This window comes from Bacillus sp. RC251 (assembly GCF_044908765.1).
Classification (GTDB): Bacteria; Bacillota; Bacilli; order Bacillales; family Bacillaceae_G; genus Bacillus_A; species Bacillus_A wiedmannii.
Genome location: NZ_JBIYDP010000020.1, coordinates 1 through 48,445, shown reverse-complemented (window position 1 = coordinate 48,445; position 48,445 = coordinate 1). Strand labels below are relative to the sequence as shown.

50 protein-coding genes, 2 tRNA genes and 1 rRNA gene are annotated in these 48,445 nt (G+C 36.3%); 1 reads left to right on the top strand and 52 read right to left on the bottom strand.

Annotated features, from left to right (window positions below; all coding sequences use genetic code 11):
- Nucleotides 1-394: 394 nt before the first annotated feature.
- From lysS to metG, 42 genes are all read right to left on the bottom strand, one after another.
- Nucleotides 395-1,894 (bottom strand): lysine--tRNA ligase, encoded by a 1,500-nt coding sequence (gene lysS / locus ABH961_RS28995; RefSeq protein ID WP_000369672.1) that lies wholly within the window; start codon nucleotides 1,892-1,894, stop codon nucleotides 395-397.
- A 159-nt stretch (nucleotides 1,895-2,053) separates the two neighbouring features.
- On the bottom strand, nucleotides 2,054-3,052 hold the full coding sequence (dusB, locus tag ABH961_RS28990; protein WP_141520079.1) for a tRNA dihydrouridine synthase DusB: 999 nt from the start codon (nucleotides 3,050-3,052) through the stop codon (nucleotides 2,054-2,056).
- A 23-nt stretch (nucleotides 3,053-3,075) separates the two neighbouring features.
- On the bottom strand, nucleotides 3,076-3,279 hold the full coding sequence (locus tag ABH961_RS28985; protein WP_000387029.1) for a helix-turn-helix domain-containing protein: 204 nt from the start codon (nucleotides 3,277-3,279) through the stop codon (nucleotides 3,076-3,078).
- Nucleotides 3,231-3,746, bottom strand: coding sequence for a 2-amino-4-hydroxy-6-hydroxymethyldihydropteridine diphosphokinase (gene folK, locus ABH961_RS28980; RefSeq protein WP_001059453.1), 516 nt, complete (start codon nucleotides 3,744-3,746; stop codon nucleotides 3,231-3,233). Before folK ends, ABH961_RS28985 begins: the two co-directional genes overlap by 49 nt.
- Nucleotides 3,743-4,105: a dihydroneopterin aldolase gene (gene folB, locus ABH961_RS28975; protein ID WP_000358076.1), complete on the bottom strand. Its 363-nt coding sequence runs from the start codon at nucleotides 4,103-4,105 to the stop codon at nucleotides 3,743-3,745. The genes folK and folB overlap by 4 nt, the downstream gene beginning before the upstream one ends.
- Complete coding sequence (folP, locus tag ABH961_RS28970) at nucleotides 4,106-4,966, bottom strand: dihydropteroate synthase (RefSeq protein ID WP_048542168.1); 861 nt, start codon at nucleotides 4,964-4,966, stop codon at nucleotides 4,106-4,108.
- Entirely contained in the window at nucleotides 4,941-5,813 is an 873-nt protein-coding gene (gene pabC / locus ABH961_RS28965; protein WP_048542169.1) for an aminodeoxychorismate lyase, read from the bottom strand. Before pabC ends, folP begins: the two co-directional genes overlap by 26 nt.
- Complete coding sequence (gene pabA, locus ABH961_RS28960; protein WP_000602298.1) at nucleotides 5,807-6,394, bottom strand: aminodeoxychorismate/anthranilate synthase component II; 588 nt, start codon at nucleotides 6,392-6,394, stop codon at nucleotides 5,807-5,809. Before pabA ends, pabC begins: the two co-directional genes overlap by 7 nt.
- A gap of 5 nt (nucleotides 6,395-6,399) precedes the next feature.
- Nucleotides 6,400-7,797 carry an aminodeoxychorismate synthase component I gene (gene pabB, locus ABH961_RS28955; protein WP_001189683.1) on the bottom strand — a complete coding sequence of 466 codons (1,398 nt, stop codon included), beginning with the start codon at nucleotides 7,795-7,797 and terminating at the stop codon, nucleotides 6,400-6,402.
- A gap of 219 nt (nucleotides 7,798-8,016) precedes the next feature.
- A complete protein-coding gene (gene cysK, locus ABH961_RS28950) occupies nucleotides 8,017-8,940 on the bottom strand; it encodes a cysteine synthase A (protein ID WP_048542170.1) in 924 nt (307 codons plus the stop codon).
- Nucleotides 8,941-9,053: 113 nt separating this feature from the next.
- A complete protein-coding gene (gene hslO, locus ABH961_RS28945; protein WP_048542204.1) occupies nucleotides 9,054-9,929 on the bottom strand; it encodes a redox-regulated molecular chaperone HslO in 876 nt (291 codons plus the stop codon).
- A gap of 6 nt (nucleotides 9,930-9,935) precedes the next feature.
- Nucleotides 9,936-10,724, bottom strand: coding sequence for a type III pantothenate kinase (locus ABH961_RS28940; protein ID WP_000578367.1), 789 nt, complete (start codon nucleotides 10,722-10,724; stop codon nucleotides 9,936-9,938).
- Nucleotides 10,725-10,947: 223 nt separating this feature from the next.
- A complete protein-coding gene (ftsH, locus tag ABH961_RS28935) occupies nucleotides 10,948-12,849 on the bottom strand; it encodes an ATP-dependent zinc metalloprotease FtsH (RefSeq protein WP_001079657.1) in 1,902 nt (633 codons plus the stop codon).
- A gap of 85 nt (nucleotides 12,850-12,934) precedes the next feature.
- Entirely contained in the window at nucleotides 12,935-13,477 is a 543-nt protein-coding gene (hpt, locus tag ABH961_RS28930; protein ID WP_404520581.1) for a hypoxanthine phosphoribosyltransferase, read from the bottom strand.
- On the bottom strand, nucleotides 13,474-14,904 hold the full coding sequence (gene tilS, locus ABH961_RS28925; RefSeq protein ID WP_000655443.1) for a tRNA lysidine(34) synthetase TilS: 1,431 nt from the start codon (nucleotides 14,902-14,904) through the stop codon (nucleotides 13,474-13,476). The genes hpt and tilS overlap by 4 nt, the downstream gene beginning before the upstream one ends.
- A gap of 219 nt (nucleotides 14,905-15,123) precedes the next feature.
- Complete coding sequence (spoIIE, locus tag ABH961_RS28920; RefSeq protein WP_048542175.1) at nucleotides 15,124-17,595, bottom strand: stage II sporulation protein E; 2,472 nt, start codon at nucleotides 17,593-17,595, stop codon at nucleotides 15,124-15,126.
- Between the two features lie 260 nt (nucleotides 17,596-17,855).
- A tRNA-Glu gene (locus tag ABH961_RS28915) sits at nucleotides 17,856-17,927 on the bottom strand.
- A gap of 13 nt (nucleotides 17,928-17,940) precedes the next feature.
- Nucleotides 17,941-18,014 (bottom strand) — tRNA-Met (locus tag ABH961_RS28910).
- Between the two features lie 160 nt (nucleotides 18,015-18,174).
- Complete coding sequence (locus tag ABH961_RS28905) at nucleotides 18,175-18,663, bottom strand: S1 domain-containing RNA-binding protein (RefSeq protein WP_000021454.1); 489 nt, start codon at nucleotides 18,661-18,663, stop codon at nucleotides 18,175-18,177.
- Nucleotides 18,664-18,750: 87 nt separating this feature from the next.
- Nucleotides 18,751-19,110 carry a cell division protein DivIC gene (divIC, locus tag ABH961_RS28900; protein WP_048542177.1) on the bottom strand — a complete coding sequence of 120 codons (360 nt, stop codon included), beginning with the start codon at nucleotides 19,108-19,110 and terminating at the stop codon, nucleotides 18,751-18,753.
- A complete protein-coding gene (gene yabQ / locus ABH961_RS28895; protein WP_000059764.1) occupies nucleotides 19,107-19,760 on the bottom strand; it encodes a spore cortex biosynthesis protein YabQ in 654 nt (217 codons plus the stop codon). Before yabQ ends, divIC begins: the two co-directional genes overlap by 4 nt.
- On the bottom strand, nucleotides 19,757-20,065 hold the full coding sequence (gene yabP, locus ABH961_RS28890; RefSeq protein WP_048542180.1) for a sporulation protein YabP: 309 nt from the start codon (nucleotides 20,063-20,065) through the stop codon (nucleotides 19,757-19,759). The genes yabQ and yabP overlap by 4 nt, the downstream gene beginning before the upstream one ends.
- Nucleotides 20,066-20,123: 58 nt before the next feature.
- Nucleotides 20,124-20,399: an RNA-binding S4 domain-containing protein gene (locus ABH961_RS28885; protein WP_001234876.1), complete on the bottom strand. Its 276-nt coding sequence runs from the start codon at nucleotides 20,397-20,399 to the stop codon at nucleotides 20,124-20,126.
- Between the two features lie 14 nt (nucleotides 20,400-20,413).
- Complete coding sequence (yabN, locus tag ABH961_RS28880) at nucleotides 20,414-21,874, bottom strand: bifunctional methyltransferase/pyrophosphohydrolase YabN (RefSeq protein ID WP_048542182.1); 1,461 nt, start codon at nucleotides 21,872-21,874, stop codon at nucleotides 20,414-20,416.
- A gap of 12 nt (nucleotides 21,875-21,886) precedes the next feature.
- Nucleotides 21,887-23,488 (bottom strand): putative polysaccharide biosynthesis protein, encoded by a 1,602-nt coding sequence (locus ABH961_RS28875; RefSeq protein ID WP_048542185.1) that lies wholly within the window; start codon nucleotides 23,486-23,488, stop codon nucleotides 21,887-21,889.
- 232 nt (nucleotides 23,489-23,720) lie between these two features.
- The gene (spoVT, locus tag ABH961_RS28870; protein WP_048542186.1) at nucleotides 23,721-24,257 is read right to left on the bottom strand and encodes a stage V sporulation protein T; all 537 of its coding nucleotides are present in this window, start codon (nucleotides 24,255-24,257) and stop codon (nucleotides 23,721-23,723) included.
- A gap of 136 nt (nucleotides 24,258-24,393) precedes the next feature.
- The gene (gene mfd / locus ABH961_RS28865) at nucleotides 24,394-27,924 is read right to left on the bottom strand and encodes a transcription-repair coupling factor (RefSeq protein WP_000579706.1); all 3,531 of its coding nucleotides are present in this window, start codon (nucleotides 27,922-27,924) and stop codon (nucleotides 24,394-24,396) included.
- Nucleotides 27,925-28,029: 105 nt separating this feature from the next.
- Nucleotides 28,030-28,254 carry an anti-sigma-F factor Fin family protein gene (locus tag ABH961_RS28860; protein WP_000399441.1) on the bottom strand — a complete coding sequence of 75 codons (225 nt, stop codon included), beginning with the start codon at nucleotides 28,252-28,254 and terminating at the stop codon, nucleotides 28,030-28,032.
- Nucleotides 28,255-28,324: 70 nt separating this feature from the next.
- Nucleotides 28,325-28,885, bottom strand: a complete 561-nt coding sequence (gene pth, locus ABH961_RS28855) for an aminoacyl-tRNA hydrolase (RefSeq protein ID WP_080377450.1) — start codon at nucleotides 28,883-28,885, stop codon at nucleotides 28,325-28,327.
- Nucleotides 28,886-28,957: 72 nt separating this feature from the next.
- On the bottom strand, nucleotides 28,958-29,911 hold the full coding sequence (locus tag ABH961_RS28850) for a ribose-phosphate diphosphokinase (protein ID WP_000107420.1): 954 nt from the start codon (nucleotides 29,909-29,911) through the stop codon (nucleotides 28,958-28,960).
- Between the two features lie 18 nt (nucleotides 29,912-29,929).
- Nucleotides 29,930-31,309 (bottom strand): bifunctional UDP-N-acetylglucosamine diphosphorylase/glucosamine-1-phosphate N-acetyltransferase GlmU, encoded by a 1,380-nt coding sequence (glmU, locus tag ABH961_RS28845; RefSeq protein WP_000071045.1) that lies wholly within the window; start codon nucleotides 31,307-31,309, stop codon nucleotides 29,930-29,932.
- A gap of 326 nt (nucleotides 31,310-31,635) precedes the next feature.
- Complete coding sequence (gene spoVG / locus ABH961_RS28840) at nucleotides 31,636-31,929, bottom strand: septation regulator SpoVG (protein ID WP_000454041.1); 294 nt, start codon at nucleotides 31,927-31,929, stop codon at nucleotides 31,636-31,638.
- Between the two features lie 152 nt (nucleotides 31,930-32,081).
- Nucleotides 32,082-32,456: a RidA family protein gene (locus tag ABH961_RS28835; protein WP_048542187.1), complete on the bottom strand. Its 375-nt coding sequence runs from the start codon at nucleotides 32,454-32,456 to the stop codon at nucleotides 32,082-32,084.
- Between the two features lie 124 nt (nucleotides 32,457-32,580).
- On the bottom strand, nucleotides 32,581-33,429 hold the full coding sequence (gene purR, locus ABH961_RS28830; RefSeq protein WP_000702482.1) for a pur operon repressor: 849 nt from the start codon (nucleotides 33,427-33,429) through the stop codon (nucleotides 32,581-32,583).
- Nucleotides 33,430-33,483: 54 nt separating this feature from the next.
- Nucleotides 33,484-34,353, bottom strand: coding sequence for a 4-(cytidine 5'-diphospho)-2-C-methyl-D-erythritol kinase (gene ispE / locus ABH961_RS28825; protein WP_000772096.1), 870 nt, complete (start codon nucleotides 34,351-34,353; stop codon nucleotides 33,484-33,486).
- 196 nt (nucleotides 34,354-34,549) lie between these two features.
- A complete protein-coding gene (gene sspF / locus ABH961_RS28820; protein ID WP_001985066.1) occupies nucleotides 34,550-34,729 on the bottom strand; it encodes an acid-soluble spore protein SspF in 180 nt (59 codons plus the stop codon).
- Between the two features lie 91 nt (nucleotides 34,730-34,820).
- The gene (gene veg / locus ABH961_RS28815; protein WP_000044349.1) at nucleotides 34,821-35,081 is read right to left on the bottom strand and encodes a biofilm formation stimulator Veg; all 261 of its coding nucleotides are present in this window, start codon (nucleotides 35,079-35,081) and stop codon (nucleotides 34,821-34,823) included.
- Nucleotides 35,082-35,319: 238 nt separating this feature from the next.
- Nucleotides 35,320-36,183 (bottom strand): sporulation peptidase YabG, encoded by an 864-nt coding sequence (gene yabG / locus ABH961_RS28810; RefSeq protein WP_001173738.1) that lies wholly within the window; start codon nucleotides 36,181-36,183, stop codon nucleotides 35,320-35,322.
- A 110-nt stretch (nucleotides 36,184-36,293) separates the two neighbouring features.
- The gene (gene rsmA / locus ABH961_RS28805) at nucleotides 36,294-37,172 is read right to left on the bottom strand and encodes a 16S rRNA (adenine(1518)-N(6)/adenine(1519)-N(6))-dimethyltransferase RsmA (RefSeq protein WP_000651555.1); all 879 of its coding nucleotides are present in this window, start codon (nucleotides 37,170-37,172) and stop codon (nucleotides 36,294-36,296) included.
- On the bottom strand, nucleotides 37,169-37,726 hold the full coding sequence (gene rnmV, locus ABH961_RS28800; protein ID WP_000692830.1) for a ribonuclease M5: 558 nt from the start codon (nucleotides 37,724-37,726) through the stop codon (nucleotides 37,169-37,171). Before rnmV ends, rsmA begins: the two co-directional genes overlap by 4 nt.
- A gap of 194 nt (nucleotides 37,727-37,920) precedes the next feature.
- A complete protein-coding gene (locus tag ABH961_RS28795) occupies nucleotides 37,921-38,688 on the bottom strand; it encodes a TatD family hydrolase (RefSeq protein WP_048542189.1) in 768 nt (255 codons plus the stop codon).
- A gap of 165 nt (nucleotides 38,689-38,853) precedes the next feature.
- The gene (metG, locus tag ABH961_RS28790; protein ID WP_048542191.1) at nucleotides 38,854-40,836 is read right to left on the bottom strand and encodes a methionine--tRNA ligase; all 1,983 of its coding nucleotides are present in this window, start codon (nucleotides 40,834-40,836) and stop codon (nucleotides 38,854-38,856) included.
- A gap of 521 nt (nucleotides 40,837-41,357) precedes the next feature.
- Between metG and ABH961_RS28785 the strand changes: the two genes are divergently transcribed.
- On the top strand, nucleotides 41,358-41,642 hold the full coding sequence (locus ABH961_RS28785; RefSeq protein ID WP_000843039.1) for a transition state genes transcriptional regulator AbrB: 285 nt from the start codon (nucleotides 41,358-41,360) through the stop codon (nucleotides 41,640-41,642).
- 20 nt (nucleotides 41,643-41,662) lie between these two features.
- On the opposite strand, the gene rsmI is transcribed toward ABH961_RS28785, so the two are convergent.
- The 10 genes from rsmI to rrf all read right to left on the bottom strand — a co-directional run.
- Nucleotides 41,663-42,538, bottom strand: coding sequence for a 16S rRNA (cytidine(1402)-2'-O)-methyltransferase (rsmI, locus tag ABH961_RS28780; protein ID WP_000267812.1), 876 nt, complete (start codon nucleotides 42,536-42,538; stop codon nucleotides 41,663-41,665).
- Nucleotides 42,507-42,797, bottom strand: a complete 291-nt coding sequence (locus ABH961_RS28775) for a GIY-YIG nuclease family protein (protein ID WP_000414343.1) — start codon at nucleotides 42,795-42,797, stop codon at nucleotides 42,507-42,509. Before ABH961_RS28775 ends, rsmI begins: the two co-directional genes overlap by 32 nt.
- A complete protein-coding gene (locus ABH961_RS28770) occupies nucleotides 42,784-43,524 on the bottom strand; it encodes a tRNA1(Val) (adenine(37)-N6)-methyltransferase (RefSeq protein WP_088079977.1) in 741 nt (246 codons plus the stop codon). Before ABH961_RS28770 ends, ABH961_RS28775 begins: the two co-directional genes overlap by 14 nt.
- Before the next feature lie 121 nt (nucleotides 43,525-43,645).
- Nucleotides 43,646-43,999, bottom strand: a complete 354-nt coding sequence (yabA, locus tag ABH961_RS28765) for a DNA replication initiation control protein YabA (protein WP_000412057.1) — start codon at nucleotides 43,997-43,999, stop codon at nucleotides 43,646-43,648.
- Between the two features lie 14 nt (nucleotides 44,000-44,013).
- Complete coding sequence (locus tag ABH961_RS28760) at nucleotides 44,014-44,841, bottom strand: PSP1 domain-containing protein (protein WP_000272429.1); 828 nt, start codon at nucleotides 44,839-44,841, stop codon at nucleotides 44,014-44,016.
- A 5-nt stretch (nucleotides 44,842-44,846) separates the two neighbouring features.
- Nucleotides 44,847-45,830 (bottom strand): DNA polymerase III subunit delta', encoded by a 984-nt coding sequence (gene holB, locus ABH961_RS28755; RefSeq protein ID WP_046954526.1) that lies wholly within the window; start codon nucleotides 45,828-45,830, stop codon nucleotides 44,847-44,849.
- A 35-nt stretch (nucleotides 45,831-45,865) separates the two neighbouring features.
- Nucleotides 45,866-46,492 (bottom strand): dTMP kinase, encoded by a 627-nt coding sequence (gene tmk / locus ABH961_RS28750; RefSeq protein ID WP_097917657.1) that lies wholly within the window; start codon nucleotides 46,490-46,492, stop codon nucleotides 45,866-45,868.
- Between the two features lies 1 nt (nucleotide 46,493).
- Nucleotides 46,494-47,915: an aminotransferase class I/II-fold pyridoxal phosphate-dependent enzyme gene (locus tag ABH961_RS28745; RefSeq protein WP_098631493.1), complete on the bottom strand. Its 1,422-nt coding sequence runs from the start codon at nucleotides 47,913-47,915 to the stop codon at nucleotides 46,494-46,496.
- A 72-nt stretch (nucleotides 47,916-47,987) separates the two neighbouring features.
- Nucleotides 47,988-48,167 carry a sigma factor G inhibitor Gin gene (locus tag ABH961_RS28740; RefSeq protein WP_048542201.1) on the bottom strand — a complete coding sequence of 60 codons (180 nt, stop codon included), beginning with the start codon at nucleotides 48,165-48,167 and terminating at the stop codon, nucleotides 47,988-47,990.
- 190 nt (nucleotides 48,168-48,357) lie between these two features.
- Nucleotides 48,358-48,445: ribosomal RNA gene (gene rrf / locus ABH961_RS28735) — 5S ribosomal RNA — on the bottom strand; the annotation flags it as partial.

The following is a 48,445-nucleotide window of genomic DNA, read 5'->3' as shown; positions in this document are numbered from 1 at the left end:
CAGGATCAAACTCTCCAATAAAGTTAGTTTGTCTAGCATCTAAAAATAAAAATTGACGTTTCACGTTGTTTGTTTCGTTCAGTTTTCAAAGAACTCATCCGCCGCTCGGAAGCGACTTTATCAATATAACATTTCGTTATATTTTCGTCAACAACTTTTTTCAATAAGTTGTTTTTCGTTTGTTTTGCTTGTTACCTTTCGTGGCAACGAATATAAATATACCAGTTTGATTATTAAAATGCAATAGTTTTTCTAATAAAATTTTTAACTTAGTAAAAAAGTATAAAAACAGCACATTTCTTCTATATAAATATAATTTCTCGCACCATCAAGAGCTACTATCCCTGCGTAGCTCATACTCAAATAAAAAAAGCTTTGGAGAAATCTCCAAAGCTTAGTCTTGTTTATGACGCATAGCAGGGAATAATAATACATCACGAATAGATGGTGCATTCGTTAACAACATAACAAGACGATCAATACCAATTCCTAGCCCACCTGTAGGAGGCATACCGTACTCAAGAGCTTCAATATAATCATCATCCATCATGTGAGCTTCATCATTACCTTGTTCGCGCTCTTTTAATTGCGCTTCAAAGCGTTCTTTTTGATCAATCGGATCATTTAGCTCAGTGAATGCATTTGCATGTTCACGTGCAACGATAAATAATTCGAAACGATCTGTGAATCGTGGATCTTCGTCATTCTTTTTCGCAAGTGGCGAAATTTCTACCGGATGACCGTAAATAAATGTTGGTTGAATTAATTTATCTTCTACTTTTTGTTCGAAGAATTCGTTTATAATATGACCAACTTCCATCGTATCCTTAATACCTACATTATGTTCTTTTGCAAGTTCACGCGCTTCTTCTACACTCATTGGATTCCAGAAATCCGCTCCAGAATGTTCCTTGATTGCATCTACCATATGAAGACGTGTCCATTCTGGTTCTAGATTAATTTCATAATCACCATATTGGATTGTTGTTGTACCTAGTACTTGCTTCGCAATATGCGCAACCATATTTTCTGTTAGTTTCATAATATCTTTATAATCAGCATACGCTTCATATAATTCAATCATTGTAAACTCTGGATTATGACGAGTTGATACACCCTCATTACGGAATACACGACCGATTTCATAAACTTTTTCTAATCCACCCACAATAAGGCGTTTTAAATGAAGTTCAATTGCGATACGCATATATAATTCCATATCTAACGCATTATGGTGCGTAATGAAAGGACGCGCAGAAGCTCCACCTGCAATTGCATGCATCATAGGTGTTTCCACTTCAAGATAACCATTGTCATCTAAGTATCTTCTCATTTCACGAATGATTTTACTACGAGTAACGAATGTTTCACGGCTTTCCATACTTGTGATTAAGTCTAAGTAACGTTGACGGTAGCGTTGTTCAACATCTTTTAATCCATGATATTTATCCGGTAACGGACGAAGAGATTTCGTTAATAGTGTAAAGCCCGTTGCCTTCACCGAAAGTTCTCCAACGTTCGTTTTGAACACTTTACCTTCAATACCTACTAAATCACCTAAATCTGCTGTTTTAAATAATTCGTACTCTTCATCTCCAACAGCATCTTTACGAACATAAATTTGAACTTGTCCATGTAAATCTTGAATATGTGCAAATCCAGCTTTTCCTTTACCGCGTTTTGTCATAATACGACCAGCGATAGAAACAGAGATTTCTTTCTCTTCTAATTCTTCTTTAGAGAACTCTCCATATAAGCTTAATAAGTCATTTGTTGCATTTGTACGTTCAAATCGTTTACCAAACGGATCGATTCCTTGCTCACGTAAGTTATGTAACTTTTCACGACGAACAAGCAATTGGTCGTTTAATTCTTCGTGGTTCATGTTATCCATGGTATTGATATCACTCCAGCTCTATTAATTTTTACAATATATACAGTATAGCATTTTCTACTCAACTAGAAAAACTGCCAGCAACTAGCTGGCAGTTCTTCTTTCTTTCACGTAATTATAGGAAGTGTATAGAAGAATGTCAATCTTCCCTATCTATTATTAACCAACGTGAATTGTTTGTTGTTTCGCTTCTACTTCTTCTACAAATGCACTTAATACATTCGCAAGGTCCTCACGCGTATTACAAGCATTGATACCATTACGTACAGTTGCATTACCACGAACACCCTTTAAATACCAGGCTGCATGCTTTCTCATCTCTCTTACAGCGACATTTTCGTTCTTTAAATCGATAAGACGATCTAGATGCAACATACATACGTCAATTTTCTCACGCACTGTCGGTTCCGGCATTAATTCACCTGTTTCCAAATACTTTACCGTACGATAAATCATCCACGGGTCCCCAAGGGCAGCGCGACCAATCATAACACCGTCTACACCAATTTCATCAAGCATACGCTTTGCATCTTGTGGCGTTTCGACATCACCATTTCCGATAACCGGGATATTTACAGCTTGCTTTACTTGTTTAATAATATCCCAATCCGCTTTCCCTTCATACATTTGTACTCGTGTACGTCCATGAACCGCTACTGCTTGTCCGCCAGCACGCTCAACAGCTTTCGCATTCTCAATTGCAAAAATATGATCTGCATCCCAACCAATACGCATCTTAACTGTAACCGGCTTTTCAACAGCATCTACAACTGCCGCTACCATTTCATATATTTTATTTGGGTCTAAAAGCCACTTTGCTCCCGCGTCACACTTAATGATTTTCGGTACTGGGCAACCCATATTAATATCAATAATGTCTGCTGTCGTATATTTATCTACGTATTTCGCAGCATCTACAAGAGTTTCTTTCTCTCCACCAAAAATTTGTAAACTTAATGGCTTTTCTCTTTCATCAATATATAACATATCTAATGTTCTTTTGTTATTAAGTAATATCGCTTTATCACTTACCATTTCAGCACAAACTAAACCTGCACCAAATTCTTTTACTGTTAAACGGAATGCAGAGTTACACACTCCCGCCATCGGTGCTAATACAACCGGGTTTTTCATCTCAATATTTGCAATCTTTAACACTCGACTTACTCCTTCCTTCATAGTCACTTCGGCATTAATTCCTCCACTGAAACCTTTAATGCCTTAGCAACTTCCACTACAAAATCTTGGGAAGGCGATCGATTCCCTCTCTCAACTTCACCTAAAACAGATACAGATACCCCTAACTCTTTCGCAAAACCTTCTTGTGTATAACCTTTTAGCTTTCGAAAAGCACGAATGCGTCTTCCCCATTTTTCTGCTTCCATACCGTTACTCCCTCTCGCCTTTTCATTTCTTCTACTTGTGAACGTGAAATGTTTTGTTTTATATCTTGATTAATCTCTAACAACGGAACGATAACAAAAGCTCTTTCGAACATCCGCGGATGCGGAACAATAAGATTCTCTGCTTCAATATTTTCTTGATTATATAGTAAAATGTCAAGGTCGATGGTCCTCGGACCCCATCTAATTTCCCTTTTTCTTCCTAAATCATTCTCTACTCTTTGTGTAATTTTCAATAATTCTTGCGGTGATAAATTGGTAGAAATTTTTATAACTAAATTTAAAAAGCAACTTTGGTCAGTATAGCCAACTGGCTCTGTTTCATATACAGATGAAATATCGTTAACTTGGATATACGGGTTTTTGTTTAAAAACTGAATCGCTTCAGTTAAATACGTATAACGTTCTCCGATATTTGAACCTAATGCAATGTAAGCTATATTATTCATGGACGTTCTCTCGTAATTTCCACTGCTACAGCACGATAATGCCCAGGTATCGGCGGATCTGGTTTAATTACTTTAATTGTACAACGGAAAATACTCTCATATTGTTTTAATATATCTGCAGCAATATTTTCAGCGATACTCTCTACAAGCTTATACGTTCTATCTTCAACAACTTTTCTACATAACTCGAAAAGCTCTCCATAATTGACAGAATGCTCTAAGTCATCACTTTCTCCTGCCTGTTTCAAATCCAACTCCACCGTTAAGTCCACTTTAAATCTCTGACCCAATTTATTTTCCTCTGGGAATACACCATGATAACCGTAAAACTCCATATCATGAACATAAATTTTATCCAATTACTTTACCCCCTTACCAATCATCGCATCCATCATCTTAGCCATACGTGCCATTTCCTTCACATCATGAACACGAACAAACTCACAACCCTTTTCAATGCCGAGACAAACGGTAGCTCCTGTTCCCTCAAGACGTTCCTCTACCGGTAAATCTAACACATGTCCAATAAAGGACTTTCTTGAAGTACCTAAGAGAACTGGATAACCCAGTACGTTTAACTGTTCTAAATTACGCATCGCTTCTAAATTTTGTTCAGGTGTTTTAGCAAAACCGATGCCTGGGTCTAAAATGATATTCTCATCTCGCACCCCAGCATCTTTAGCAATTTTGATGCTTTCATATAAATCAGCAATCATATCAGCCATTAAATTGCGGTAATTCATGTTATCGCGATTATGCATCAAGATAATAGGTACATCATAATGAGCTGCAACTTCAGCGATTTTTGGTTCCGCCTTTGCTCCCCAAACGTCATTAATAATATGAGCGCCAGCTTCGATTGCTTGTTTTGCAACTTCAGCTTTATACGTGTCGATAGAAATAGGCAACTCCACTTCTTTTGCAACCGCCTGAATCATCGGAACAACTCGCTTTATTTCTTCTTCCACCGATACTTTAGCAAAACCCGGGCGAGTAGATTCACCGCCGATATCAATAATATGAGCACCTTCATCTCGCATTTCTTTCGCATGGCGCACCGCAGCCTCTACCTCGTTGTAACTCCCACCATCAGAAAACGAATCTGGTGTTACATTTAAAATCCCCATAATTAAAGTTTTTTCATTTAAGTTCAATGTATATTCGCCGCAGCGCAAATCATAATCCCACTTCAAACTACACATCTCCTCTTCGCAATTCATTTCTGCTCCACAATTTCTCTCTCTGCATTTCATAAAGACTCATAAACCTTTTTGTAACCATACCTACTTTACCCGGGAAATCTCGTCCCTCTATATGATAAAGCGGGACAATTTCTTGAATCGAGTTTGTTACGAAGACTTCATCAGCTGAAAGTAATTCATCTTTTGTAAAGAAACCTTCCTTCACTTCGATGCCCAGCTCTTCAGCAACCTTTATAATAAACGCACGAGTGATACCATTTAAAATCCCTGTTTTTAGCGAAGGTGTATACAAAATATCACCTTTCACGAAAAAGAGATTCGAAACAATACCCTCTGCAACATAACCTGTTTCAGTAAGGAAAATACCTTCCTTATTCACAACATTTCCAATTTCACGTTTCCCTAAAATGTTATTTAAATAATGATGAGACTTTAAGCGAGACGCACCCTCTGGTGTATTTCGCACTTGTTTTAAAACAACCCCTTCTTTTTCCACTACATCTTCGGGGGCTGCTAAAGGTTTTATAAAAACAATAACAGACGGCTCTTCATACATTTCCGTTTGCAATCCAATTTCATCTATACCCGCTGATACATTAAAACGTACATATGCATGCTCTAATTCATTCTTAACGAGTAAATTCTGCAAAATAAGCAGTACTTCATCTTTCGTCATTGTCCATTTAATTTGCAATGTATCCAGTGCATCTATTAAACGGTCATAATGATCATCCAATAAGAAAGGATGACCATTATAAATACGAAATGTCTCAAAAACTCCAAGACCATATAAATAACCATGATCATAAGGAGAAATTCTCGCTTCACTTGCTTCTACATACTCACCATTTACGTAAATTAACACGATGTCACACTTGGGCTGTATTTACGAATGAAATTCTGCAACAACTCTTTCCCGTGGGAAGTCATAATTGATTCTGGATGGAACTGTACACCTTCAATCGGTAATGTTGTATGACGGAGCGCCATAATTTCCCCTTCTTCTGTCCAAGATGTTACCTCTAAGCAATCAGGTAACGTCTCTTTCTTAACGATAAGGGAATGATAACGTGTCGCAGTAAACGGATTAGGGATATCCGAAAAAATCGTCTTTCCGTCATGATGCATAAGCGACGTTTTCCCATGCATTAAGCGCTCCGCACGTATAACCTCTCCGCCAAACACTTGTGCAATGGATTGATGTCCAAGACAAACCCCAAAAATCGGAATCTTCCCAGCAAAGTATTGAATAACCTCCATACTAATACCCGCTTCATTAGGACTACACGGACCTGGCGAAATCATTAAAAAGTCTGGTTTCATATTCTCAATATCTGAAATAGTCACTTCATCGTTACGTTTAACAACAAGCTCTTGTCCAAGTTCTCCAAGAAACTGCACTAAATTAAATGTAAAAGAATCATAATTATCAATCATTAATATCATTTCTCTCACCTAACCGTTTCTTCGCTACGTTCTTTTGCACGCCATAAAGCAATCGCCTTTTTTAACGACTCTTTATATTCATTTTCCGGATTCGAATCAATTACAATTCCCGCTCCTGCTTGTACATGCGCTTTTCCATCTTTAGCAAGCAGTGTTCTAATTACAATATTCAATTCTGTATCTCCAGAATAACCGATCCACCCGATTGAACCTGTGTAAATCCCTCGACGAACAGGTTCTAATTCTTCAATAATTTCCATCGTACGTATTTTCGGAGCACCAGTAATTGTTCCCCCAGGGAATACAGCCTTCACTAAATCAAAAGCATCTTTATCTTCTTCCACCTCACCACGCACATTAGAAACAATATGCATAACATGTGAGTATTTCTCAATTACCATAAATTCATCTACTTCTACAGTGCCATATTTACAAACACGCCCTAAATCATTTCGTTCTAAATCCACAAGCATGACGTGCTCTGCTCTTTCTTTTTCATTCTCAATTAATTCTTTTGCTAATTCTTCATCCTCTTGCTCATTCGCCCCTCTAGATCTCGTTCCAGCAATCGGTCTTGTACTTACTTCGGTTCCCTCTTTCTTAATTAGCAACTCTGGCGATCCACTAACAATTTGAAAATCCCCGAGCTCCAAGTAACCCATATATGGAGATGGGTTAATCTCACGAAGACTTGTATAGATTTCTAGTGGGTGTGTTTGTAACGTTCTTTCTTGCCTTGTCGACAAGTTTACTTGGAACACATCACCAGCCCCAATATATTCTTGAATACATTCAACCGCCTTCATAAAACTTTCTTCTGTAAAAGCAACTGTTTCACTTTTCTCTTCAGGACATGCAAAAGGTATATTCACTTCTGGCGCTTCTGTCGCCCAAAGAATCTTCCATTCATTTAATCGCTCTTTTGCCTCTTCATGCTTATCTACATAATGTGTAATAATCCATAATACTTTTTCTTTTTGATCATAAACAAACACATCATCAAATAATAAAAAGAATATATCAGGTATATTAATGTCATCCTCCGCATGGGAAGGGAGTTTTTCAATATAACGGATGCAATCATAACTAAAGTAACCAATTGCACCACCTTGAAATGGAGGGTATTCCGGATTATAGTCCGTTTTCCATCGCTCCATATATTCCTGCATTAAATCTAATGGGTTTCCTTGTTTTATTGTTTCCTTACCACTTTCGCTTATATGTAACGTTTCACCCTTCCCTCGGATTACCGCTACTGGGTTCAACCCCACAATGTTATAACGACCGCCACGTCCACTCTCTAACAAAATATGTTGCGGTTTATCCTTAGAAAGAAATTTATACTGCTTAAAGAAATCTAACTGATATGGAATAGAAAGCGCTAAAGATTTTCTTCGTTGCATATCAACACCCCGTCTTCTTTTATCCCACCCTCTTAGATTAACCACCTCAAACTATATTCGTTATATATATAAAGTGGTTATACTCGAAGGCTAGTGAAAATAAATTAATTATACTACCTCTTATTTTACATGAAGTTTTCTAGTCATTCACTCTTTTCCTATTTCCAATCTAAAAAGAAAAAGCATCCTTTTCAAGGATGCTTTTTCAATCACATATAATTAAGACTCAAATTGATAAAGCGGTGTACTTAAATAACGTTCACCGTTACTTGGGATAATAACAAGTACTTTTTTCCCTTTACCTAACTTTTTCGCAACTTCTGTCGCTGCATAAATAACTGCTCCAGAAGAGATACCCACTAAAATACCTTCCTCTTTAGCCACTCTTCTTGCATATTCAAATGCTTGCTCTGCTTTTACTTGAATAATTTCATCATATACCTCTACATCCAATGTCTCTGGGATGAATCCCGCGCCGATTCCTTGGATTTTATGTGGACCCGGTTTCCCACCAGATAGTACTGGTGAATCCGCAGGTTCTACTGCATAAATTTTAATATCTTTATACGCTTCCTTCAGCACTTCACCAGCACCAGTAATCGTTCCACCTGTACCAATACCTGCAATAAACGCATCTAATTGGTCACCCATTTGTTCAACAATTTCTGGCCCTGTTGTTAAACGATGAATTTCTGGATTCGATTGGTTTTTGAACTGTTGTGGTATAAAGTAGCCATGCTCTTTTGCTAATTCAGTCGCTTGACGAATCGCTCCACCCATTCCTTCAGGCCCTGGAGTCAATACTAATTCCGCACCGTAAGCACGTAATAAATTACGACGCTCAATACTCATTGTTTCTGGCATTACTAAAATTGCCTTATATCCTTTAGCGGCCGCTACCATCGCTAAACCAATTCCTGTGTTACCACTTGTTGGCTCAATGATTGTATCGCCTTCTTTTAATAATCCTTTTTTTTCAGCATCTTCAATCATAGCTAATGCAATACGATCTTTAACACTGCTCCCTGGATTCATAAATTCTAATTTTAAGTATATATCTGCGCTGTTTGATTCTACGATGCGGTTCAACTTAACGATCGGCGTTTTCCCGATTAATTCTGAAACTGATTGTGCCACTCGCATTCCTGTCACTCCTAACACCGAGTATTTTTATTGGTTTTATCTATATTTAGATTTTGTCAGAAAATTCCCTGTTTGTCAATCTATTTAGAGGGTGGATTCCCTCACTTCCCTTATTACAAACTCTCAATTAAATTTGTAATATCTTCTTTAGAGAACTTGTATCGCTCATTACAGAAATGACAATGAACTTCTGTCTCTTCTTCTTCTTCGCGAATTTGCTCTAACTCTGTTTTACCTAAACTAATTAACACACTCTCAATACGTTCGCGTGAGCATGTGCAATTAAATTGAACATCCATCGTTTCTAATACTTTCACTTTATCTTCTCCAAGAACTGCATACAGTAACTCTTCTGGAGAAAGCCCTTGTTCAATTAACGTTGATACAGGAGGAATCTTCTGCAAACGATCTTCAATGAATGCAATTGTTTCTTCCTGTGCACCTGGCATAATTTGAAGGATAAATCCACCCGCCGCTAATACGCTGTCATCTCCATTTACAAGAACGCCAACTCCTACAGAAGAAGGTGTTTGCTCAGAAACTGCAAAATAATACGTGAAGTCTTCCCCTAATTCTCCTGAAACAATTGGAGATTGACCAATAAACGGCTCACGCATACCAATATCTTTAATTACTGTTACAAATCCCTCAGTACCTACCGCTTGATATACACGTAATTTCCCTTGTTCCGTTCCTTCAAAATCAACATGTGGATTCGTTACATAACCACGTACATCCCCATTTGCATGAGCATCTACTAAGATAGGACCAATCGGACCATTACCTTCTACCTTAATCGTTAACTTTTGGTCACCTTTTAACATCGCGCCCATCATTGTACCCGCAGTTAAAGAACGACCAAGTGCTGCCGAAGCTGTTCTCCATGTATCATGACGTCTTTGTGCCTCACTTACTGTGTTTGTAGTACGCACACTATATGCACGCACTTCTCCATCAAATGCTAACGCTTTTACTAAATAATCTTTCATACTCATTTATTCACCTTTCTCATGCTGTAAATTTGCATTACGCTCGTATAACATATACAAACCTTTTAATGTTAAAAATGGATCTACAACGTCAATTACATTCGATTCTTCTGAAATTAATTTCGCCAATCCACCTGTTGCAATAACTTTCGGTTCTTGTTTAGCTTCCTCTTTCATACGCTTAACAATACCTTCCACTTGTCCAACATAACCATAAAGAATACCAGATTGCATTGCACTTACCGTATTCTTTCCAACAACACTGCTTGGTTTTGTAATTTCAATACGAGGAAGTTTTGCTGCTCTACTATATAAAGCCTCTGCTGAAATCATAATTCCCGGCGTAATAACTCCACCCATATAATGCTTTTCTTCGTTAATATAACAATATGTAGTAGCCGTACCGAAATCGACAATAATAAGCGGACTTCCATACAAGTGGATTCCTGCTACCGCATTTACAATTCGGTCCGCGCCTACTTCACGTGGATTTTCATATTTAATATTTAGCCCTGTTTTTATTCCAGGACCTACTACAAGCGGTTTAATTTTAAAATACTTTTCACACATGCGCTCTAATGCAAACATAATTGGTGGTACGACTGAAGACACGATAATACCTTTCACATCTTCAAACGAAAGACCTTCATGCTCAAGCAACTGCTTTACAAGCATTCCATATTCATCTTCTGTCTTATGACGATCTGTTTCCATGCGCCAATGTTGACGAAGTTCCCCCTCTTCAAACACGCCTAGCACAGCATTTGTGTTCCCTACATCCAATACAAAAATCATATTCTCACCACTTATCTTATTTAATCTATATTTGTGCAGTATGTATAAAACTTATAAAAACATCATATCACACATACTTATATAATCAGCTTTTCTATCCTCATCATTTTACAAAAAGATTACGCTCTATTTCAATTTTTAATACCAGATTTACTTAAATTTTTTCTACTTCATTTCGTTCCACAAATAAAAAAAGGAGTGACTATCGTCACTCCTTCATCTCTTACTTATCTTCTGATTCTTCATCGTCCTTCTTCATATTGATGTTTACTTTCACATCATCTGAAGATGTTGGACGCTCTGGCAATCTGCCGTAATCATATAAATGATTGATTTGCTCTGCATCTAACGTTTCTACTTCAAGTAACGTTTTCGCAATAATATCTAGCTTATCACGTTTTTCAGTAAGAATTTGTTTCGCGCGAGCATAACATTCTTTTATAATAGTTTGCATTTCCACATCGATTTCATGTGCAATTGCATCACTGTAGTTTTGTTCTGAATGGAAGTCTCTTCCTAAGAACACTTGACCACCTTGTGAGCTACCGAATTGCATCGGTCCAAGCTTATCACTCATACCGAATTCGGTAACCATACGTCTTGCAATACCAGTCGCACGTTGGAAGTCGTTGTGAGCACCTGTACTTGCTTCACCAAACACAATCTCTTCAGCTACTCGACCACCAAGTAAACCAGTGATTTTATCAAGTAACTCTGGTTTTGTCATGAAGTAACGATCTTCTTTCGGAAGCATTACTGCATATCCACCAGCTTGACCACGAGGGACAATTGTTACTTTATGAACGATATCTGCTTCATCAAGGACAACACCAATTACAGTATGGCCAGCTTCATGGAATGCAACGATATTACGTTCTTTTTCAGAGATAACACGACTTTTCTTAGCTGGACCTGCAATAACACGATCCGTTGCTTCATCAATGTCACTCATATCAATTTTCTTCTTATCTTGACGCGCAGCCACTAAAGCAGCTTCGTTTAATAAGTTTTCAAGATCCGCACCAGAGAACCCTGGTGTACGAGTTGCAATTGCTCTTAAGTTGATATGATCATCAAGCGGTTTATTACGAGCATGTACTTTCAACACAGCTTCACGGCCATTTACATCTGGACGATCTACTGTAATTTGACGGTCAAAACGACCTGGACGTAATAACGCTGGATCAAGAATATCAGGACGGTTTGTTGCAGCAATGATAATAATACCTTCATTTGCACCGAATCCATCCATTTCAACAAGTAATTGGTTCAACGTTTGCTCACGCTCATCATGGCCACCACCAAGACCTGCGCCACGTTGACGTCCTACCGCATCAATTTCATCAATGAAAATGATACAAGGAGCATTTTTCTTTGCATTTTCGAATAAATCACGTACACGTGATGCACCGACACCGACGAACATCTCTACGAAATCAGAACCACTGATAGAGAAGAATGGAACGCCTGCCTCACCTGCAACAGCACGTGCTAGTAAAGTTTTACCTGTACCTGGAGGTCCTACTAATAGAACACCCTTCGGAATACGGGCACCAACTTCAGCGAACTTACGAGGATCTTTCAAGAATTCAACTACCTCAACAAGCTCTTGTTTCTCTTCATCCGCTCCAGCAACATCTCTGAAACGAACTTTTTTCTTTTCGTCATTATATAACTTCGCCTTACTTTTCCCGAAGTTCATAACACGGCTACCGCCGCCCTGAGCCTGGTTTAATAAGAAGAAGAATAAAATGAAGATAATGACGAACGGAATGATAGAAGTAAAGAACGTTACCCAAGCACTTGTTTCTTCTGCTGGTTGATACTTAACTTCAGCACCTTGCGCTTTGTCATTAATTTTCTTTTGTAATTCCTCAGTATTTGGTGCATAAGTAACAAATTGTTCTCCTTGGCTAGAGTTGTTAAATTGTCCTTTTACCTCAAATACACCATTTTTCGGTTGAAGTTGCACATTACGCACTTCACCCTTTTCTAGTTTAGTAATGAATTTATCGTAGCTAACTGATGTCGTTTTTTGTGTCGAACCATTAAAATAGCTCACGATTCCAATTACTACTAGGAATATCAGTAAATAAAAGATGGTATTACGGAAGATACGATTCATTCCTAACCTCCTCTCACGGCATAAACACTATAGTAAATCGTAACATAGAAAAACTTTCCTATACAATTGTGACGCCTGTATTTAATTAATTTGAGTAAATACTTGGTTTTAATACTCCTACATAAGGAAGATTACGGTACTGCTCTTTATAATCTAATCCATACCCTACAACAAATTCATGTGGAACAGTAAACCCAACATAATCCGCTTTCAAATCTACCTTACGGCCTGTCGGCTTATCTAATAACGTAACAATTTTTACAGACTTCGCTTTACGATATTTGAATAGGTCTACTAAGTAACTTAGCGTAAGACCGCTATCAATAATATCTTCAACGATTAAAATATCGCGACCCTCTACAGAAGTATCAAGGTCTTTTAAAATTTTCACTTCGCCTGTTGAAACAGTAGAGTGACCGTAACTAGATACAGCCATAAAATCCATTTCAAGATATGTATCTGTTCTCTTTAATAAATCTGCCATGAATGGCATTGCGCCCTTTAATACACCAATCGCAAGAGGTATTGTGTTTTTATAATCCTCTGCAATAACCGCACCTAATTCGCGCACCTTTTCTTGTATTTGTTCTTCAGAAATTAATACTTTTTCGATATCTTGATTCATCATTTCATTATCCTCCCGGAAGACTCCTTGCTTTTGTAGTGAATAATCATATATTTATCCTTCTTTGCCGCCTCTTTCGAGATAGCAAATGCAGATCGCTTCAACAAGGGTACCCAAATAATATTCCCACTTGCATCACAAACGACCGGCCATTCTTCTCTTTTTTCTCTTGGTACTTTTGCTTCGATAAAAATAGTTTTTATCTTTTTTGTGCCATTCATACCTTGTATTGACATGCGATCTCCATTTTCTCTAGAACGAATACGAAGTGGATATGATATATCATTATACTTAGCAACAAATACTGTTTCATTCATGTTACTTGGTATGTCTTCGCTCACCTCTGTTACAAGCTTATCTCCGTTCGATAGCGTAATTGTCCCGGGCACTGATAAATCTTGTAAAAAAGGAGAAACAATTTCTTGTTTAAATCCAAAGCTGCACTCCTCGTATGCGCGAACAATTTTTAAATCACCTGGGAAATCAAGTGAACCCGAAGGTTGTGTCCGCTTAAAAAACTCGATCACTTTGTCAATATGTATAGAAGAAAGAGAAGATGGAATCTTATATTCATAAAGATAGTTTAATATTAGTTGAATCCCTCTTCTTTGTAAAGGCATAGACATGGATTCAAAGGCAGGAATTGATAAGCTAATTTGTTTATCACTTTTTTTTGTAATTACTTTATTCATTTTCTCAAAAGCTAATTCCTGCAAATACGCCTCATCCTCTTGCATCTGCATGCTAAATTTTTGAAATTTCTCATGCACTTGTGAATTTTCTTCTTTCAAATGAGGGAGAACATATTTACGTAATCGATTCCTTGTATATACTTCCTTTTTATTACTTGGATCTATACGGGGAATTATTTTTAGCTTATTACAGTAATCAACAATCTCTTCCTTCGTTACTCCAAGTAACGGCCTAATTAAATATCCATTATGAAAAGGACGCTTCACTGCAATTCCTGCATATCCTTTCGGAGTACTCCCTCGTACAAGGCGCATTAAAATCGTCTCTACTTGATCATCACCATGATGTCCAAGAGCTACATATCTCGCATCATATTTCTTCATTATTCTTTCCAAAAATGCATATCTGCATTCTCTAGCAGCAACCTGTGCATTCATTCCGTGTTGCTGTTGATATTGCGACACATTAATCCTTATCGTTTCGCAAATAACTCCCAGCCCTTTACAAAGGTCCTGCACAAACTGTAGGTCCTCATGAGATTCATCACCTCTAAACATATGGTCCACATGTGCCACTACAATTTCGAACTGTTTTGCTGCTCTTTTTTCTAACAAATAATATAGAAGAGCCAAAGAGTCAGGACCACCAGAAACCCCTACAACAATTGTTGAACGTTCCTTTAATACATCATGCTGCTTTACAAAGTCATCTACCTTTTCAACAAATGTATCTTTCAACTTCGTAATCACCTTTCATTAAACAAGAACAGCAACGTTAGTTACCTTGTTTATAATGGTACAACTTTTACAAACATTGTGCAAAAAAAAGATATACAAAAATTACATTTTTATCTTACATCATCCGTACATATTCACAAAAGTAATAACATTATCTTTTAAAGTAAAAAAACCTAGGCATCCACCTAGGTTTTTAGAAAGAAACATCACACTTAAAATTTATTGTGCCTGCATTCCTACAATTGGAATCGTAGCCCACTTCGGCATATTTTTCTTCACTTTCGCCACAACGATAGTCATATCATCATTTATATAACCATCACAAGAGCGAATCACCTCTTCCATAATGATATCAGCAATTTCTTGCGGATCTTCGGTTTGTAATTCTTTAATTTTTCGTTTCATCCATAGTTCATGATTTTCTACATGTTGCGCTCCCTCGAAAATCCCATCGCTCATCATAATAAGGATATCGCCCGTTTTTAATTGTTCACCTACTACATCAACTTCAACATCCTCAATAATGCCCATCGGCAAATTACTTGCCTCAATTTTCAAAATATTATTCGCGCGTTTCACAAAACTCGGCGTCGATCCAATCTTTAAAAATTTCGCACTCGCATCCCGCAAATCCACCATAGCTAAATCTAACGTCGTAAACATCTCTTCTGTTGTTCTTAAAGAAAGAATAGAATTGATAGATTTAATCGCTATTTCCTCATCAATGCCTGATTGAAGTATTTTTTGTAATAATTTTACCGTTTCTTTACTCTCCATATGAGCTCTTTGCCCATTTCCCATACCATCACTGATTGCAAGTGCATATTTACCAACACTTAAATCCATCATCGCATAAGAGTCACCAGAAACAAACCCACCGCCTTTTGCAGCTGTGGCCAACCCAGTATCAAGAGAATACGTTTTTGCCGAACCAAATGATATTAAGCTGTGGCCGTTCGGATAAGAAGATTTTTCTTCATGTTTAACAACAATATTTTCCTTTAGAATGTCAGAAAGCATCGGCGCAACTAACTTTTCACATTCTCCATGTTCATTAGATGCAACTGGAATCAACATTTCAATATCAATACTTCCTCTATCTAAACAATATATATCAACATGCTCTACTTCTACGCCAAAATCACGAAACGCTTGCATAATCTGTTCTTCCTGCACTTGATGATTTTCTCGTTCTCTTTGGATCTCCTTAGCAAAATCCTCCATAACTTTTGATACACCTAATAGTTGCTCCGCTACTATTCTACGGTTTTCTTTCATTTGTTTTCGTAATTTTTGTCCTTCATAGAAGTGATCTAATTCACCCGCTACTAAATCCGTCACTTTCTTCCCTCTCACACAATGCTTGTCCCATTCACGAACTAACTTCCGATTATGCTGCAACGTCCCCTCTTCCGTTTCACTCATTATTTGTTTCATATAATCGTACGTCTTGTCGAAATTAACTACCCAGCATTGGTCCTTTTTAAAGCATGTTTGACATGTTTTTGCAGTAATTGTACTTAAGAACAAATCCGCTTCTGTCTCTTTATCTTCCTCCTCCACATATCCATATACAGAAAAGCTATTAGATAAAGCAGCAAATACATGGGCAAATTGATTAATTTTATTCGCTGTAACATCACGCATCCTTCTTAAATACTGTTGTTGATCTTGCGAATGTTCCTGTGTGCCTGGCATGAATTTAGCAATACGATCCATAACAAGTTTCGGTGTTAATAAGAAGAACATAATCGCCACACCAGATTCAATTAAAGTTGTCACAATGTTTGTTTGCTTGTCTACATATAGCGTAATCAAGCTCGTCCCAATTAATAAACCTAAACTAACACCTAAACGCTTCCCTTCTTTTAACAAACCACCAAGCAACCCAGAAAAAGCAAGTAGACTAAGTTGGGACAAACTGGAAACATTGGCTAAACTTAATATTAATCCAGTGACGACCCCCACCGTAGATCCTGTAGCAGCCCCCGCAATAAATGCAAACACGAGCACTAAATACCTAGTAAAAATATGTTGAATAGAAGCGTCATATACAAACCAATCTGTTGTACCTGTTAAAACAGATGCTAGTAATATAATTAAACAAACAATTTCTTCTGTCTCTAGCGCTTGTTGTTTACCTTTTCGTTCTACTAAAAGCGGAACACTTTGTAAAAATATCATAGTTAATACGAAGCTAAGCCCTGCCTCAATCGTACTAACGAGTAAATCGTACATGGTGACAGTTTGTTGCGCGAAATATACGACAACTAAATGTGCGGTTAATGCGGAGATAAATACTTGGAATGGAACAAGTCCAACAGTTTTACGTGTAAACCGACTAAAGAAGATATTATAAATGAAGAAAGTAAAAATAGATGCAAAGGTAAAGAATAAATTATCTATCGAAACTGAAAGTGCGCCCCCCATAAGAGCCAAGAACGCGAGCGGCATTTTATCCCGCTTCATAACATAAACAGCAGCAAAAAACGGCAGTGCAAACGGCAAAATGTTTGTTAATATATATGCTCGTCCCAAAAGAAAACCAATAACAACAATAATAAATCCCCATCTAAAGAAAACCTGTTCAAACTTCATTCGCAACTTACTCGTCCACTTTACTGCTCCAAGCTGACTCTCATTCATTGCCAATGCACTTGTATTCATAGTATTCCTTCCTGCTTTAGGCATATTTTTAACACCACCTGCATAGTTTAATTACTGTCATTATAAAAGATGATTATTGGGATTTTTGTCAAAACAACAGTTTTCACTTTTATAATCGTTCGACTTTTTATTCGAAATAACTCTACATATATACACGGTATGTAATTTATTCTCACTATTTTAATTGAACATTCAGAAAATATAGGGTGATTTTGTAGAAGTGTTGTATGTCTTAATTTATTTAACAAAAAAAGATCATGCAAATTTGCATGATCTTTTTAGGATGACCCGTACGGGATTCGAACCCGTGTTACCGCCGTGAAAGGGCGGTGTCTTAACCACTTGACCAACGGGCCGTTAAATTAAATATAGCGGCGGAGGGGATCGAACCCCCGACCTCACGGGTATGAACCGTACGCTCTAGCCAGCTGAGCTACACCGCCATGTCGTCTTATTTAACGGACAATTAGTATCTTACCTCAGATATATTTTAAAGTCAACACATCTTGAAAACTTTTTTTAAAATATATTTTCACATATAAAAAAGCACCCCGAGCAATCGCCCTGGGTACCTCTCTATATGCTAAGAATTAAACGTTCTTATTATCCGCGACGTGCGCCACGGCCACCACGTTTAGATTCTGTGTTACGCTTTAAAGAAGTTAAACGATCTTCACTGTCCTTTAAGAAACGTGCCATCTTTTGCTCGAATGTTTCTTTTGGAGCTCGTTCGTTACCGCCGCCACGGTTATCTCTGTTGAAAGAACGATTACGTTGTGGACGTCCAGAACGTTGTTGATCGCCACCGCCACCGCGTTGGTATTCACCACGTGGACGATCTCCTTCTGTTTTTTCACGCTCTTTCGCTTTTTTAATAGATAAACCGATCTTACCATCTTTTTCAACGTTAATAACTTTTACTTCTACTTGGTCGCCCACTTTTAAGTGATCGTTAATATCTTTCACATAATTATCAGCAACTTCACTAATATGAACAAGACCCGTTAAGCCTTCTGGCAGCTCCACAAAAGCCCCAAAATTTGTAATACCTGTTACTTTACCCTGTAACTTGCTGCCTACCTCGATTGACATAAAAAAAATGCTCCTCCTTAGTGGTTAAAAAGTCAAATTTTACTTTATTATATATAATCCTAAAATATAGTGTCAATAAGACATACTCTACTTAGAAACAGGAAAAATTATCTCCCCTTTTCCAGAGAAGAAATAATCCCTTCTAGCAATCTTTAATACGTACTCTTCATCATTTAACTTTTGAACTTCGTCTTTTAGACTCTTTTCTTTATTCGTTAATGAATCCAGTTCTTTTTTCATGTCCTTAACTTTTGCTTCTTTTGCTCTAATGGAACTGTTTTGTTGATAAAACGTTACACCAATACTCGCAATAATTGTAAAAGCAAAGACAAGAAAAACCGCTAAACGGCGATAAAGTCGCTTCCTGTTCTCATCCGTTTGTATTATATGCTCTTTAACAGGATTTGGACTCTGTTTTTCGATTGTTCTTTGTCTCAGTTCCCTCATTTCCGAGGTCCCCCTAACTTCTTTTTTATACGCCCCCATAATTGGAAGATGTGTCCCTTCAATTTTGCTATATATTGCAGGAACCCTACATGTTTCATTATAAAAAGTTTAACACGATTAGGGAGAAGTTTCCATATGAGCGAAGCAATAAATCGAACAGGCCAGAAAAAAACTTTCCATATGAAAAGTAATATCCAAATCACCATTTTCCATAACACATGTCCAATTGAAAGCAGTATACGAAATAAGAATAATATAAATGCAATAAATAGCTGCGCTATAATAATAACAGGTTTTATCATGAGTAGCTTTATAATTTGAACAAAAAAGTGTGTTGTTTGCATAAAAATATAGATGAGAAAATTTAACAGTCTCATGTATATTGCTTTCAATAAGCTTTGATATGCCGCAAAACCACATAATAATGCCAAAAATACATATATACGTAGTTCAGCTTCATTTACAAGAAGCAGTACATAAAAAACGAATAATGCTTGGACAATCCAAAATAGTATATCATGTATAAATACAAGCCAACGTTTACGTTCTTGCCGCTTTAAAAATCGTTGGTATGTATCTAAAGACGCTCCAATCCAAGCACCCATTCCGATCATTGAGAGCATCGTATACAACTGAATTGTTAGACTCATTTAAACAACTTACTAAAGAATCCTTTAGTTTTCTCCCCTTGATTCTCATCAATATACAGCATCTCATGAACTTTCCCTTTAATCGATACAACACCTTTTTCTACATCTAAATTTTTCATTTGCAAATTTTGACCACGAATTGTTAAAAAACCCATTACGGTCTCAAGTAAAAACTCCTCGCTATCAAAACTCTCTACCTGCTTTACACCGGTAATATCAATTACACGCCTGCCACGCATAATAATATCATGCTCTACCGAAATATTTTGTTGGTTAGAAGACATAGGTGAGTAACCATTATCCACGTAAATCCCCCCATAGATTTATACTAGCTAATAGTAATGTATGAAGGGATAATTGATTTTAGAACAAGCCTTCTTCAGCCTTTACTTTTTCTTCGCGAACTAAACTATACATATTTGCTGCATCTTCTTTTTTAGTCGTTTCTTTCAATTCGTTTATTTTTACAGTTACTATTTTTTGACCAAAACGAATTGTTAATTCATCAGCTACTTTTACATCTGAACTCGCTTTTGCCACTTGACCATTAATTGATATTCTTCCTTGATCAGCTACTTCTTTCGCTAATGTTCTTCTTTTAATTAAACGTGATACTTTTAAAAACTTATCTAGACGCATATCAAATCCCCCTATTAACGCTCTGTTTGTTTTGCCTCTTCCCATAAAACGTCTAACTGCTCTAATGATAAATCTTGCATCTCTTTATTCATTTCAGCTACCTTTGCTTCCATGTATAAGAAACGACCGACAAATTTCTCATTCGTTGAACGTAACGCCTCTTCGGGATCTATTTTATAATGACGAGCTATATTCACAAACGCAAATAGTAAATCGCCAAATTCACCTAACATTTTCGCCTCATCCATATTTTTAACTTCTTGTTGGAACTCTTGCCATTCTTCTAAGGCTTTCTCTATCATCGGTTGTACATCAACCCAATCGAAACCAACTTTGCCAGCTTTTTTCTGGATTTCATAGGCGCGTAGTAACTGTGGCAAACTTTTTGGAACCCCATTTAAAACAGATTCTTTCACGAATCCTTTTTCTTGTTTTTTAATTTCTTCCCAATTGGCAATTACTTCATCGGCATTATTTACATCCGTATTCCCAAATACATGCGGGTGGCGGCGAACCATTTTCTCAGATAAAGTTCGAATAATATCATCTATAGAGAACCAACCTTCATCCTCCCCGATTTGAGCATGCAACATAACTTGTAATAATATATCACCCAGTTCTTCTACTAAGTGATCATCATCCTCTTCATCAATTGCTTCCAACACTTCATAAGCTTCCTCAATTAAATACTTCTTTAAAGATTGATGTGTTTGCTTTTTATCCCACGGACAACCATCCGGTCCACGAAGGTCTGCAATAATTTCTCTAAGCACATCAAACTGTTGATACAAGGACGCACGTTCTTTAACTGGTGGTACATATACACTCGTTAAATTATTCAACTCTGTTTCATGATCTAACATGTACAACGGCACCTTTTTAACTTGTTCAAATGAAGTCCCTGCAGCTGTTACGATATACACTTCATAATCATCTGATAGCATCTCCATTAATGTTAATTTCACATCAGATGCAACGAATGCGTCATATACTTGGCAAAAGATTAAATGTTGACGTAATTCTAATTGTCCTCTTTCAAATGATGTGGCGTCAATTAATTGGAATCCTTCAATCGGATCAATCTTTAGACTCGCAAACATAGGATCAAGGAAACTTTGTCCACCTTCAATGCGCACTTCAACATTCGCTACTTCACCTTTTTCCAACAGTAGCTGAACCGTTCTTTCCGCTACAAGCGGATGCCCTGGCACGGCATAGATGATTTCTGTGCCTTCAGCTTGTTCTAACAATGTATTTGCGATTGTTTCATATACAATTTCAAATGTATCATACGCTTCATATACACTGTCAAAGGCTGTATATTGTATACCTTCTTTCTCCAACTCTTCTATAACGGGATGTTCCTTCGTTCTAACAAACATGTGATCTGCTTCTTTTATTTTTCGATATACACCCATCGTTAACTGATCTAACTCACCAGCACCTAATCCTAAAATAGTAATGATTCCACTCACAACCTGCCACCTCTATCCACTCTTCTTCAATGAACCTTCTTTTTTCTCTTTTTTCATAAAGGTTCCTATTTCCGCTTTTGTAAATACACGTAATTTTAAAATTAAAAACACATATGTTAATCCACCGATAGCTACACCTAATAATGCCTCAAGTGTTGCAATTCCTCTATGCCTTGTATCAATCACCAATCCAGACATTTGCATCAAACGTATAAATATTATTAATACAAACCCCATACCGATACCACTAATAACTACACCTAACATATTACGCTTATCGATAAGCGATTCGGATACAGCTTGCATAAGTAATGCACTATTTAGCACAGAAATTACAATTAACGCAACTAGTGTTGCAATTGCAGCTCCCTTCACACCAAAATACGGCATTAATGTATAATTTAAAGCTAACTTTAAACAACCCCCAAATATAACGAATATTGCTGGTTTTAATGTTTGTCCTAACCCTTGCAAAATAGAAGCAGTTGTAATCGACAATGAACTAAATAAAATAGATAAAGATAAAATGGATAAAACATCTGACCCATCACTATTTTCAAACAACATAATATTCGTAGGCTGAATAATACAAGTTAATCCAATGGCAGCTGCAAATCCAATAACAAATGTTATTTTCATTGCTAACTTTACCTTTTCTCGAATAAAGGAAAGATCTCCTCTTTCCTTCGCCGCCGTAATAATTGGAATAAGTGACAATGAGAAAGAAGTTGTCACGACAGTACCTAATTGCATAAGCGGGATACTTCTGTCGTAAACACCTTTTAATACCTTTGCACTTTCAGCTTGCTCTCCTGCCCCAATAAGTAAGGAATAGAAGGAAATGGAATCAGCCATTTGTATAAAAATAAGTACTAAGTTACTAACACAAATCGCCAATCCCTGCCAAAACAGAATTTTAATGATCCTCTTTTTTCCCTTAATTCTCTTTACACTCTTGAAAAATATAGAACGAAAGTCATGACGCATATAAAGTACAAGTACGATAATCCCAATTAGTCCGCCTGCGATTGAACCTAACATAGCACCTGCACCGACTGTATATAAATCAAATCCGCGAGCAATTAGGAATAGAGATAAAAATACAATAATAGAAACACGAATTGTTTGTTCTATCACTTGCGAAACAGCTGTTGGCATCATATTATTGAACCCCTGAAAATATCCTCTTGCTACAGATAAAAACGGCATCAATATGAATGAAAATGAAATAACACGTAATAACTTATCTAAGTGTATATCACCCATGGCTGCTGCAATTGTTTCGGCACCAAAAAACAATGTAAAAAAGCCTACGAAACCAATTCCTAATAAAAACCAAAAAGATACACAGATAATTTCTTCTGCTTCTTGTTGTTTCCCTCGCTCTAATCGTTCCGCAACCATTTTTGAAATTATAATGGGGAACCCATAAGTAGCTAAAATTAAACAAAATCCATAAAACGGATAAATTTGTTGGTAAATATAAAAACCAATATCACCCGCTATATTTTGATATGGAATACGGTAAAAGGCGCTTAATACCTTTGTAACAAAACTTGCGATTGTTAATATAATAGCCCCACGCCAAAAGGCTTGATACTTCTTCGATTCCATACAAGAAAACTCCTTTTTCTATTCTCACCCCTCGTATTATATCATAAAGAAAAGGACAAGCTTCCTTGCCTACACGAGTAATAATACGTTCGTGCAACGCTAGAAATGTTCAACGAAAAAAGGTAGCAAAGCGCTACCTTCATTCAATATACATATATCTCCAAATATTTAATTTCTCAAAAAGAAATATCATAATTAGGAAAGATTGCTACTTCTAAAATTCGATATAGCCTTACTGCTCCATTTGTTTCGCTAAAAAGCTTGCAGCTGTATTTACTGACTTATGCTCTACTTCACTTATAATATCCTCTTTAGAGAAGATAACAACAGCTCCAATTGGATCCCCATTCGCAATAATCGGACCAATTGTATAGGAACTCACTTTTTCTGTTACTCCATCAATAATTGAAATTTCGCTTTCATCTGTCATAATTACAGACTTACGCTCTTCCATTGTCTTCTCAATTAAATCGCCAACACTTTTATTTAAGTATTCTTTTTTAGATACGCCTGCTACTGCGATAATAGAATCACGATCGCATACAAGCACATTATGTCCTAAGCTATCGTATAAAGCTTCCGTATATTCCTTTGCAAAATTACCTAGTTCACTAATTGGAGAATATTTTTTCAAAATCACTTCTCCATCGCGATCAACAAATATTTCTAGCGGGTCTCCTTCTCGAATACGTAAAGTTCTACGAATTTCCTTCGGGATTACTACCCTACCTAAATCATCAATTCGACGTACGATTCCAGTTGCTTTCATTCTAATGCTGCCTCACTTTCTACTGATGATCAAAGTGGTGAATTTACCTGTTCATGTAAAAATCACCAACTGTTAGACATAGTATTTTACACATTAGTTCTTCTATGCACGCCGAATTGTATTTTTTTATCTTATATTAGGCATTTATGACTTCTTTTTTTACATCTGGTAGGCCTTTTAATAAATTTTCAGCAATTGTTAACCACTTCGATGTCTCTAAACCATTTGTTTTCATAACGATTTTCAATTGCGACCCTTCCATTCCTAGACCAATCATACGTCCAAAACTATTTCCAAGCATGAATAATTTTCCGCCATCAATATTTTGACTTGCTTGTTCTGAGAACAGAATTGTCACTTCAAATTTATTTTGCTTAATTAACTCAATTTGTTCTTTCATTGCCAATACTTTAATATTTGCAATTTGCAATAAGTAACCAACTTCTTGCGGGTAATCACCAAATCTATCTATCATCTCTTCCTGCAACTCTTCAATATCCTCAATTGCAGAAACACCTCTAAACTGTTTATACATCATAATCTTTTGTTTACTATCTGAAATATAAGCATCTGGTAAATATGCATCTACTTCTAAATCAATTTCAACATTAACTGTATTTTCAACCCCATCTGTTCCTCTACGCTGTTCAATTGCATCTTTTAACATTTGAGAATATAGATCAAATCCGACAGAATCAATAAATCCATGCTGTTCGGCTCCTAACAAGTTACCTGCACCACGAATGGATAAGTCTCTCATCGCAATTTTGAAACCTGACCCAAGCTCTGTGAACTCTTTAATGGCTTGCAGACGCTTCTCTGCAACTTCTGATAACACTTTATCTCGTTTGTATGCAAAGTATGCATATGCAACACGATTAGAACGTCCAACACGACCACGAAGCTGATACAGCTGCGATAATCCCATACGATCTGCATCAAATACAATTAACGTATTTACATTCGGAATATCTACACCCGTCTCAATAATTGTTGTACTTACAAGAACATCATGCTGCCCTTCTAAAAACGATAGCATAACAGACTCTAATTCACCTTCGTTCATTTTCCCATGTGCATACGTTACACGCGCGTCTGGAACTAACATCGAAATTTCATCTGCTTTTCTTTCGATATCCTCCACACGATTATATAGGAAGTAAATTTGCCCACCTCTTGCAAGCTCTCGTTCTATCGCTTCTCGCATTAACGCTGGATTATACTCTACTACATACGTTTGGACTGGGAAACGATTTTCTGGTGGTGTCTCAATAACAGATAAGTCACGCACACCAAGCATAGACATATGGAGTGTACGCGGAATCGGAGTTGCCGTTAATGTTAACACGTCAACATTTGCTTTTAATTGTTTAATTTTTTCTTTATGCGTTACACCAAACCTTTGTTCTTCATCAATAATAAGAAGACCTAAATCTTTATAAGTAACGTCTTTAGATAAAATACGATGCGTTCCGATTACGATATCTACCGTACCATCTTTTAAGCCTTTAATTGTTTCATTTTGCTGTTTTCTCGTACGGAATCTACTTAATAATCCTATATTGATTGGATAATCTTGAAAACGCTCTCGAATTGTTTCATAGTGTTGTTGTGCAAGGATCGTTGTCGGCACTAAAATTGCAACTTGTTTTTCATCCATAATTGCCTTAAATGCCGCACGGATAGCTACTTCCGTCTTTCCATATCCTACATCACCACAAAGAAGCCTATCCATCGGACGTCCACGTTCCATATCTTTCTTAATCTCGTCAATAGAGCGTAATTGATCCTCTGTCTCTTGATATGGGAAAGAAGATTCAAATTCTTGTTGTTCTGCTGTATCTGGTGTATATGCATAACCTTTTGAAGCTTCGCGCTCAGCATATAGTTTAATTAGGTCATCCGCAATGTCTTGTACAGATTTTTCAACTTTCGTTTTGACCTTTTTCCAATCATTTCCGCCCAACTTATAAACTTTAGGATCCTTACCTTCAGATCCTACATATTTCTGCACTTGGTCAATTTGTTCAATTGGAACGTATAACTTATCATTACCTTGATATTTAATATTCAAGTAATCTTTATGAACACCATTAATCTCTAGTGTCTCGATACCTAAGAATTTACCTATACCATGATTTACATGAACTACATAATCTCCAACTTTTAATTCCGAATAACTTTTAATACGTTCAGCATTAGATAACTTCTGCTTACGTTGTGATTTTTTAACTTTTTTATGAAAAAGCTCTTTTTCAGTAATAACAACAAGCTTTTGCATCGGCATTTCAAATCCTGCATGTAAATCACCTACAGCAATTTGCAACCTTCCAGGCAATAATATATCTGTGCCCTCTACGATATCTGCCTCAATATCATAATCACTTAAAATATGTTGTAGTTTTTTTACACGTTCATCATCTGTGCCGAGCACAACAGTCGTAAAATGCCCTTCGTTCCATCTATCAATTTCAGTTTTCAACAACTGCATCTGCCCATGGAAATCTTGCATTGTTTTACATGTCACATTCACAATGTTTTGCGGATGTGTATGTGCTATATGACGTAAGAATAACGTTAAATATACAAAACTTCTTTTTTTATGATGAAGAAATTCCTCAAACGAGTGTGAGAAAGATAAATCTTGAATAATTGTTCCCTCACCAAGAAGTGATATATACCATTCCGCCTCTTCCGTTTCAAGATGTGATGCCGTTTCTTGAATACGGGAAATCTCATCCAAAACTACAATACCATCTTCTGGTAAATAATCTATCAGACTAGCAGGTTCTTTATAGAAAATAGATAAATATTTAAACATCTGTTCTATACTTTGCCCGTTTTTTAACATCTCAATTTCATGACTTACCGTTTCAAGCACTGTAGTCTTCAATTTATCATCGGAAAGTTTTTGCATCGTCTTAGTCAAGCCTTCCTCAAGATGCTCAATTCCCGACTTCAATTCTTCCTGTGAAAATAAAAACTCTGTTGCTGGACCAAATCTAACACTTTCTTTTTTATCTTGAGAGCGCTGTTCATCCACATCAAATAATCGAATAGAATCAACTTCTGTATCGAAAAATTCAATACGAAATGGTAACTCTTCAGTTAATGGGTAAATATCTAATATTCCCCCGCGCAAACTGAATTCCCCAGGAGCTTCTACCATCGACTTACGCTCATAACCAATATGATGTAAAGTATGCAAGAATGTATCTAAATCAATCTCTTGCCCTAGATTGATTTCGATTTGCCTTTGCTTCCACAACTCTTTCATTGGTAAAAATCTGCGTAGTCCTGCAACTGGCGCTACAATAATCCCGTTCTCTCCTGCCGCTAAACGATTCAATACTTCAATACGTTGCGCCTTCAATTCTGGGCTTGCAACACCAATTTCTGATGCTATCAATTCATTTACTGGGTATAACCACACATCTTTTTCACCAAGTAACGCCACTAAATCTTCATGCACTTTTTGTGCTTGATATAAATTATGCGTCACAATAAGTTGTGATTTTTTTGTTTTTTTATATAAGGCCGCCATTAATAACGAACGAGAAGAGGTTGCCATACCTGATACAAGTTGTTCTTTTAAACCATCTTCTAGTCCATTAATAACCGATTGGATCTCTTCATTTTTATAAAATTGCTCTAATAAACCTATCATTTTCAAAACCCCTCTCAACATAAAGAGCAAGCCACTATATTTTATGCAAATATTTTGGAAAAAGAAAACAGAAAAATGCTTTGGACATGCCAAAGCGACAACATTTTATTGCAGAAATTTTTCATATTCATAATACTCAGGATAAGATGCGAGCGTTTCTTGACACGATTCACAAATCGTTTTTATATATATATTTCCATTCTCATGAAAATGAATCATCTCTACTACTTCTTGCTCTGTTAGTTGAAATAAAACGTCGCTATACACTTTTTCTGCAGTAACGGAGCCTACATTACTCCCGCAATGTCTGCAATAATAATACCCTTCCATACTAGCCTCCTAAAAATCTAATTACTACTAGTATGGGTAAAAACAAGACAAAATATTCCCAATCATAACCTTAACTATTGAAGGTATTCATGATTTGAAGAAAAGGTTTATTTAACCATTCTTCACATGCATCCGCTGCTTTTTCAATAGAATGACTCACATCAGGAATTTCTTCCGATGTAAAACGTCCTAATACGTAATCTACTACCTTCATGCCATTTTTCGGACGATCAATTCCCATGCGGATACGTTGAAACTCTTGTGTTCCTAAATGTGAAATTGTTGATTTCACACCATTATGTCCACCAGCACTACCTTTCATACGAAGGCGTAATTTACCTACAGGGATGTCTAAATCATCGTACAGAACAACGAAGTCCTCAACATCAATTTTATAGTAATCCATGAGTGGTCGAATACTTTCCCCAGATAAATTCATATATGTAAGTGGCTTTAATAAGATTACTTTTTCTCCATTAACAAATCCTGCACCAAATACTCCTTTAAATTTTTGCTCATTCAAAGAAATATTCCAACGCTTTGCAAGTTCATCAATCGCCATAAATCCAATATTATGCCTTGTTAATTCATATTCTCTACCTGGGTTCCCAAGTCCTACTATCAATTTCATTCTTGTACCACTACTTTCTTTTTTCGATACGAAAAGACGTAACCAATCTTGGTTACGTCTCATTCTATCCAATTAATTGAATAATACACTTACAGATTCTTCTTCGTATACACGAATGATCGCTTCTCCGATTAGTGGAGCAACTGAAAGTTCATGTACTTTGTCGATTTTCTTCTCTTCTGGTAATACGATAGAGTTCGTTACAACTAACTCTTTAATATTTGAGTTTTGGATACGCTCAATTGCTGGACCAGATAATACTGGGTGTGTACAGCAAGCATATACTTCAGAAGCACCGTTCTCAACAAGAGCGTTTGCTGCTAATGTAATTGTACCAGCTGTATCAATGATGTCATCAATTAAAATTGCTGTTTTACCTTCAATATTACCGATAATGTTCATTACCTCTGATACGTTCGGACGAGGACGACGCTTATCAATAATAGCGATTGGTGCTTTTAGGCGATCTGCCATTTTTCTAGCACGAGTTACCCCACCGTGGTCTGGTGACACGATTACGATATCTTTAAGACCTTTTGTTTCAAAGTAATCTGAAAGAATCGGTACACCCATTAAGTGGTCGATTGGGATATCAAAGAACCCTTGAATTTGTGGAGCATGTAAATCTAGAGTGATTACACGAGTTGCACCTGCTGTTTCAAGCAAGTTTGCTACAAGTTTCGATGTAATTGGTTCACGAGAACGCGCTTTACGGTCTTGACGCGCATAACCATAGTAAGGAATAACAATATTAATTGTTTTTGCAGATGCACGTTTTAATGCATCGATCATAATAAGTAATTCCATGATATGTTCGTTTACTGGGAAGCTTGTAGATTGAATAATGAATACATCGCAACCACGGATACTTTCTTCAATGTTAATTTGAACTTCTCCATCACTAAAACGATCAACAGAACATTTTCCTAGTCCTACTCCAATGTGCTTTGCAATTTGCTCAGCAAGTTCCTTATTAGAGTTTAAAGAGAATACTTTCAAATTAGAATTTAGATATTGAGTCGACATCTAGATTAACCCTCCACATTATGATTTTTTCTTATTCAGCAATTGATCAACATAGTCCTCTTTGTTAACTTGACGTGCACGTGCTACAGATAATGCTTTTGATGGAACATTCTCTGTAATTGTAGAGCCTGCTGCCACATAAGCACCATCTTCAACTGTTACAGGAGCGACAAGGTTTGAATTACATCCAATAAATACCCCGTTACCAATCACAGTTTTGAATTTATTCTTACCGTCATAGTTCACCGTAATTGAACCACAACCAAGATTCACGTCTTCTCCAACTTGTGCATCCCCGATATAACTTAAGTGTGAAGCTTTACTTCTATTACCAAAAACAGTTTTTTTGATTTCCACGAAGTTTCCAACGCGTACTTCATCTCCAATAACTGAATCTGGGCGAATATGTGCAAATGGACCAACCGATACTTCTGTACCAAGTTTACTATCATGTACAGTAGATTGTCGAATTGTCGTACGATCTCCAATTTCACTATCGCGAATTACTGTGTGCGGTCCAATTTCACAATCAGAACCAATTACAGTATTCCCCTCAATAATTGTTCCTGGATGAAGAACTGTATCACTACCGATAATTGCATCAGCAGAAATATACGTGTTACTTGGATCAATAATTGTAACACCATTTACCATGTTTTTACGGTTGATACGGTTTTTCATAATAATTTCCGCTTGCGATAGAGCGACTCTGTCGTTAACACCTAACGTTTCATCGAAGTGCTCTGTTTGATAAGCCGATACGATATGACCTTCATTTTTTAAAATCTCAATAACATCTGGCAGGTAATATTCACCTTGTACGTTATCATTTGAAACTTTAGAAAGTGAGGCGAATAAAGCTTTATTATCAAAACAATACGTACCTGTATTGATTTCTTTAATAGCTAATTCTTTCTCATTTGCATCCTTATGCTCAACAATCTTTTCAACATGACCATTCTCATTACGAACGATACGACCATAGCCAGCAGGTTCTTCTATGTAAGCTGTTAGCACCGTTGCCATTGCCCCTGCTTCTTTATGCTGCTGAAGCAATGCTTCCATCGTTTCAGCAGTTATTAGCGGCGTATCACCACAAATAACTAAAGTTGTTCCTTCTTCATTTGCAAGTACACTTGCAGCTTGATCGACAGCGTGTGCTGTACCAAGTTGTTCTGCTTGTAATGCAAACTCACTTACGTTTCCTAGCTGTTCTTGTACCATTTCAGCACCATGTCCTACGACTGTTACAAGTTTCTGCAATCCTAATTGCGTTACTTGATCGACAACATGTTGTACCATAGGTTTTCCACATACAGGATGAAGCACTTTGTATAGCTTAGACTTCATACGTGTGCCTTTGCCTGCAGCTAGAATCACTGCAAATCTGTTTGACATATAGACCCTCCATCGCAACCTATTTATCCATTAACGATATTATCCTAAATCATCATATATTTCAAGAAACACATTTTAACTATTAAATTTTACCATAATTCTCATACGATGTTTTACTCTTTAGTATCTTTTTTAAGAAATAAGCTATACTATTTAAATTGATTTTGAAAAAATTAGAAGTTTTCTTCTTCATTTTAATGAATTCCGAATTTTCCGCACGTAAAATGTATAAAACTCCAAAAAAAAAAACAAACTCCTGTAAATGCTTACAGGAGTTTGTTGCAAAATTATAGGGATTTCTTTAAAAAGCCCTTTTCATTCGAATTTTACGAAGCACCCGCTTCTTCAAACTCAACCTCTTCTAACTCGCCTAAACGATGATACTCTGTTAAAACCGCATCTTGAATTTTAGAGCGTGTACCAGAATTAATTGGATGTGCAATGTCACGGAATTCTCCATCTGGAGTACGTTTGCTTGGCATTGCTACAAATAATCCATTATTACCATCAATTACACGAATATCATGAACAACAAATTCATGGTCTAGAGTAATAGAGGCAATTGCTCTCATGCGGCCTTCTGTGTTTACGCGGCGTAATCTTACGTCAGTCACTTCCATCTTGTGTTCACCACCCTTTTCTAAATAAGCGATATATTTGTATAAATTCCACAAATTTTCTATTTTCCCTTTAATTTTTTAAAAATTTTTAAGATAAAAATTTTTAATGTAATTGAATATAGAGATTAGTGGAGGTTATCGCTTACAAAGAACTACTTAACTAGGGCAATTACTTCGATTTCAACTGAAACATCTTTCGGTAATTTTGCTACTTGTACACAAGAACGAGCTGGCTTATGAGTAGAGAAATAAGAGCCGTATACGTCATTAACAGCATTAAAATCATCCATATCTTTTAAGAATACTGTTGTTTTTACTACTGAATCAAATGAAGCACCTGCTTCTTCTAATACCGCTTGTAAATTTTGAAATACTTGCTCTGTTTGTACTGTCACGTCTCCTGCTACAAGCTCTCCACTTGCAGTTAACGGAATTTGTCCTGAACTGTAAAACATATTATTTACAATAATCCCTTGTGAATATGGTCCAATTGCTTGTGGTGCATTGCTTGTTTGAACAACTTTCATATTTTTCCACCCTTTTATTATTTATTTTTACTCTTTAAAAATAGTGCACGAAAAGCAGTTTGTCCATCTATTTTATAATTTATAAATAGAATAAAAAAAAGATAAAGCGATCTGCTTTACCTTTTTACTCAGCCTCTACAAGCCCTTCATCAAATGGTGCCAGTGAATAATTTCCCTTTTCCACTTGAATCGCTTTTTCTTTCACATCAACTTCTGATAGACGAATTAATGATACAAAATTATTAATTAGTCGTTCTTCAATATCCGTGGATTCTACTAATACACCAATACCAACAACATTAGCCTTAAACTCTTCTAACATACTCATCATACCTTGAATTGTCCCGCCAGCTTTCATGAAGTCATCAATAATTAAAACATTTGATCCCTCTGGAAGGCTACGCTTTGCTAACGTCATTGTTTGAATTCGCTTAGAAGAACCTGATACATAGTTAATACTAACAGTTGGGCCTTCTGTTACCTTATTATCTTTCCTTGCAATTACTACCGGTACATCTAAGTAATTTGCCACCGCATAAGCAAGTGGAATCCCCTTCGTTGCCACCGTCATAACCGCATCAATTGGTTGCCTAGCAAAAACAGAAGCAAACAAACGACCTGCGCCATTAATATGGCGAGGATTACTTAAAAGATCTGTCATATATAAGTAACCACCAGGCAAAATACGATCTGGATTTTCAAATAAGCTACAAAGCTCACCAATAATTAGATTTGCCTCTTCCTCACTTATATATGGTATATATTTCACTCCTCCTGCTGCTCCTGGTACCGTTTGCAATGTGCCGACCCCTTGTTGTTCAAACGTTTGCTTAATAATAACTAAATCTTCACTAATGGAAGACTTAGCTGATTGATACCTTTCAGCAAAAAAAGTGAGAGAAACTAGCTGACGAGGGTTTTGTAACAAGTAATACGTCATATCGACTAATCTTGTACTTCGTCTAATTTTCATACTCTCACCTCAAATCACGAATATTCTAAACAAATCATAACGTATTATACGTCTTTATTCAAGCGTTTCTCGCTCTCCTAATAAACGTACTGCGTATACTTGTTCACAAAATCCTTTTAATCCGTTATATATACGATGCATTCGCGAATCATGGTGCACAAGACCAAATACCGTTGGGCCACTTCCACTCATTAATACAGCATCCGCCCCAAATCGCTTCATCTGTGCCTTAATACGTGCAACTTCAGGATGCATCGCAAACGTTACATCTTCTAAAACATTACCAACAGTATCACAAATCCCTTTGTAGTCCCCAGCATTTATGACGTTAACCATTTTATCTACATTTGGATGTGTAACTCGATTTAACTTTAAATTTCCATACACATCAGCAGTAGATACACCAATATGGGGTTTTGCTAAAATAACCCAACAAGAAGGTGGAGTTTTTATGTGCTCAATTTGCTCTCCTCTTCCAGTGGCAATTGCTGTCCCACCATATACACAAAACGATACATCTGATCCGATTTTTGCGCCAAGCTCTGCTAACTGATCAATTGTAAGCCCTAAATTCCATAATTTATTAAGGCCACGTAATGTCGCTGCTGCATCACTACTTCCACCTGCTAATCCAGCTGCTACTGGAATCGTTTTTTCAATAGTAATAGATACGCCTTTTTTCACATTAAACTTCTCTTTTAATAATTTCGCCGCTTGATAAGCTAAATTTCTTTGGTCGTCTGGGACATACCGATTATGGGATAAAATTTCAATACGGTCTTCTGCTAATTCCATTAGTTCTAAACGATCCGCTAAATCAATTGTTGTCATAATCATTTTCACTTCATGATATCCGTCTTGTCTTTTTCCCAGTACATCTAACGACAGATTAATCTTTGCTGGTGCTTTCACTAGTAGCTTCAATCTATTCACCCACTCTATGTACTCAATCTTTTATCGTTTATTTTACCATAAATTTATAGTAAGACGATGACACTTCCCTAATTATAACGAAAAGCATTCAGAATGAAACTACTTATGTAAAATGATGGCACCTTTTCGAGTACAAAAAGCCGAGGAATCACTCCTCGGCTACCGTAGCATAGAAAGTATCTTACAACTACTGGTTTTGTTTCATTAATTGCTGTTCTGCAATTTCTATAGCACGTTTCACCATGTTACCAGCATCTTTCGCACGAATTCCGCCCCAGCCTTCTTTCTGAACAACATCATAAAAGCCTAGCTCTTTTGCAAGCTCTTCTTTAAATTGATTTGACATGACACCTCTTCGTCTACTCAATGCAGAGTCCCTCCTTATTTTGCTACGGTATAATTAGTATGCAAAATAATATAGCTTTTCATTTGTGGGAATATATGTAACGATACATGAATTATAAAATCACTTCATTATGAGGTTCACCATAAAACGTTAACTCTACTGTCTCTGTTAAAACATCCGCATAGCTATATGATACACGTTGCAACGCATCTTCTTGCTGATCCAATTGTACAACAAAAACAGAACGGTACGTTTCTGCAAGTACACCTGATTGTTCTACTGTTTTTCTTCTCCCACTATTCGCCTTTAACATCAGTCTCTGTCCAAGATGGTGATCTAATTCGCTTTTAATTTCATCTAAACGTTTTGACATATACTTCGTTACACCTCGCTGTAATTTAGATTGAACACTTAAAACACGATATATCTATCCCAATTATTAACCGCAACTCACAGACAATATCATTATAAAAGCATCATGCGTTCAAATAGATAGAAGAAATACTATATTGTAAAAGTATCATTATGTAGTCTGCGCGTTCTTGTCTCTTTTTATCCAAGCTGATTTAAATCCTTCCCATACAAAAAAGCAAGATACATATGTACCTTGCTTATTCTTCATAATGTTGAAAGGGTAAGCCAGTTCGTAAAATCCCCCTCGTCTCAATCCCGCCAAGTCCCTTTTCGCCAGTAATCGTATTACGTACAACATCCCATACATTTACTCTTTCCATAAATGACGTAAAACTAATTTTACCAACCACATATACAGGATCTAGTGCGTGAATATTAATTCTAGATGGTGAACTAGCAAAGTTAGCACCCGCTCGAATTAATGCTTCAAAGTGTGATTGGCATGCCCCAGCAAAAATAACGAGTTGATCCAATGATGGATATTTTTTTCTCACTTCTCGAACAGCCTGTACAAAATGCCTTGAATGCCTATATGCTGCTAAATCTCCCTTTACTCCTTTTGATTTTGTATATGCATCGTGCCCCGTAATAACTAAAATGTCTGGACGAAAATGATCTATTAAATCTACTACCTTTTCATGCATCTCTGTTTCTTTACAATGAATACCTTGTACAGGAACACCAATTTTATTATATAAGTCTAAGCACTTGCGCAAATATAACGGGTCACCATCTATATGCAATACGCGTCCTGGCATTTGAAAATAATTCACCTCACTTGTATATCCACCCGTTGAAGTGTGTTCATGCCTTTGTTTCATTAATACATAATCTTGTTGAAACAAACGATACGTACGCTCCATCGTTTCTTTCTCACGCTTCGCTCTTTTTTTATGCTCTCGTTGATCTATACTAATTAAATCTTCAAGTGGCGCATCTGCCACCAGTCTAATTTCCTCTCCAAATAATATAGCTATCTCGCCTTTTATTTCTATAATACGAAAAAGGATATCCCTATTATGAGAATATCGTTCCACTAATTCTCCAACATGTAAAGCCATTCTCCTACCTCCAAACTCGTTAGGCCATCTTACCTGTTTTTAAAGTATGAATGTAGGAGAGGAAAGGTGACAAAAGGGACAGTTCAAGTTGAACTGTCCCTTTTCTATTCTTATGACAATTTATGAAGAACTAATGCATTACTTAATGTTGCAAACTCTTCAATAGATAGCGTTTCGCCTCTTCGTTTTGGATCAATTCCCACTTCTGTTAAAATTCGATCCAACAGCTCTTTATCTTTCGGGAAACCATTTAAATTATTTGATAAATTATTCATTAAAGTTTTACGACGCTGTGCAAAACTTGCTCGTACTACTTCAAAGAAGAATGTCTCATCTGTTACTTCTACAACTGGTTTTGGGCGCTTTAGGAGACGAATAATCGCAGAATCAACATTTGGTTGTGGCACAAACACTGTACGTGGTACAGTCATAACTGTTTCCACTTCTGTATAATACTGAATAGCAATGGATAAAGAACCATACTCTTTCGTTCCAGGTTTAGCAGCTAAACGATCTCCAACTTCTTTTTGCATCATAACAACAAATCCACGAACCGGTAATTTCTCTTCCAACAATTTAAATAAAATTGGCGTTGTAATATAGTACGGTAAGTTCGCTACTACCATTACATCTTGCCCTTCCTCAAATTGCTCACTAAACACCTCATGTACATCTGCCTTTAGTACGTCTTTATTTATAACTGTAACGTTGCTATATGGAGCTAACGTCTCATCTAAAATCGGTAATAACCTCTGATCAATTTCAAAAGCTACTACTTTTTTAGCACGCTTCGCTAATTGTTCTGTTAACGCACCGATACCTGGTCCAATTTCAATTGCACCACTTTCTGAACCAATTTCAGCGTGATCGACAATACGATTTAATACATTCGTATCAATTAAAAAATTTTGTCCTAAACTTTTTTTGAATGAAAATCCATACTTTTCAACAATGTCTTTCGTACGATTTGGCGTTGCGATATCCTTCATTTTCTTTCCTCCTGTATGACTTGCTTATAAGCTTCTGCAAACGATTCTTTTGAAACTTGAAACATTTGTAAACGTTTATGTAACTGTTTTGCGTTTGTATAACCAATCTTTAATAGCTTACCCATTCTTTCTCTGCGACTCTTTGCCATTTCTCCGCCCACTAAGCCTGCATCGACTAAATCGCTCCAACTGATTTCACTTGTGTAAGCTTCCATTTCTTCATGTATATTCTCTAAAGCACGGCGAATTGATTCATTAGAAGCATGTTCAATCCCGACACCCTTTTTCCTTTTGGCAAGTGCTTCTTCCTTCGGTAAAAAAGCATGTTTACATCCAGGCACCTTATCAGAAATAATTTTTCGAATACGCTCTCCAGGATAATCCGGATCTGTGAAAATAATAACGCCCCGTTTTTGCAGCGCTAATTTAACTTGCTCAATAACATGATCACCGATTGCTGAACCGTTCGTTTCAATTGTATCCGCATCAACAGCACGCTTAATCGCAACTGTATCATCTTTACCTTCTACAACGATAATCTCTTTAATTTTCATGCTTGCCTCCACACTCGTTTCGTCTCTACTTAGTAAAACAAAAAAATGACGACTTTTCCATTATTATTTTCCCCATTCTTACATTTTAAAAAATAGAATGTCCAAAACTTTGTTCTCTCTCCTTATTGTAACACTTCCTCATTCGCCCTTATTTTTTCACAAAAATAAAAAAGAATGGGTTCTCCCACTCCTTTTTATTCAACACCAAATAAAGCTTTTGCATTTTTTGTTGTTATTTCTGCTACTTCCTCATAAGAAATTCCTTTTAAATTCGCAATTTCTTCTGCTACGAGTTTTACATAACTCGGTTCATTTCGTTTTCCTCGAAATGGATGTGGTGTTAAATATGGACAATCTGTCTCTATTAACAATTTCTCTAATGGAATCTCCACAGCAACTTCTTTCGGCTTCTTAGCATTTTTAAATGTAACTGGTCCACCTAACGAAATTAAAAAGTTCATATTAACACATCGCTCTGCTACTTCTACGCTGCCGCTAAAGCAATGCATAATGCCTCCCACTTCAGCTGCATTCTCTTCTTCTAGAATATCAACAATATCTTGAGTTGCATCGCGATTATGTATAATAATCGGCAATTTCACTTTTTTAGCCAATGCAATTTGTTTACGGAATACTTCCTTCTGTATTTCTTTTGGAGACTTATCCCAATGATAATCTAATCCCATCTCTCCAAGCGCAACGACTTTAGGATGAGAAGCAAGTTCTTCTAACCAAGCTAGATGTTCTTCTGTCATGTCAATTGCATCAACTGGATGCCATCCAACCGCAGCGTAAATAAAATCATAAGTTTCAGCTAATTCAATCGCCTTTTTTATCGTTACTTCATCAAAACCAACAACAACTGTATAGGTAACTCCCGCTTCTTTCATTCGTGCAATAACCTCTTGCAAATCTTCTTCAAATTGCTCTGCATTCAAATGTGAATGTGTATCAAACAACATAATACATAACTCCTTTTATATTGAAATCAAGTTTATTCTAAAAAATAAGCTCTTTAATAACTTAACGATAACAATACTATAATTTTAATGCAAAAATAGAGAGTGTAAAAAGAAAAAAGACGCTTCACACATGTTACACGTGAAACATCTCTTTTCTTGTCTTAATTACTTGATTTTTGTACCGTTTGGTAGATTTTGGTCGATTGATGCTAATGACAATACGCCATTCTCTTCACCCGCTAAAATCATACCTTGTGATAATTCACCGCGTAATTTTACAGGTTTTAAGTTTGTTACACAAATAACCTTTTTACCTTTTAGGTCTTCCGGCGAATAGAATTTTGCAATTCCTGAAACAACTTGACGCTTTTCTGTACCTAAATCCAGCTGAATTTTTAACAACTTATCTGCTTTTTTCACAGGTTCAGCTGATAGTACTTCAGCTACACGTAATTCTACTTTAAAGAAATCATCAATTGTAATTTCTTCTGCTTTCGGTTCTTCTTCTTTTTTCTCTTCTACTTTAGGAGCAGAGCTTTTCATTTGTTCTTTAATGTACCCTACTTCTACTTCCATTTCTAAACGAGGGAAAATCGGGTTTCCTTTTTCTACTTTTGTTCCAGCTGGAATACAGCCAATTGTAGATAGGCTTTCCCAAGATTTATGTGCCTCTTCAGTAAGTCCAAGCTGAGCAAACATCTTACTTGGTGCTACTGTTAGGAACGGCATAAGCATAATACCTGTTTGACGAAGCACCTCTGCTAAGTGGGCCATTACAGAAGCTAATTTTTCACGATCATTCTCATCTTTCGCTAATACCCACGGTTGTGTTTCATCAATATATTTATTTGCACGGCTAACCAATTGCCAAATTGAGCTTAACGCTACAGAGAATTCCATATTCTCCATTGCCTCTTCTACTTTTTTCAATGTATCTTTTGCAAACGTTACTAACGTTTCATCGAATTCCGTTACATTTTCTTTAAATGCAGGGATTTCTCCGTTAAAGTACTTATCAATCATAGCTACTGTACGATTTAATAAGTTACCTAAGTCATTTGCTAAATCGAAATTAATGCGCTCCACAAATCCTTCTGGTGTGAATACGCCATCAGATCCGAATGGAACTTCACGAAGTAAGTAATAACGTAATGCATCTAATCCGTAACGATCGATTAAAGTAACTGGATCTACTACGTTTCCTTTTGACTTACTCATCTTTCCATCCTTCATTAAAATCCAACCATGAGCAAAGATTTTTTTCGGAAGAGGTAAATCTAATGCCATTAAAATGATTGGCCAATAAATTGTATGGAAACGAACGATTTCTTTTCCAACTAAATGTACATCAGCTGGCCAGAATTTCTTATACATCTCTTCATTTTCTGTTCCATAACCTAATGCTGTAATGTAGTTAGATAATGCGTCAACCCATACGTAAATAACGTGTTTCGGGTTACCTGGAACACGAACTCCCCAGTCAAATGAAGTACGAGAAACAGCTAAATCTTCTAGGCCTGGTTTAATGAAGTTATTAATCATCTCATTCTTACGAGACTCTGGCTGAATGAAATGTGGATTATCTTCATAGAATTTTAATAGTCTGTCGACATATTTACCCATTCTAAAGAAATACGATTCTTCACGAACAAGTTCTACATCATGACCACTATCTGGGCTTTTTCCTCCAACTACTTTTTCACCTTCCATAATTGGATCTACTAATTGATGCTCTGTATAGAATGTCTCATCTTGTACAGAATACCAACCTTCATATTCATCAAGATAAATATCACCTTGATCTACTAGTTGCTTGAAGATTTTTTCAACAACATCTTTATGACGATCTTCAGTTGTACGAATAAAATCATCATAAGAGATATCCATTTTCTCCCAAAGTTCTTTAATTCCTGCAACAATGTTATCCACATATGCTTGTGGTGTAACATTTAATTCTTCTGCTTTCTTTTGTATCTTCTGTCCATGCTCATCAGTTCCTGTTAAATAATGAACATTGTATCCTTGCATACGCTTATATCGTGCCATCGCATCTCCTGCTACTGTTGTATAAGCATGTCCAATGTGTAATTTTCCACTTGGATAATAAATTGGGGTAGTAATATAAAAGGACTTATTTTCCTCTGTCATTGTTTTGGACCTCCCGGATAACCTCATATGTATTTATAAATAGTATATCAAAAACTTATATATAAAGTGAAACTTTAATCTGTGGGGGTTTTGTTCACTCCCGCGGATTATTAGCCCGCACCAATCAGGCTTTTACGAGCAATCCGACTCCAACTTAACTTCTTTGCTCCAGCCAAATTTTAAATTTAGAATCTTACTGCTTGGCAAATAGCGGGATAAAAACGAGTTAATACTTAATATCTTTATCATCTATTGCTCATATTTCAAGAAAATATACAGTCCTTACTTACAATCTATAAACTTTTCTGAAAATAAAGTGAAATAATAGTAGAAATTACTCTCATTCTATTATATATAAGAAGTAAGAAATCTATAAATCTTTTTAAAAAATATAGAATTAAAGAATTGACGGAAATGTAAATGATTGGTATCATATGTCCATAGGGTATTTTGTCGAAAAATGACGAATCTAGAAAATAGACTCGAAACTTATAAACTATTTCTTTAGGAGGAAAAAAATTATGAAATCTACTGGTATCGTTCGTAAAGTTGATGAATTAGGTCGTGTAGTAATTCCAATCGAATTACGCCGTACTTTAGGTATTGCAGAAAAGGATGCTCTTGAAATCTACGTTGATGACGAGAAAATCATCTTAAAAAAATATAAGCCAAACATGACTTGCCAAGTAACTGGTGAAGTATCTGATGGTAACCTATCTTTAGCTGAAGGTAAAATTATCTTAAGCAAAGAAGGCGCTGAGCGAATCTTAAACGAACTTCAAGATTATATCGAAACAGCAAAATAAGCTTCTCAATTATGAGAAGCTTATTTTTTATCGACATGATAGATTTGATATACATCGCGTTTCGACAAATCTCGATCTTTAGCGACTGTTTTTATTGCCTCTTTTGAATTCATACCTTTTTCGTTTATATAATGTTCAATATGATCATATACCGAAATAGATTCCCACCATTGTTCTTCCGGGGTAGGTTCTTCCGTTGAACCAGCTACTAAAATACAAAACTCGCCACGAACTTCATTTTGTTTCGTCCACTCAATTGCTTCCTCAACTGTTCCACGAATAAATTCCTCAAATTTTTTCGTTAACTCTCGACATAATACAATTTCTCTATTTCCCAACACTTCTTGCATCGAGATTAAAGTATCATCTAAACGATGGGGCGCTTCATAAAACATCATTGTAGTTTGTACATAACGAAGCTTCTCTAACTCCATTTTTCTCTCTTTTTTATTTCTTTGTAAAAATCCATAGAAATAAAATTGTTTTGTTTCAAGACCTGATGCAATTAATGCTGTAAGGGCTGCATTTGCCCCAGGAAGCGGGATTACATGATACTGTTCTGCTACAGCCTCTACAACAATATCGTAACCTGGATCGGAAATACAAGGCATACCAGCATCACTAACAAGTGCTACAGTCTTTCCTTCGTCTAACTTCCCTAATATTTTCTTACCACTTACTTCCTTATTATGCTCATGGTAACTCATAACGGGGGTTTCAATTTCGAAATAATTACAAAGTTTTTTCGTTTGTCTCGTATCTTCAGCAGCAATTAAATCAGCTTCTTTTAAAATTCGGATTGCACGAAATGTCATATCTTCTAAATTTCCAATAGGAGTTGGTACTAAATATAAAACTCCCTTTTCATTTTGTTGAAAGCTTTTTTGTTGCCACATAGCGTTCTCCTTTTTGCATATATTCTTCTTTTTGTTTTCTATTTAACTGCTTAAAATAATACTCTGCTTGCATAGCTGTACGCTTATCTTCATGAAATTCTATGTATTTTAAAACAACAGGAAGTCTAGCACGCGTATACCTAGCCCCTTTTCCACTATTATGGGTCTGAATCCGCTTCTCTATATGATTTGTATATCCAGCATAATAACTTCCGTCAGAGCACTCTACAACATAAAAACAATGCTTATTCTTCTCCATATAAAATTGAACGAATCTCCTTTGTATATTCATTATTTGCTTCATATACAAAAAGAGGGGGCAATATTTTCAAATCTGCGTTTCCATCCTTAATTCCTTCAATTAACAATGTATTCGCTTCTTTCCCTGCCTTAGGATAAACAAATCGCACACGCTTTGGTTCAATTTTGTATTTACGCATTAATGTAACAATATCTAGCAAACGACCTGGACGATGTACAAATGCTACTTTCCCACCTTGCTTTACTAACTGACTACTTGCAGATACAACATCCTCTAATGTACACATAATTTCATGACGAGCTATCGCTAAATGTTCATTCATATTTTTCTCAGAAGTTGCAGGTGTTTGAAAATAAGGGGGATTACATGTAACTACATCATATTGATGACGTCCAAGTTTCTCCGGCATATCTTTCAAATCCCCATGTATTAAGTGAATTCTTTCTTCTAACTTATTGTATTGAACGCTTCTGATTCCCATATCATATAAACGTTCTTGAATTTCTACACCTGTAATGTTTCCCTTTGTTCTGGTACTTAATAAAAGGGGGACAACTGCGTTACCTGTACACAGATCAAGTACATTACCTTTTTGAATCGGCACCCAAGCAAAGTCTGCAAGTAAAACAGCATCTAACGAGAAATTGAATACTGATGGGCTTTGTACAATCTTCATATCTTGCGCTAATAAGTAATCTAAACGTTCATCTTCATATAAATTCATATGTTACTCCTTTTCTTACACTTAACCTACCCTATTTCATCTTCTACTAATAAAAAAACATATTTCATTCTACTCTCATGTATAAAAAATTACCTTTCCAATTATCATTGGAAAGGTAATTTCACTTTTTATTTAAAAATGACAGGCAGAATAAACAATCTCCCTCTTTACGTACACTTCCATAATGCAGATTACAAATATGAAAACCTTCTTGATATAGCCTTGCTAAATTATCATAGCCTTCGCCAATATCAGTTGTCTTCGGCTTCACTTCTTTACGTTTTTGAGTTTTTTGTTTTTCCTTAATCTGCACTTCTTCAAAGCGGTGTCGCAAATTTTCATTTTCCATTTTTATATGTTGGTTCTCTTCCAACAACTCTGCAAGATGTTGTTTTAATTCTCCCAACTGTTTGTATAAATGTCCAATTTGCTCTTCCATACTAGAAACCGATGCAAAAATATCTTTTTTCTCCACAAGCACCCACCTCATTAATCTGTGGTTTGACTCGAAACGACCCCTTTATTCACTAACTCATCTAACGTATATTCTACTATCCGTTCCTTGTCTACTAGTTCCACTTGAATTAATCTTTCTAAAATATTTAATCCGATAACACGGCCAGTACCATGCGGGGTTTGTATACGTTGATCTAAATCAGGAAGTTGTTCCTTTGCTGCCTCATATTCATCATTCTCATATTTTAAGCAACACATTAAGCGACCACATAAACCAGAGATTTTTGCAGGATTTAATGATAAATTTTGATCCTTTGCCATCTTAATGGATACAGGTTCAAAATCTCCTAAAAAAGTAGAACAACAAAGCATACGACCACACGGACCAATACCACCAAGCATCTTCGCTTCATCACGAACACCAATTTGTCTTAGTTCAATTCTTGTCCTAAAGATTGCCGCTAAGTCCTTCACTAGTTCGCGGAAATCAATCCGACCATCCGCAGTAAAGTAGAAAATAATCTTATTGCGATCGAACGTATACTCTACATCTACAAGTTTCATATCAAGATTATGCTCTACTACCTTTTGCTGACAAACTTGATATGCTTCTTTTGCAGCATGTTTGTTCTCTTCAACAATGGTACGATCATTTTCATTTGCAATACGAATAACCTTTTTTAGCGGTAATACAACGTCGTTTTCATCAACTTGCTTTTTGGTAATAACTACTTTTCCGTACTCAATACCTCTTACTGTTTCTACAATTACAAACTCATTTTCAGAGATATCGAACTGATTCGGATCGAAGTAATACACCTTTCCGGCCTTCTTAAAGCGAACACCTACTACATCATACAAAACGGTCATCCCTCCTGCAACCGCAACACTAACTGTTCGAACACAAGCTGCGCATTTACATTAGCGTTGATTCTATTTTTTGCCTCTAATATATTAAAGAGAGCTGATACAATGCGCTTCTGAGCATAGGAGAAAGATTCAAACATCTCTTTCTGCTCATGAAAAACAAGACGATCTTCTTCTCCAAGTTGAACATATAATAAATCCTTATAAATAAGGAGCAACATATCTAAACCTTGCTGTAATTGTTCTTTCTCTCTAAAGTGTTTCCCCCATTTTTCTTGTACAAAAAAAATAGAGGCTTTATCCTTTTCGAGCGCTTCACATAATTTTATCACTAAAGCTCGTGCTTGTGCAAACCATTCATCACTACATAAAGCTAAAGCTTCATCAAAACTATTCGTGAGTTGCGCAGCAAGTGTCGATAAAGATGCCGTAATACCTTCATCCTGTAATCTTCTAATTAAAGATTCCGTAGGTAACGGTCTAAATGTAACAACTTGACAGCGAGATAAAATCGTATTTAAAATTTGATGACTTTGTTCAGTAAGTAAAATAGCTGTTGTATCACTACTTGGTTCTTCTAAAAATTTTAAAAGTGTATTCGCTGCATTTGCTGTCATACGATCTGCGTGCTCAATAATATATACTTTTTTATTTGCTTCTAATCCTGTTTTTGAAAACTCTTCTTGTAAATCATGAATTTGCTGTTTCTTAATAGATAATCCGTCTGGTTTTACAATATGTAAGTTAGGGTGGTTACCTGAATCAATTCGCTTACAATTTGTACATACGTGACAAGGCTCTACCCCATTCCGCCCAGAACAGAGAAAACTCTTTGCCATTTGAATTGCCGTTGCAAACTTTCCAGTCCCTTTCCCTCCCTCTAACAAGTAAGCGTGGGATATACGCTCTTTTGCAATGCTATTCATCAACATTTTTACACCGATGGGTTGTATAGCAGAAAGCTGCTCCCACGTCTTCGTCATAATGCATACCTCACTTATTTCATTCTTTCCTTCTATTATAACAATTTATCTTCTATAATCTTAACAACTTCTTCTATAAGTTTTTCCATTGGTTGATCAGCATTTACCAATACAATACGATCTGAGAAACGTTCTACAACTTGTAAATATCCTTCACGGACACGTTTATGGAAAGAGATATCTTCCATATCTAATCGATTTACTTCACGTCCTGCATCTTTTTCAATGCGAGCTAAACCAATCTCTGGTTCAATGTCTAGGTAAATCGTTAAACTAGGCATACAGTCCTCTGTTGCGAAACGATTTATTTCAAATACTTTATCCATACCTAACCCTCTTGCATATCCTTGATACGCTAAAGAGCTATCTATAAAACGATCACATAATACAAGGTAGTCCTCGTTAAGTGCCGGCATAACCTTTTCCACCAAATGTTGTCTACGTGCAGCAGCATACAAAAGCGCCTCTGTACGTGCTTCCATCATCGTATATTCTTGTTTATGTAAAATTGTTCTAATATCCTCTGAAATTGCAATGCCACCTGGTTCTCTCGTCGCCATTACCTTTTGTTCTTTTTGTTCAAAGTACGGCAATAAACTTTTAATTAACGTTGTTTTACCCGAACCTTCTGGACCTTCAATTGTTACAAATAATCCCTTCATTCTAAAACCTACTTTCTATATCATACACTTTCATATATTTCGTGCTACCTTGAAAACGAGCGCCTGATTGCTCTAAATACATAATTTGCTCTTTATGTTCTGAAGTAATTCTTTCTCCATACATAATCAATGGAATTCCAGGTGGGTACGGAATTACCATTTCTGCCGCTATCATCCCAACTGCTTCTTCTACAGATACTACTTTTGTTTCATATCCTTCCAGTTGTTTATATGTATACGGTAAAGGAGAAAATTCTCCTTTATAAGTATAACGAATAGATTCCTTCTTGTCTTTCACCTCATAATATTGCAATGCCCCTCGGATCATCTCTATAGCCTTCATATACTCCTTATTTACTTGCAAGGGCAAAATAAATAGGACATTATATGGATCCGCCATTTCTGTATATATACCGACCTTTTCAAATACAGACTGTAATTCGTATCCTGATAACTGACAACGTGTCTGTACAGTAACCTTTAACTCGTCTTGTAATGGATATTGTAAAATAGCTATTTGTGGAATAGAACACAATTCGTCTTTAAATCCCCGTAAAAACTCGACAATTTCATCATGTCCCTTTTCTTTTATACGTGCTATTGTAAAGCGTGCAATATCAAGAGAAGTCATAATTGGATACGATGGACTACTAGATTGTAGCATACTTAAATAGGTAGAAACTTTTTCTTCTTTCACTAAGCGACTATTTATATGTAAATAGGAACCCATTGTCATCGCGGGTAATGTTTTATGTGCAGAATGAACTACAATATCTGCACCATATGCTAATGCTGACTTTGGAAATGCTCCCCCTAAACAAAAATGGGCTCCATGTGCTTCATCTACTAAAACAGGGATTTTATGTGCATGTGCATAAGCGATGCTTGCCTCTAGATCCATCCCCATACCATAATAATTAGGATGCGTTAAAATGAGTGCTTTAGCATTTGGATATTTTTCAATTGCTTCCTTAATAATTTCATCATGAATTCCCACTGGTACATTATAAGCTTCATCAATCCATGGATCTAAAAAAATTGGATTTGCGCCCGCTAATTTTAAACCATTAATAATTGATTTATGACAATTTCTTTGTACAAGAACAATATCATGTTCTTCACAACAAGACAAAATCATTGCTAGGTTCCCTACTGTTGAACCATTAATTAAAAAATAACTTTTTTTCACTCCATATACATCAGCTAATAATTGTTGTGCCTCATCTATACATTCAAACGGACTATGTAAATCATCTAACCCAGACAACTCAGTTACATCGATAGATAGTATATCTTTAAACTCCCCTACAGCTTCCTGAGGGAAGTTTAAACCATTTTTATGACCTGGAACATGAAAGGATAACGGCCCTCTTTCTTTAAACTCTGTTAATGCCTCATATAAAGGTATGCGATTTTGATTCATCTATATCTCTTCCTTATTATTTCATTCTTCCTCTATTATACAGAACAAAAAAAATAATAGGCATATGCCTATTTAAAAATATGATACTTCTAATTTCCGAAGCTGTTTTAAATAATATATATACTTCGGATCATTTGTCTCCGTATTCACCATATCCTTTTCACATTCATAACATATTAAATTATTATAAACATATATCCCTTCTTTTCTTTTTGTCTCACAAACAATACAAACTTCATTTTGTGCTTTCATAACCTTCCCTCCCTATTTAAATGGACATATTTTATACTTCTATTCCTTAACAATTTACAGAAAAATATACATCCACCTCTTATATAATATGATTAACCCTTGGGCAACGTGTTTGTATTACCATTACTTCTTTTTTCGTACTGTTTGAAAACAGAAAAAAACACAAGTCAAAAGACTTGTGTTTTTAGTTGCTTGGCGACGTCCTACTCTCACAGGGACAAGGTCCCAACTACCATCGGCGCTAGAGAGCTTAACTTCCGTGTTCGGTATGGGAACGG

Excerpts from the sequence above, each read along its gene's own strand:
- lysS (WP_000369672.1), bottom strand. The coding sequence starts at position 1,894 with ATGGATAACATGAACCACGAAGAATTAAACGACCAATTGCTTGTTCGT.
- ABH961_RS28985 (WP_000387029.1), bottom strand. The coding sequence starts at position 3,279 with ATGGAAGCAGAAAAATGGGGAAGACGCATTCGTGCTTTTCGAAAGCTA.
- folK (WP_001059453.1), bottom strand. The coding sequence starts at position 3,746 with ATGAATAATATAGCTTACATTGCATTAGGTTCAAATATCGGAGAACGT.
- folP (WP_048542168.1), bottom strand. The coding sequence starts at position 4,966 with ATGAATTGCGAAGAGGAGATGTGTAGTTTGAAGTGGGATTATGATTTG.
- pabA (WP_000602298.1), bottom strand. The coding sequence starts at position 6,394 with ATGATATTAATGATTGATAATTATGATTCTTTTACATTTAATTTAGTG.
- pabB (WP_001189683.1), bottom strand. The coding sequence starts at position 7,797 with ATGCAACGAAGAAAATCTTTAGCGCTTTCTATTCCATATCAGTTAGAT.
- cysK (WP_048542170.1), bottom strand. The coding sequence starts at position 8,940 with ATGCGAGTGGCACAATCAGTTTCAGAATTAATCGGGAAAACGCCGATC.
- hslO (WP_048542204.1), bottom strand. The coding sequence starts at position 9,929 with ATGAAAGATTATTTAGTAAAAGCGTTAGCATTTGATGGAGAAGTGCGT.
- ABH961_RS28940 (WP_000578367.1), bottom strand. The coding sequence starts at position 10,724 with ATGATTTTTGTATTGGATGTAGGGAACACAAATGCTGTGCTAGGCGTG.
- ftsH (WP_001079657.1), bottom strand. The coding sequence starts at position 12,849 with ATGAATCGTATCTTCCGTAATACCATCTTTTATTTACTGATATTCCTA.
- hpt (WP_404520581.1), bottom strand. The coding sequence starts at position 13,477 with ATGATGAATCAAGATATCGAAAAAGTATTAATTTCTGAAGAACAAATA.
- spoIIE (WP_048542175.1), bottom strand. The coding sequence starts at position 17,595 with ATGCCTAAAGCAGGAAGGAATACTATGAATACAAGTGCATTGGCAATG.
- ABH961_RS28905 (WP_000021454.1), bottom strand. The coding sequence starts at position 18,663 with ATGTCAATCGAGGTAGGCAGCAAGTTACAGGGTAAAGTAACAGGTATT.
- divIC (WP_048542177.1), bottom strand. The coding sequence starts at position 19,110 with ATGAGGGAACTGAGACAAAGAACAATCGAAAAACAGAGTCCAAATCCT.
- yabQ (WP_000059764.1), bottom strand. The coding sequence starts at position 19,760 with ATGAGTCTAACAATTCAGTTGTATACGATGCTCTCAATGATCGGAATG.
- ABH961_RS28885 (WP_001234876.1), bottom strand. The coding sequence starts at position 20,399 with ATGCGTCTAGATAAGTTTTTAAAAGTATCACGTTTAATTAAAAGAAGA.
- ABH961_RS28875 (WP_048542185.1), bottom strand. The coding sequence starts at position 23,488 with ATGGAATCGAAGAAGTATCAAGCCTTTTGGCGTGGGGCTATTATATTA.
- spoVT (WP_048542186.1), bottom strand. The coding sequence starts at position 24,257 with ATGAAAGCAACTGGAATCGTACGTCGAATTGATGATTTAGGTAGGGTA.
- mfd (WP_000579706.1), bottom strand. The coding sequence starts at position 27,924 with ATGATAGGTTTATTAGAGCAATTTTATAAAAATGAAGAGATCCAATCG.
- ABH961_RS28860 (WP_000399441.1), bottom strand. The coding sequence starts at position 28,254 with ATGGAAGGGTATTATTATTGCAGACATTGCGGGAGTAATGTAGGCTCC.
- pth (WP_080377450.1), bottom strand. The coding sequence starts at position 28,885 with ATGAAATTGATAGTAGGACTTGGGAACCCAGGTAGAGAATATGAATTA.
- ABH961_RS28850 (WP_000107420.1), bottom strand. The coding sequence starts at position 29,911 with ATGTCGACTCAATATCTAAATTCTAATTTGAAAGTATTCTCTTTAAAC.
- glmU (WP_000071045.1), bottom strand. The coding sequence starts at position 31,309 with ATGTCAAACAGATTTGCAGTGATTCTAGCTGCAGGCAAAGGCACACGT.
- spoVG (WP_000454041.1), bottom strand. The coding sequence starts at position 31,929 with ATGGAAGTGACTGACGTAAGATTACGCCGCGTAAACACAGAAGGCCGC.
- ABH961_RS28835 (WP_048542187.1), bottom strand. The coding sequence starts at position 32,456 with ATGAAAGTTGTTCAAACAAGCAATGCACCACAAGCAATTGGACCATAT.
- purR (WP_000702482.1), bottom strand. The coding sequence starts at position 33,429 with ATGAAAATTAGACGAAGTACAAGATTAGTCGATATGACGTATTACTTG.
- veg (WP_000044349.1), bottom strand. The coding sequence starts at position 35,081 with ATGTCAAAACGTTTAGATGAAATTAAAAGCGAATTAGATCACCATCTT.
- yabG (WP_001173738.1), bottom strand. The coding sequence starts at position 36,183 with ATGGCTTTACATGTTGGAGAATTAGTGGAACGATATTCTCATAATAGG.
- rsmA (WP_000651555.1), bottom strand. The coding sequence starts at position 37,172 with ATGAAGGATATCGCAACGCCAAATCGTACGAAAGACATTGTTGAAAAG.
- rnmV (WP_000692830.1), bottom strand. The coding sequence starts at position 37,726 with ATGAAAATTAAAGAGATTATCGTTGTAGAAGGTAAAGATGATACAGTT.
- ABH961_RS28795 (WP_048542189.1), bottom strand. The coding sequence starts at position 38,688 with ATGTTGTTTGATACACATTCACATTTGAATGCAGAGCAATTTGAAGAA.
- metG (WP_048542191.1), bottom strand. The coding sequence starts at position 40,836 with ATGACAGAGGAAAATAAGTCCTTTTATATTACTACCCCAATTTATTAT.
- ABH961_RS28785 (WP_000843039.1), top strand. The coding sequence starts at position 41,358 with ATGAAATCTACTGGTATCGTTCGTAAAGTTGATGAATTAGGTCGTGTA.
- rsmI (WP_000267812.1), bottom strand. The coding sequence starts at position 42,538 with ATGTGGCAACAAAAAAGCTTTCAACAAAATGAAAAGGGAGTTTTATAT.
- ABH961_RS28775 (WP_000414343.1), bottom strand. The coding sequence starts at position 42,797 with ATGGAGAAGAATAAGCATTGTTTTTATGTTGTAGAGTGCTCTGACGGA.
- ABH961_RS28770 (WP_088079977.1), bottom strand. The coding sequence starts at position 43,524 with ATGAATTTATATGAAGATGAACGTTTAGATTACTTATTAGCGCAAGAT.
- holB (WP_046954526.1), bottom strand. The coding sequence starts at position 45,830 with ATGACGAAGACGTGGGAGCAGCTTTCTGCTATACAACCCATCGGTGTA.
- tmk (WP_097917657.1), bottom strand. The coding sequence starts at position 46,492 with ATGAAGGGATTATTTGTAACAATTGAAGGTCCAGAAGGTTCGGGTAAA.
- ABH961_RS28745 (WP_098631493.1), bottom strand. The coding sequence starts at position 47,915 with ATGAATCAAAATCGCATACCTTTATATGAGGCATTAACAGAGTTTAAA.
- ABH961_RS28740 (WP_048542201.1), bottom strand. The coding sequence starts at position 48,167 with ATGAAAGCACAAAATGAAGTTTGTATTGTTTGTGAGACAAAAAGAAAA.